General features: G+C 43.2%; 48 protein-coding genes and 4 pseudogenes (1 of these 52 running past the window's edge). 21 read left to right on the top strand and 31 right to left on the bottom strand.

The window, feature by feature from the left end:
- From F6K49_RS12120 to ureE, 5 genes are all read left to right on the top strand, one after another.
- Positions 1 to 478 carry the 3' portion of a DUF4168 domain-containing protein gene (locus F6K49_RS12120; RefSeq protein WP_293096889.1) on the top strand. Its footprint begins 38 nt before the window's first position, so 478 of the gene's 516 nt are visible here — the last part of the coding sequence; the start codon falls outside the window, past its left edge; it ends in the stop codon at positions 476 to 478.
- A 425-nt stretch (positions 479 to 903) separates the two neighbouring features.
- A complete protein-coding gene (locus F6K49_RS12115) occupies positions 904 to 1074 on the top strand; it encodes a hypothetical protein (protein ID WP_293096886.1) in 171 nt (56 codons plus the stop codon).
- 79 nt (positions 1075 to 1153) lie between these two features.
- Positions 1154 to 1600, top strand: a complete 447-nt coding sequence (locus F6K49_RS12110; protein WP_293096883.1) for a DUF4168 domain-containing protein — start codon at positions 1154 to 1156, stop codon at positions 1598 to 1600.
- Positions 1597 to 1728 (top strand): hypothetical protein, encoded by a 132-nt coding sequence (locus F6K49_RS12105; protein WP_293096880.1) that lies wholly within the window; start codon positions 1597 to 1599, stop codon positions 1726 to 1728. Before F6K49_RS12110 ends, F6K49_RS12105 begins: the two co-directional genes overlap by 4 nt.
- A gap of 292 nt (positions 1729 to 2020) precedes the next feature.
- A complete protein-coding gene (gene ureE, locus F6K49_RS12100) occupies positions 2021 to 2452 on the top strand; it encodes an urease accessory protein UreE (RefSeq protein WP_293096877.1) in 432 nt (143 codons plus the stop codon).
- 50 nt (positions 2453 to 2502) lie between these two features.
- Here ureE and F6K49_RS12095 read toward each other — a convergent pair whose 3' ends face one another.
- Entirely contained in the window at positions 2503 to 2916 is a 414-nt protein-coding gene (locus F6K49_RS12095) for an alr0857 family protein (RefSeq protein WP_293096872.1), read from the bottom strand.
- Positions 2888 to 3451, bottom strand: a complete 564-nt coding sequence (locus tag F6K49_RS12090; protein ID WP_198954014.1) for an HNH endonuclease — start codon at positions 3449 to 3451, stop codon at positions 2888 to 2890. Before F6K49_RS12090 ends, F6K49_RS12095 begins: the two co-directional genes overlap by 29 nt.
- 428 nt (positions 3452 to 3879) lie before the next feature.
- Between F6K49_RS12090 and F6K49_RS12085 the strand changes: the two genes are divergently transcribed.
- Entirely contained in the window at positions 3880 to 4221 is a 342-nt protein-coding gene (locus tag F6K49_RS12085) for a hypothetical protein (protein ID WP_293023401.1), read from the top strand.
- 128 nt (positions 4222 to 4349) lie between these two features.
- Here the strand turns inward: F6K49_RS12085 and F6K49_RS12080 are convergent, their stop codons facing one another.
- The 7 genes from F6K49_RS12080 to F6K49_RS12050 form a co-directional block, all read right to left on the bottom strand.
- Positions 4350 to 5789, bottom strand: coding sequence for an S-layer homology domain-containing protein (locus F6K49_RS12080; RefSeq protein ID WP_293096869.1), 1440 nt, complete (start codon positions 5787 to 5789; stop codon positions 4350 to 4352).
- 165 nt (positions 5790 to 5954) lie between these two features.
- On the bottom strand, positions 5955 to 6134 hold the full coding sequence (locus tag F6K49_RS12075; RefSeq protein WP_293096865.1) for a hypothetical protein: 180 nt from the start codon (positions 6132 to 6134) through the stop codon (positions 5955 to 5957).
- A gap of 278 nt (positions 6135 to 6412) precedes the next feature.
- Entirely contained in the window at positions 6413 to 6667 is a 255-nt protein-coding gene (locus F6K49_RS12070) for a type II toxin-antitoxin system mRNA interferase toxin, RelE/StbE family (protein ID WP_293061918.1), read from the bottom strand.
- A complete protein-coding gene (locus tag F6K49_RS12065) occupies positions 6667 to 6927 on the bottom strand; it encodes a type II toxin-antitoxin system prevent-host-death family antitoxin (protein ID WP_293023410.1) in 261 nt (86 codons plus the stop codon). The genes F6K49_RS12070 and F6K49_RS12065 overlap by 1 nt, the downstream gene beginning before the upstream one ends.
- A gap of 489 nt (positions 6928 to 7416) precedes the next feature.
- A complete protein-coding gene (locus F6K49_RS12060) occupies positions 7417 to 7671 on the bottom strand; it encodes a hypothetical protein (protein ID WP_293096863.1) in 255 nt (84 codons plus the stop codon).
- A gap of 403 nt (positions 7672 to 8074) precedes the next feature.
- Entirely contained in the window at positions 8075 to 8614 is a 540-nt protein-coding gene (locus F6K49_RS12055) for a hypothetical protein (RefSeq protein WP_293096859.1), read from the bottom strand.
- A gap of 261 nt (positions 8615 to 8875) precedes the next feature.
- Positions 8876 to 9010, bottom strand: coding sequence for a hypothetical protein (locus tag F6K49_RS12050; RefSeq protein ID WP_293096856.1), 135 nt, complete (start codon positions 9008 to 9010; stop codon positions 8876 to 8878).
- A gap of 118 nt (positions 9011 to 9128) precedes the next feature.
- Here F6K49_RS12050 and F6K49_RS12045 point away from each other — a divergent pair, with 118 nt between their 5' ends.
- Positions 9129 to 9254 (top strand): hypothetical protein, encoded by a 126-nt coding sequence (locus tag F6K49_RS12045; RefSeq protein ID WP_293096853.1) that lies wholly within the window; start codon positions 9129 to 9131, stop codon positions 9252 to 9254.
- Here F6K49_RS12045 and F6K49_RS12040 read toward each other — a convergent pair whose 3' ends face one another.
- The 3 genes from F6K49_RS12040 to F6K49_RS12030 all read right to left on the bottom strand — a co-directional run bounded on the left by F6K49_RS12040 (position 9255) and on the right by F6K49_RS12030 (position 25562).
- Entirely contained in the window at positions 9255 to 17099 is a 7845-nt protein-coding gene (locus F6K49_RS12040; protein ID WP_293096850.1) for a neuraminidase-like domain-containing protein, read from the bottom strand.
- Positions 17100 to 17170: 71 nt separating this feature from the next.
- Positions 17171 to 24469 (bottom strand): SpvB/TcaC N-terminal domain-containing protein, encoded by a 7299-nt coding sequence (locus F6K49_RS12035; RefSeq protein ID WP_293096847.1) that lies wholly within the window; start codon positions 24467 to 24469, stop codon positions 17171 to 17173.
- Positions 24470 to 25073: 604 nt separating this feature from the next.
- The gene (locus F6K49_RS12030) at positions 25074 to 25562 is read right to left on the bottom strand and encodes a hypothetical protein (RefSeq protein WP_293096844.1); all 489 of its coding nucleotides are present in this window, start codon (positions 25560 to 25562) and stop codon (positions 25074 to 25076) included.
- 294 nt (positions 25563 to 25856) lie between these two features.
- Between F6K49_RS12030 and F6K49_RS12025 the strand changes: the two genes are divergently transcribed.
- Complete coding sequence (locus F6K49_RS12025; protein ID WP_293096836.1) at positions 25857 to 28931, top strand: DUF4407 domain-containing protein; 3075 nt, start codon at positions 25857 to 25859, stop codon at positions 28929 to 28931.
- 12 nt (positions 28932 to 28943) lie between these two features.
- On the opposite strand, the gene F6K49_RS12020 is transcribed toward F6K49_RS12025, so the two are convergent.
- Together F6K49_RS12020 and F6K49_RS12015 are read right to left on the bottom strand one after the other, a co-directional pair.
- Positions 28944 to 29150, bottom strand: coding sequence for a hypothetical protein (locus F6K49_RS12020; RefSeq protein ID WP_075899041.1), 207 nt, complete (start codon positions 29148 to 29150; stop codon positions 28944 to 28946).
- Entirely contained in the window at positions 29147 to 29437 is a 291-nt protein-coding gene (locus tag F6K49_RS12015) for a DUF433 domain-containing protein (RefSeq protein ID WP_330359427.1), read from the bottom strand. The genes F6K49_RS12020 and F6K49_RS12015 overlap by 4 nt, the downstream gene beginning before the upstream one ends.
- 335 nt (positions 29438 to 29772) lie before the next feature.
- Here F6K49_RS12015 and F6K49_RS12010 point away from each other — a divergent pair, with 335 nt between their 5' ends.
- The 3 genes from F6K49_RS12010 (at position 29773) to F6K49_RS12000 (ending at position 30591) form a co-directional block, all read left to right on the top strand.
- The gene (locus F6K49_RS12010) at positions 29773 to 29907 is read left to right on the top strand and encodes a hypothetical protein (RefSeq protein WP_269086991.1); all 135 of its coding nucleotides are present in this window, start codon (positions 29773 to 29775) and stop codon (positions 29905 to 29907) included.
- Between the two features lie 50 nt (positions 29908 to 29957).
- Positions 29958 to 30212 carry a hypothetical protein gene (locus F6K49_RS12005; protein ID WP_143727581.1) on the top strand — a complete coding sequence of 85 codons (255 nt, stop codon included), beginning with the start codon at positions 29958 to 29960 and terminating at the stop codon, positions 30210 to 30212.
- Positions 30213 to 30312: 100 nt separating this feature from the next.
- Complete coding sequence (locus tag F6K49_RS12000; RefSeq protein ID WP_075899039.1) at positions 30313 to 30591, top strand: hypothetical protein; 279 nt, start codon at positions 30313 to 30315, stop codon at positions 30589 to 30591.
- Positions 30592 to 30603: 12 nt separating this feature from the next.
- Here the strand turns inward: F6K49_RS12000 and F6K49_RS11995 are convergent.
- Positions 30604 to 30759 (bottom strand): annotated as a pseudogene (locus tag F6K49_RS11995) (IS630 family transposase); the annotation flags it as partial.
- A 247-nt stretch (positions 30760 to 31006) separates the two neighbouring features.
- Positions 31007 to 31340 (bottom strand): annotated as a pseudogene (locus F6K49_RS11990) (transposase); the annotation flags it as partial.
- Here F6K49_RS11990 and F6K49_RS11985 point away from each other — a divergent pair.
- Positions 31264 to 31617 (top strand): hypothetical protein, encoded by a 354-nt coding sequence (locus F6K49_RS11985; protein WP_293096907.1) that lies wholly within the window; start codon positions 31264 to 31266, stop codon positions 31615 to 31617. The pseudogene F6K49_RS11990 and the gene F6K49_RS11985 sit on opposite strands and share 77 nt — an antisense overlap.
- Here the strand turns inward: F6K49_RS11985 and F6K49_RS11980 are convergent.
- From F6K49_RS11980 to F6K49_RS11960, 5 genes and pseudogenes are all read right to left on the bottom strand, one after another.
- Positions 31524 to 32006: pseudogene (locus F6K49_RS11980) on the bottom strand (hypothetical protein); the annotation flags it as partial. The gene F6K49_RS11985 and the pseudogene F6K49_RS11980 sit on opposite strands and share 94 nt — an antisense overlap.
- A gap of 323 nt (positions 32007 to 32329) precedes the next feature.
- Positions 32330 to 33451, bottom strand: a complete 1122-nt coding sequence (locus tag F6K49_RS11975) for an acyl-CoA dehydrogenase family protein (protein ID WP_075898734.1) — start codon at positions 33449 to 33451, stop codon at positions 32330 to 32332.
- 95 nt (positions 33452 to 33546) lie between these two features.
- Positions 33547 to 33726: a hypothetical protein gene (locus F6K49_RS11970; protein WP_269087119.1), complete on the bottom strand. Its 180-nt coding sequence runs from the start codon at positions 33724 to 33726 to the stop codon at positions 33547 to 33549.
- 142 nt (positions 33727 to 33868) lie between these two features.
- Complete coding sequence (locus F6K49_RS11965; RefSeq protein WP_293096830.1) at positions 33869 to 35857, bottom strand: NAD(P)-binding domain-containing protein; 1989 nt, start codon at positions 35855 to 35857, stop codon at positions 33869 to 33871.
- Between the two features lie 74 nt (positions 35858 to 35931).
- Positions 35932 to 36179: pseudogene (locus F6K49_RS11960) on the bottom strand (IS66 family transposase); the annotation flags it as partial.
- Positions 36180 to 36623: 444 nt separating this feature from the next.
- Between F6K49_RS11960 and F6K49_RS11955 the strand changes: the two are divergent.
- Genes F6K49_RS11955 through F6K49_RS11945 form a run of 3 tightly spaced genes read left to right on the top strand, consistent with a single transcriptional unit; the run spans position 36624 to position 37459 of the window.
- Complete coding sequence (locus F6K49_RS11955; protein ID WP_293096825.1) at positions 36624 to 36836, top strand: hypothetical protein; 213 nt, start codon at positions 36624 to 36626, stop codon at positions 36834 to 36836.
- Positions 36823 to 37329, top strand: a complete 507-nt coding sequence (locus F6K49_RS11950) for a pentapeptide repeat-containing protein (protein WP_293096820.1) — start codon at positions 36823 to 36825, stop codon at positions 37327 to 37329. The genes F6K49_RS11955 and F6K49_RS11950 overlap by 14 nt, the downstream gene beginning before the upstream one ends.
- Positions 37298 to 37459 (top strand): hypothetical protein, encoded by a 162-nt coding sequence (locus F6K49_RS11945; protein WP_293067022.1) that lies wholly within the window; start codon positions 37298 to 37300, stop codon positions 37457 to 37459. Before F6K49_RS11950 ends, F6K49_RS11945 begins: the two co-directional genes overlap by 32 nt.
- A gap of 202 nt (positions 37460 to 37661) precedes the next feature.
- Here F6K49_RS11945 and F6K49_RS11940 read toward each other — a convergent pair whose 3' ends face one another.
- Positions 37662 to 39686 carry a mechanosensitive ion channel domain-containing protein gene (locus tag F6K49_RS11940; protein WP_293042061.1) on the bottom strand — a complete coding sequence of 675 codons (2025 nt, stop codon included), beginning with the start codon at positions 39684 to 39686 and terminating at the stop codon, positions 37662 to 37664.
- Between the two features lie 74 nt (positions 39687 to 39760).
- Entirely contained in the window at positions 39761 to 40336 is a 576-nt protein-coding gene (locus tag F6K49_RS11935) for an FHA domain-containing protein (protein WP_293026511.1), read from the bottom strand.
- 293 nt (positions 40337 to 40629) lie between these two features.
- Here F6K49_RS11935 and F6K49_RS11930 point away from each other — a divergent pair, with 293 nt between their 5' ends.
- The 4 genes from F6K49_RS11930 (at position 40630) to lnt (ending at position 47155) form a co-directional block, all read left to right on the top strand.
- Complete coding sequence (locus tag F6K49_RS11930; protein ID WP_293026509.1) at positions 40630 to 41547, top strand: branched-chain amino acid transaminase; 918 nt, start codon at positions 40630 to 40632, stop codon at positions 41545 to 41547.
- Positions 41548 to 41621: 74 nt separating this feature from the next.
- The gene (locus F6K49_RS11925) at positions 41622 to 43454 is read left to right on the top strand and encodes a tetratricopeptide repeat protein (RefSeq protein ID WP_293096811.1); all 1833 of its coding nucleotides are present in this window, start codon (positions 41622 to 41624) and stop codon (positions 43452 to 43454) included.
- Between the two features lie 270 nt (positions 43455 to 43724).
- Positions 43725 to 44957, top strand: a complete 1233-nt coding sequence (locus F6K49_RS11920; RefSeq protein WP_293082221.1) for a glycosyltransferase family 39 protein — start codon at positions 43725 to 43727, stop codon at positions 44955 to 44957.
- A 203-nt stretch (positions 44958 to 45160) separates the two neighbouring features.
- Positions 45161 to 47155, top strand: coding sequence for an apolipoprotein N-acyltransferase (lnt, locus tag F6K49_RS11915; protein WP_293096904.1), 1995 nt, complete (start codon positions 45161 to 45163; stop codon positions 47153 to 47155).
- A gap of 127 nt (positions 47156 to 47282) precedes the next feature.
- Here the strand turns inward: lnt and F6K49_RS11910 are convergent, their stop codons facing one another.
- The 8 genes from F6K49_RS11910 to F6K49_RS11875 form a co-directional block, all read right to left on the bottom strand.
- Complete coding sequence (locus F6K49_RS11910) at positions 47283 to 48035, bottom strand: class I SAM-dependent methyltransferase (RefSeq protein WP_293067014.1); 753 nt, start codon at positions 48033 to 48035, stop codon at positions 47283 to 47285.
- Positions 48036 to 48066: 31 nt separating this feature from the next.
- On the bottom strand, positions 48067 to 49278 hold the full coding sequence (locus F6K49_RS11905; RefSeq protein WP_293096797.1) for a BtaA family protein: 1212 nt from the start codon (positions 49276 to 49278) through the stop codon (positions 48067 to 48069).
- A 13-nt stretch (positions 49279 to 49291) separates the two neighbouring features.
- The gene (locus F6K49_RS11900; RefSeq protein ID WP_293026499.1) at positions 49292 to 49933 is read right to left on the bottom strand and encodes a hypothetical protein; all 642 of its coding nucleotides are present in this window, start codon (positions 49931 to 49933) and stop codon (positions 49292 to 49294) included.
- Positions 49934 to 50116: 183 nt separating this feature from the next.
- Positions 50117 to 50749, bottom strand: coding sequence for a YqiA/YcfP family alpha/beta fold hydrolase (locus tag F6K49_RS11895; RefSeq protein WP_293026497.1), 633 nt, complete (start codon positions 50747 to 50749; stop codon positions 50117 to 50119).
- A gap of 24 nt (positions 50750 to 50773) precedes the next feature.
- A complete protein-coding gene (locus F6K49_RS11890) occupies positions 50774 to 51235 on the bottom strand; it encodes a Spy/CpxP family protein refolding chaperone (RefSeq protein WP_293026495.1) in 462 nt (153 codons plus the stop codon).
- A 53-nt stretch (positions 51236 to 51288) separates the two neighbouring features.
- Positions 51289 to 51525: a hypothetical protein gene (locus F6K49_RS11885; RefSeq protein ID WP_293096790.1), complete on the bottom strand. Its 237-nt coding sequence runs from the start codon at positions 51523 to 51525 to the stop codon at positions 51289 to 51291.
- A 66-nt stretch (positions 51526 to 51591) separates the two neighbouring features.
- Positions 51592 to 51927: a hypothetical protein gene (locus F6K49_RS11880; RefSeq protein ID WP_293026491.1), complete on the bottom strand. Its 336-nt coding sequence runs from the start codon at positions 51925 to 51927 to the stop codon at positions 51592 to 51594.
- The gene (locus tag F6K49_RS11875) at positions 51924 to 52559 is read right to left on the bottom strand and encodes a sigma-70 family RNA polymerase sigma factor (protein WP_293096783.1); all 636 of its coding nucleotides are present in this window, start codon (positions 52557 to 52559) and stop codon (positions 51924 to 51926) included. The genes F6K49_RS11880 and F6K49_RS11875 overlap by 4 nt, the downstream gene beginning before the upstream one ends.
- Before the next feature lie 450 nt (positions 52560 to 53009).
- Between F6K49_RS11875 and F6K49_RS11870 the strand changes: the two genes are divergently transcribed.
- Together F6K49_RS11870 and F6K49_RS11865 are read left to right on the top strand one after the other, a co-directional pair.
- Positions 53010 to 55241, top strand: a complete 2232-nt coding sequence (locus F6K49_RS11870; protein WP_293096776.1) for a polysaccharide biosynthesis tyrosine autokinase — start codon at positions 53010 to 53012, stop codon at positions 55239 to 55241.
- A 400-nt stretch (positions 55242 to 55641) separates the two neighbouring features.
- Entirely contained in the window at positions 55642 to 57315 is a 1674-nt protein-coding gene (locus F6K49_RS11865) for an alkaline phosphatase family protein (RefSeq protein ID WP_293026485.1), read from the top strand.
- Positions 57316 to 57671 lie beyond the last annotated feature (356 nt).

The following is a 57671-nucleotide window of genomic DNA, read 5'->3' as shown; positions in this document are numbered from 1 at the left end:
CCAACTTTTCTCCCAATCTCTCCTTGTGGGAGGACTTACTGCTATTAGTTTGCTATCTGGATTTATCCCTGAGCTTTCTGAAGACTCTTATACCCTGGTTATTACAACTTCAGCCTATGCTCAAGATGTCACCTCTGAGATTAGTCCTAATGACGTCACTCAATATGCTGAAGTTCTATTACAAATAGAGCCTATTCGCGCATCTGCCTATGAAAAAATCACTACAATCCTAGGAGAGCCACCAGAAATTTTGTGCGATGACTCCGAGAGCATCAATAAGCTCCCCTCGACCGCCCAAGAGATTGCTAAAGATTACTGCCAACAGTCAGAGGGAATTGTCTCTAAGTATTTTCCCGAAGGAGGAAATAAACGCTTCAACGAAATTACTATTGAGATGCAAGATAATGAAAATTTACGGGAACAGATTCAAAGTGAATTAGTGCGTATTCAACAAGCAAAATTTGACGCTAGCTTTTAGCTAGATATAGCTCTAAGAATCAGCAACTTATTCCCTTGAAGCATAACTTCAACCATAACTTCAACCATAATTAAATGTTTTTGGTTAAAGCGTGGGGTGTGGGGTGTGGGGTGTGGGGTGTGGGGTGTGGGGTGTGGGGAGATAGGGAGATAGGGAGATAGGGAGATGGGGAGATGGGGAGATGGGGGAGATTTTGATTAAGGGTAATTATCCTGACATGATGTCAGAAGAGGGAAGTCGGAAGTGGGAAACAATCCTGTCTACCTCATAAGTATGGAAAACGCTATAGTTCCAAAAAAGGGGTCTTCCGTACTGAGTATGTTAATTTGTCATAAACTTGAGATAGTATTTAGCATAAAAACTAAATTTTTTAAATTTTAAAGCTTTACCAAATAAGGGTTGTAGTGGATTTAAATTAACAATTGTTGCTAACAGTGACCGAAGATTCCATGCATCGCTATTCCCTGATCCGAAGTTCCCGATTCCCGATTCCCCATTTCCGATTCCCCATTCCCGATTCCCTAAAATCCACAACTTGTGTACCTGACCGATTTGAGAAATGGTATAGTTATCAGAAAAAGAACCATAATAGCTAGCCACTAGCAATAGTAGAAAATAGGCTAATCCAGCTTTAGGCTAGCCAGTGCAGGTCGCTTATCTCCGAGAAAACGGCTAATGACCAAATTGATCTATCCCTTGGGATGGCTTGCCGGAATGATAGTGGTTTTGGTTGGATGTTCTTCCAGTCCAGACCCTGACCCCACGGCAGCTATCCCCACAGTAGCCTCAGATGCAGTAAAGAGTCAGGAATTGAAGAATTACGCCAAAGCTGTTCTGGCGATCGATCAATATCGTCAAGGTGTCTACGAGGATATTCAGGAATTAACCAAAGACAAGGACAAGATAGTTCCTGAGATTAACTGCACCCAAGTAAAAACCATAGCAGCTCTACGTCGAAATATCAGAGATCTGGCTGTAAACTACTGTAAGCGCTCGAAAACCATTGCTGAAAGTCATGACTTGACCATATCTCGATTTAATTCAATTACCGTTAGCGCCCAATCCGATCAGAAGTTACAACGGCGAATCCACAATGAACTAGTTCGCTTACAACAAAATTGATAATATGTCAAGCTTGTAGGGTGGGCAAAAGCGGTCAGCGGTTAGTGGTCAGCGGTCAGCGGTCAGCGGTCAGTAGTCAGTGGAAGGCCTTTGGCCACGCTACGCGAACAGCGGTCAGCTTCAAATAAACCTCATTTGGGATAATTTAATAGTTCGAGATGTTACATAATTGATGTTACATAATTGAAAGTTTGGGGATTTAACCATCATAAGCATTCAGCTTTTGAATAAAATCAGCTGAATGCTGATAGCTAATAGCTGATAGCTGAATGCTGATAGCTGATAGCTGATAGCTGATAGCTGATAACTGATAGCTGATAGCTGATAGCTGATAGCTGATAGCTGAATGCTGATAGCTTACCGTTGCCCACCCTACTTTAATTGCTATTTTAGTCAGAATTCAGCAATGATCAATTTCCAATGCTCACCTTTACCAAACGCCTCAGAGCTAATCAGAATACTAAAGTCGGCTTTACCCTCTCCTTGACAGCGGAAGAACGTACCCGAACTCGCCACCGCTTTGAAACACCGGATGGTGAAAATTTGTATTTGCGCTTGCCTAGGGGCAGTGTCTTGCAGGATGGGGATTTACTGGAAGCTGAAGATACAAAGGTGATGATCCGAATTGCTGCTAAACCAGAACCGGTACTCACTGTCACTTCCCAAAAACCGGTGAATTTGCTGCGAGCTGCTTATCATTTGGGTAATCGCCATGTCCCTTTAGAAGTAACGGCTAGCTATTTAAGGTTATCTCCTGACCCGGTTTTGCAAGGGATGTTAGAGCAGTTGGGGGTAGAGGTACACCAGGAAGTGGTACCGTTTCAACCAGAAATCGGTGCCTATGGACATTGACAAGTGTGAGGAGAACTGTTATAAAGAGGCACACCTAAGTGCGCCCTTGATCAATCCTTCGGAACAGAAGCCCGATGGTTAGCCTCTTGCCACAACTGATAGAGAAAAAACTCAACAGCATAGTTCATTGCTGTTACAAAAATTCCCTCTTCATCCTCTGGATCTGAGGTTAGCCAGGTGCCTTGTAGGCTGACTTCAACATATTCCGCATCACAAATCGATAATGCGATAGGCGTTGCCGCGCCAAAGGCGATCGCATCTGTTTTGTCTTGCCGCACAAACACCTCTAATTGCCTGAGGTGGGGCAAGTCAGCTGGTAGCAAAAATGAGGCAGTGCTGGGTTCGATATAGAAACTTGCACCCGCACGGAGCGAGACAAGGGTTCGTGTGGTTACCCATTCTTCTAGGGATTGAGCCAAACGCTCTAGATAAAAGCTATTTTCGGTATAAATCAGTTTCAGCATTACCTGTAACCTCCTCCTCTAACCGATTGATTTGCTGTTGACGCCAAAACTGTTCCGCAAAAGCAACAGCTGGATGCATGGGTGCTTTGGGCTGCCTGGGTAATTTCATTCCCGCTTGGTGGGGAGTGCGGTTGCCTTTAAGGCTATTACAACTCTCACATGCCGTAACGACGTTGTCCCAACTGTGTTTTCCGCCTTTTGACCGAGGAATGACATGGTCAAGGGTTAGCTTTTTGGTGCTGCCACAGTATTGGCACCGATGCTTGTCCCGTCTTAAGACCTCCCGCCGATTTACTGGAGGAACTCGCCAAGTTGGTTCGGTTTCGGTAAGTATCAAGCGGATATGGCTTGGTACCAAGATCACTACACTAGGGGAACGGACTTTGTAGCCCTTACCACCAAAGAAATCGATTGGTTCAGCTTTGCCGGTAACCAACAGAGCAATCGCTCGTTTGATATTGACTCGATTAATAGGTAAGTAGTTTTTGGAAAAAACCACTACCGATTGCTTTAACACCTCAGTTGTGCTTGTCACGGATTGACTCCTCATAAACCAAACCCCCGCTTCTGTTTGTCAGGAGCGGGGGCGTTTAAGATTTTTTAGGGTAGGCTGATTGCTATGTCAGTAGTGCTAGCGTTCGCCTATACCTCCCGCTGTGTCTATTTAGTTTCAGATTGATCTCTGGCCGACAATTGACTGGTTGTGAATCATGCCTTCTATACTCGACTGTTCTCTGTGCGATCGAGTCATATTTGCCCCTAAACAAAAGCTCCACCCATATTGCCCCGAATCCAGAACCGCCGAAGCAGTTGATATCTGAGCAATTGGTGGAGGAGGTTAAATGATGACTCATAGAAGATGAAATGTTTGAAGGCGAAATTTGTGAAAAACGATTTTCAAGCCGCTTTTTAAATACTACACTTGTATTACGGGAATGTCCAGATATTTGGAGGAAAAAATTAATGCCTACACTCACCCGTCAAAACTCAACCACTGATATGGAAGTTACCAGCATCCGTCTGGAGCGACAGTTGAAAGATAAACTCAAAGAACTTTCTGGCACTCAGGGCTATCAAGCTCTGATTCGAGATATTCTCTGGAACTATGTCCAGCACAAGTCCGGTGACTATCGACCTCAATTTTGTAAGTCTGATATCAGAGCCAGCATCCAAGCGATCGCTGAGCGCAAAGAGCGTTGTGTACTAACTGGCAAGTATATAGAACCCCAAGAGCCCATGTTATTAGGACTGACGATCAACGGAGAGATGCTTCCCCTCAGTATCGGTAGTCTGTCCGACTGTTAAGCATTTGCATCGATACAAGTGAAGAGACATGCGATCGCTGAAAGCGGGGCTGAGGCCTTTGGCCACGCTTCGCGAACGCCCATCGCATGTCTCTTCTCAATCCTTGACTAGGCACTCTTGTAGGTTAGTTAACGAGTTGGAACCTGTAAGGGTGGCACTTGCGGAAGCTCAAGTTTTGGTGCTTCTAGAACTGCTGGAGCTTCTGGTGTTGCTGGAATTTCTTCAGTTTCCATAGCTTCTGGGGTTTCTTCAGTTTCCATAGCTTCTGGGGCTTCTGGCATTTCTGGCATTTCTGGCGTTTTAGTAGCTACTTGGAGATATAAATCAGAACCCAGTGTTAGTGGTAAATCATTTTCCGGATCAATGATTATAGGATTTTGCTGCTCCGGTTGTTGATTAGAATCACCACCAGTTAAGACACCAGTCAAAATATTAACCGCAGCACCTTCTAATGTTTGTGTCTCCGTATCATCAGGCTTAGCATCAGTAACCAGTTTCGAGGTAGCATTGATGGTGTTATAGGATAATTCACCAATTTTAAGTTTTTGAGCTACAAACTGAGTACCAAGAAACTCAGAACCACTATACCGAGGTACTAATTGACCCTCAATCTCGCTGTCTTTTGGAATTAAGACTATTCCTTGATCATTTTTGATGTCCTCAGCTACTAACAGCGTCATATCAATAGTTTCACCACGCTCCACAGCCACCTTGTCTGATACTGTGTAGGCTACATTAATCATTGTGCCTTTGGAAACTTGATATTCCTTAGTTTCAAAGGAGTCATCCTTACTAGTCATTGACTCAGTGGACTCAGTGGAATCAGTTTTTTCAGTTGTCTCAGTTGATTCCATCAGGCTGTCGTCACCCACAGGTTTAGTCTCTCCCGTCAGCTGAGCAATATATTGAGAGGCTGGATGTTGACTAGACAGGGGAGCTAATACCTCTTGATTCACTAAAGCTTGATGAATAAAGGCTGCCACTTCAGCACGGGTAGCAGGTTGACCAAAATCGAGATAGGTTACATTCGGGTAGTTGACCACCATAGCCTTTTCGGTAGCAGCCGCAACGCTAACTTTGGCATAGTCAGGGATTCGGGATAGGTCTTCATAGGAAGAGAGAGTGTTCTTGACTGAAGTGCTAGAGTATAAACCCAAACCATTGGTCAATGACACCAATACTTGTCCCCGAGACAGTGGCGAAGATGGACGTAGTTGGCTATTAGATTTATCCTGCTCAGTTAGGTTACGACTTACCCAATACTCAGCCACTTCACGATCAAATGTTTTGGGCAAGGCTAAATTATTTTCGCTGAAAGCTTGGCTCACCATCGCAGAGAACTGAGCGTAAGTAACAGCTTGATCAGGTTTAAAGGTGCCATTGGCATATCCATTTACCAGGTTTTCTGCTGCCAACCCTTCAATGAATGGTTTTGCCCAATGACCTTGAATATCAATAAAGCTAGTTTGGTTTGGAACCGCAATTACCATCGGCGCAGTCACACCAGTTACTATTCCCAACAGCAACATGGCAGTGCTTGTGGAATTCCAAGTAGACGCACTAGACATAGAACACAACTCTCCTGATTTAGATAACTCTTCCAGATAGCTCAACTCCTTAGTTATCAGAGTTGATAGCCTCTCAAACACCATCCCCAGACGCACAGGTGACCTGAAAGTTCCCAGGTTTTCAAAAAAAGATCGGTAGAGGTAGGCGAGTCAGATCAAGTCCGGTTAATCAGTTACAAAAGGGAATCGGGAATCGGGAGTCGGGAGTCGGGAATCGGGAGTCGGGAATCGGGAGTCGGGAGTCGGGAATCGGGAGTCGGGGTAAGACGAAAATTTACTGTACCTCGTCAGTATGATAAACGCTATAAAAATGTTTCCTATCTCCCTATTTCCCCATCTCCCCATCTCCCCATCTCCCTACTCCCTGCTCCGAAGTCCCTACTCCCTAAAACCCAGGACTTTCACGCCTCACCTATTTGATAAATACTATAAAAATACTATAGTCATGACTTATCGCCCAACAGCATCCACTTTGTTAACGCACCCTACAAGATGGGCGATTGGCTTTGGCCTTTGGGCCACGCGGGGCGCGTTTGGCCACGCTACGGGATTTACCGTTCGCACAGCGTCGGGCTTTGCCCGAAAGGTCACGCTACGGGAACGCACTATGCAATACCATTATTTTATTCTCCATAATGAGTTTTGGCGCGGTGAATATAGATCAGGTTCTGCTCATTGTCAATTGTGTAAATAATTCTATCTTTATAACTTAAACGCATAGAAAAGAAACCAGCAAGATTGCCCACCAGCTTTTTACCAGCATAAGGATTTATACTGATCGTGTCCTGAATCATTGTTTTGAGTTTTTGCTTTAATTTTGGCGTAAGTTTGGCAACATCCTTTTTAGCCTCTTTAGTAAAACGAACTTCATAAACCATCAATCAATATCTCCCAAGACTTCATCTAGGGAGTAGGTTTCATTACTGTTTATTTGTTCAAGGGATCTTTGTAGGCTTTCCCTCATTCCAGGTATTGAAAGTAATTCTAAGGTTTCTTGTAAGCTTTCATAGTTTTTTCGAGAAATTAAAACAGCAGATCCATTAGAAATCTCTATTTCATAAACTTTGTTTTCTTCTGTAACTGATTCAACTAGGTTAATTAACTCTTTTTGGGCAGCAGTAACCGTCAGTTTTTCCATTTTTTTTATTTACTATTTTTGTTATTATAGCAGTTCTAAAGTCGCTGATTTACTCTGCCCTTGGGGGTGCATCATAACCTTCAACATTTAAGAATTAAGAATTAAGAATTAAGAATTAAGAATTCTACCTTCTGCCTTCTACATTCTTCTACATTCTTCTACATTCTACATTCTACATTCTACATTCTGCCTTCAACCTTCAACCTTCTAACCTTCAACATCCCAACCTTCAACATCCCAACCTTCAACATCCCAACCTTCAACATCCCAACCTTCAACATCCCAACCTTCAACCTTCTAACCTTCTAACCTTCTAACCTTCAACTAAAAAAAAGTAGCCGCAGAAATACCTTCCACGGCTAGGAAATTTTACTATGCCTGAACTTTGTACACCAACCCAGAAATAATCCAATCTGATTGACCAAAGGTCACCCTACGGGAACAGATTTGATTCTTGGGCTAGGGGGGGGACCCCCCCTAATAGTTAGTCTAATCTAGAATTATGTACTTCGTCATCGTCGTGATGAATTCCCCAGGAATTTCAGTGGGCTGAAGGGGGCTCCAGTCGTAAATTTGGGCATAACGCAGTGCAGAAAGGGTATACATGGTGTTGCTTATTGCCCGGCGGGAGCCCTTCAGAATATGCTGAACGGGGTATTTTTTTTGGGAAGGTTCCTGAGGAGTATTACTAGGAGTGATCTCTTCAGGATGGTTTTCTTGATTCGGGCGAAAGTTGTCAGGCATAGTTCAAAATTGGTTTTGAAGTTTATAATATAATCATAACGATTATATTGTTAAGTGTCAAGGGTTTTGATAATCTTTTTTTTGAGGGGTAATTGAAAGAAATTGTACGTTAAGGGAATGGGATATAGTTAAAAAAAAATGGAATAGGTAATAGGGATTGTATAGCAGTTTATAGCCTAATCAAGTACACAATATTTTTTCCCTGTTCCCTAAAAAACCATAAATATGTACTCAATAAACTGGCAAACCCCTATCATGAAAACCAGAAGTGTTGAAGATTTCAAACCTTCAACACTTCTGATAATGTCCCTGCCAAATTTCAGGGGATTGCCTAGGGGTGGCAGAGCCCTATTCCGCTAAACTAAGGTCGATGATAACCGAATTCGGTATTACGTCTAACTATTTATTGGTTATTGGTGAATATCAACTCAAAGTCAGCGGTATCGCCACCACCGGCACCTCCATTTACTAAATGAATGTCTAGAGGAAGGGTTTGGTTCGGCGTAACAATCTCACGGACTCCTTGATTATCTTCTAGATCGTCGGTGTCACAACTCGTCCCTTCATATAGACGTGCATAACCATCAACCTCAAAGTTGCCAAAACTATTTAAAGCATCCAAATAGAGTTCGGCACGAACTTCATTTCCACAACATGATTTAAAATCAATCAGGTTTCCGGATTCGCCTTCTGCTAGAGAAATGTTGCCATTAGCAGGGACATTGCGACACTCTTCATCGCCAAATATTTCATCGTCAACAATGTCAACGGAACCTTCCAGTACAAGAGTTCTCGCGGCCTGAGCCAGAAGTATGGGAGTTGAATTGTTTGCAAATTGATACTCTTGGAAAGCAAAGGCTTTTGACTGAGATAAGGTCAGAGAAAGTACACAGACAAGAACAATTGTTCCGATTAATTTCAGACAAGATTTTACCAAGTTCATAGGTTTTTTGTGATTTTCAACTCTATATTTAAACTATAGAGCAAATTTTAAAAAAAAGCAAGGTGTTTTTTATTTTATTTATATTTTTTTTGAATTTGATTGCTCCGATATTTTTTGTAGTAAAGTACTAGAAAATGTAGTAAAAAACTACAAAAAAATAGGGAATAAAATTCCTTGTAGAGACATTTACTACAATGTAAGTATTTAGGTAATTATTTAGCCTTCAGCTGTCAGCTGAACATCAAGGTTTTTGGCCTATGGCTACGCTACGGTAACGGGAGCATTTAATAGTTCCAGATTAATCAGAATTGAAAGTCTGAGGATTTGCCCTTGGCCAAAGGCTGATGGCTGATGGCTTTTCCGATGTGGAACTGGCATCTTGTGTAGAACTGGCATCTTGCCAGTTTCCTCCTTATTTTCGGGCGGGCAGGATGCCCGGCGTTGCTTAATAATGGAATGATTTTAAGAGTTCTTAGGTGCGCGCCTCCTAGGGCGCGAGCAATCCCTCGCGGCCTTGGGTCGCACCTGTGGAATGGGCATCTTGGTGGAACTGGCATCTTGTGTAGAACTGGCATCTTGCCAGTTTCCTCCTTATTTTCGGGCGGGCAGGATGCCCACTCTACTCCTATTTATTCCTTGATTAATCGCCGCCGGATTGCGGCCAAGTGATTCCGCCCTCGTATTCCACTACCAGCACAATATCACTGAGGTTTTGCAGATCGAAGAATCCACGTGAATTGGAGTCTTCCAGAGACCAAGTTTGTGCCGAAAGATCATAGTCTATGGTTAAATCAGATGTTGCCGAAATAATATCCTGGTTTTCCTCAAGCGCCAGTGGGATCGGACTTTCTTCGGGAACAGTCAAGTTTAGAGAATAGGGAAAAATTAGAGTAGAATCATCAGCCTCGAATATCCGCAGGTATACTTTAGTGATAGTATAGTTGGCTAAATTACCACGGAACAGTTGAGGTGAGACCAGGAAGGAGAGAGAATTTGGATCTGAGTTTTGGAGCAACTGCTGTCGGAGGTTTAGAGTTAGGGAGCCAGTAAATTTCTGGATAGCACTAGTTACAGCTTCGGTAAATCCCTCCTCTTTGTCTCCATTAAGAGCCGTATAGCTAAGGGTTATAATTACATCGGTGATGGTTTCAAAGTCAATTGGATTGGTAGCTTTGGGCATCTCGAGTGTCCAATGAGAAATTGCCCCTGTGCCTTCAAAGGGAAGGTAGCGTTCGTCTTGGAAGTTTAAGACAAAAAGACCATTATCGTTGGCTCCCCTGGAAATAGCAATTTGTTGATCTTGTCGCCAATTTTGGCGGATCGAATTCGGAGGGTTACCCTGTGGAGTTAGCAACCAACTCACTCCATCAGGATCGGGTTCCATCAGCACTTTACTGCTGGTTTGCGTCAGTGTAGCGTTGATATTTTGGTAAGGCCCGACCACTGCAGGAATTGACACGGATATGGTTTTGATTTGGCGACAGTAGTGGCTGGGAAAGTCCAGAGCAAAGAGTTTCTCGTCAAAGTTAAGAATGCAACTGCCGTTAGTTTTAAGCTCCATAAAAGCATAGGGATCGAGTTGGCGCAGGGAAATGATTTTTTCGATTTCTAGAGTTCGCTTGTTACCATCAAAGTAAGCTTTTTCCAGTTGGTCGAGACTCAACATCAAACTTTCTCCAGCCAGGAGTCCTTGTTTGTTGCTATTCCAATAGGTGGGCTGGATAAAAGTCTTGTTGGTGTTCAGTTCGTATTGATAGGCTTTTTGGACGGCGGCGGCCATTTCCAAAGCAAGTTTGTAGGTTTGGAAATACAGATTGGACAACTGACCCAACATCCATTGATACAATTGTTGGTTGGTGAACTTGTCTTGAAGGAACTGTTCGATTTCAAGAGACTGTTCGACACTTTTGTTATGGGCGTCGAGATCGGCTTGGGCGGCTTCAACCCGGATGCTTGCTGCTTCGATTTCCATGGCAATTTGCTCGGTGTCCCATTCGGCCATCTGTTCCTGGAATTCCCAGTCTTGAGCACGGCGCTGGAATTGAGCGTTAGTAGAAGCCAGGGTAGATTGTTGATTTCTGATCTCAGCGGAAGTTTGTGCAATGACGGCACTTGTATTCGTGGCCTCACCGAAATTCATACCCCCATTAGAGGTTCCAAAGATACTGGGCAATAAGTAAGCGGCAATGGCCGTCCCTTCCAGGGCTTTTGATAAAGTGTACGAGATTATGGAGCGAGTCATCAAATCAATAGTGGCGGTTTCCCCGGAACTCAAGCCGCTGGCCAGGAGGTTTTGGTAGTACTGAAGGCGGTATTGCGCCGCTCCTAAGCTTTTTTCTAGGGCATCAAGGGTAGCGCGAGCATCTTCAATTTGTTTTTCTTTGGTTTTAGTAATTAATTGTAGTAAAATTGGCTGTTGACTTGCTTGCAGCAAGGCCAGTGCTTCTGCGTCTTTTTTCTCTAGGGTGGCGAGTAAGGTAGAGCCGAGTTGAATAACCGTGTTGGTCATGCCCTTGGCGCGATCGAGCAAGTAAGAGAAACGGTAGTGGGGAACGGTATCAGCAGTGAACAAGGTTAGACTACTGTCACCGGAAGCAGTTTGACTCACCATTTGCATCGGGTCGATGACGGGAGAGAACAGGGCAAGTTGTCGCTCGATGCCTTGGATGTTTTGGCAGTGGCGGATTTTGTAAAGGCGGTCTTCAATGCGATCCCAATATTGAGCAAATTCAGCGTTTTCACTCACACAGAAGTAAGCATCAAGGACATTGAAGGGCATGTCGTCAAACTGGCTGACATACTCGTTAAACTCTTCTAGAAAATCTGCATATTGGGGGTAATTTTCAAGATCTATCAGGAATTCGGGGATTGTCCCACCTGCTCCTGCTTGGATCTCCGCGAAAGTTATCGGTGGTGGAGTAGGTGGTTTACCAAGGTTTTTGGGTTTCGGTCCTAGGAGGTCATAGGCGAGGAGATAGAGGGTAGTGGCTTGGTTGATGGCTTCCCAGTTATCTTGGATAAAGAGCGCGTCGGCCCAGTCGATCAAGTTGTCGATGTATTTCATCACCACAGCTTTTTGGTATGCACCAATACGCATACGGGCGATTGCATGGGGGTCGTAGGGGTTTTCTTGATAGGCTTGGATAGTTGCTTCGTTGGTTAAAATATCTTCGAGTGTCTCTAGGTTTTGTCCTCGGAAAGGCAGGAAGCGCCAGTAGCGATCTGAATCTGTTGTCTGGCCGGAAATAGTGGGGTTGAAAATATATTGATACCAGAGGCGGGCGCTATCGTAGGACTGGTGGGTATTTAAGGTGGAAGCAATCAGGAAGGGAATATGGAAGAAGATTTCCCAAAAATATGGACCGTAAGCACCATCGAAGTCAAGGGGGCTACTAGGAATCAAAGGAAAATCGGGTTCATTGAGCTGTTGAGATTCTAGGGAAAGTAAACCATCAAACCCCTTGGCAAACAGTTTCTGACTCAACTGCTGAATCAAGTCAGTGGTCAGGCGCTTGCTGATGTCATTGTCATGTCCGTCAAGGTCATAAAAGGCTGTGGCTTTACTACGATCTTGAAGCACAAATCCTGCAGATTCACTTTTAATGGGACTAACGGTGGTATTCACAGAGAGGTCTAAATCCGGTAGCGGGTTAATCTCTGGACGTAAGAGATTAAAAATGTCCACGATGTCATAGTATTTTCCTACTGTAGTCCTTTCGAGATCGTTACCTCCTGCCAAGAGGATTACATTTCCGACTGCTGTGGCAGCCAAATTACTACGAGTCTGAGAAAGTTTTAATCCGGGATTCGATACATCAATTAACGTGCCACCATCGAGATTTTGATATTGAAAAACATCTATAGCGTTATAGTAAGCACCAGGACTTTTACCTCCCGCAAAGACGACTAGATTCCCCACTGTCGCACCAGCCAAAGATTGCCGACTCTCGGAAAGTGTTAATCCGTGACCCGTTACTTCAGTTAACGTTCCATCATCGTCGCGAAAAACATCGACAACTTGAGAATCTACACCGCCAGCAAAGATGGCTAGATTTCCTACTGTTGCCGCCGCCAAAAAGCTACGAGCCTGAGAAAGTGTTAATCCGTGACCCGTTACTTCAGTTAACGTTCCATCATCGTCGCGAAAAACATCGACAGCGTCAGAGGATGAACTCCCAGCAAAGATGACTAGATTTCCTACTGTTGCACCCGCAAAATATTTACGAGGCTCAGAAAGTGTTAATCCGTGACCCGTTACCGGAGTTAAAGTCTCAGTCCCATCATCATAGCGAAAAATATCAATAGTGGTGGATGCTAATCCCCTATCGTTTTGACCACCAGCAAAGATAACTAGATTTCCTACTGTTGCTGCAACCAAATAGCTACGAGGCTCAGAAAGTGTTAATCCGTGACCCGTTACTTCAGTTAACGTTCCATCATCGTCGCGAAAAACATCTACATTGTCGCTGTAAAGATTATTCTGGTAATTGTAACCGCCAGCAAAGATAACCAAATTTCCTACTGTTGCACCAGCCAAATTGGTGCGCTCTTGAGAAAGTTCTAGCCCGTTGCTATCCAGCTTGATTAAAGAACCATCTGCTTGATATTGAAAAACATCTACAATTTTTGAGGAAGATCTGCTACTTTTATCTTTTTCTCCTCCAGCAAAAATTGCTAGATTGCTCACTGTAGCTGCGGCTAAATTACTGCGTGCTTCGCTTAAATTTTGCGGTTCAAATCCTAACACTGGCAACAAATCGCTAGCAATTTTAGCCAGAGGCTCTAAACCTGCGATTAAAGTATCTAAATTTGTATTAAATTCACTAACTGGCGTACCAGAAAGTCCTCCGAACCAAACATTTATAAGTTGAACGTCAGGTTTTTCGGAGATAAAATCCACTAGAGGGTAAACTTGATCGTAAAAAGTATCTGGAATATCTCCCGATTCGTCATCAGAATTAGTTGCATTTTCAACAAGGGTTTGTGCTGCAACCCATTTCTGATTGCTATTTAAAAATGAATACTTAACAACTCTTTTCTTTGTCAATTGTCCCGTTTCACCATTCTCTGCCAATTCTTCCGTTCTACCATCAGTCTCTTGGAGCTCCACCCAGAAAATGAATAGACGATCAAAGGCATAGATCGGTGCAACGTAGTCCGAGTCAATCTGTAACTCAATTTCTTGCCAGTAACCCCACACTGGCTTGTTTACGGTTGCTTGCTCGCAAGATCGGTAATAAAACGTCGGGGGGTCGGTAACTGTTTTCGCCACCAAAAATAATGTTTGGATCGGTTCTTCGCTCTTCGGGCTTTTAACTGGGTAATAACAACCATCAATAATTTGCAGTTTTGAGAGTTCGTACAGGGCATCAAAATAATTAGTATAAGCCTCTTCTACTGCTGCTGCTGTCACGTCTGATTGTAATAACTGATCTTGCAGTTCCTTGAAGAGCGGTGAAACATCTGGGCGCAGGTTGGGGTCAATGTAGTTTTCGGGATAGAGAAACACCTTGCGGTTAACTTCCCAATTGCGATAGTTCATTAACCAATCCCACCATGTTGGCGAAATATCGACCTGGGTTACTCCTTGCTCTATGCCCATACGACAACGCTGCAAATAAGTCTGTACCGATAGCGTGGCGAGCTGAATGTAAGAATTACAGGAGCAACTGGTCGTTTCCACATCCAAGAGTATATATTCCGAGAGTTGGCGTGAGTCTTCCATCTCCAACTTCCATACAGCAAAATCTGTCAAGACTTTGCACTTACTCTCTTGCCATTCTCCATTGAGCTGGCCATAAATATCTGCCCATTGGCTGTTATCGTACTTTGCTTTCACAAAGTTGGTAATGGATTGAGCAATATTCTGATAAGTAAGACCTGTGCCATCATTCCAGTTGTTAGCGACTGTTCCATCTGTTAGCAATTTGCAGAATTCGCACAAAAAGTCAATAGTGCAACCTAAGATAACACAAAGATCGAAACACTTTTTGAGTTTGAGTATGCCTGCCACTGACTGTTCGAGTTGACCGTCATTGAGATAGGTAATGGCAGCGTTGATTTGGTCTAATTCCCAGCCTGTTAATTCTGCTAGGGCTGCAACAGTAGGGTTTGCTAAATATTTCAGTAAATTGTCTTCTGGTTGATTGAAAGAATTCAAAAATTCTTTTTTAAATCGGTATAAACTCTGGACATCTTCAATGGAGGGGGCAGTCAGGGAACTGATATTATAGGCTGCGGGATCTGCCTGGATTTTTTCAAGTTCTATTACTGTTAAATCTAACTTATCAACCAGCAAATCCATCCTTGAGATGTACTTTAAGCAGCCAACAATCTTATCCCATTCCGTCCCGGGGATAGTCACTGGTGTTAGCAAAAGTGCGATATAGTCGTCGGATCCAACGGACTCTGCACCCAGTGGGGCTAAAATCGCAAACAAATTTGGATCCATCCCAAAATGGTCGGCTATCTCTTGATTTAGCTTATTGTCTAGTTGTTGCTTTTTTGCCGGAAGATGTAGCTCGTTGCGCTCGGGCGGTAATTGAACTTTTTGCCATAGAGACTCCATCGACGCTTGCATATCTTCTTCGCGCAAAAAGATATCCACATCGGTGTATTCAGTGCCAGTAAGAATGTAGTCGAGTTCGTAGACATTGAAACCGGATGCTTTTAGCCACTGGGAAAACTCTAGGATTTCATAGAGTTCATCGATCGCAATCGTGTCAAGATTTTGGAAGGATTTACCAAGAATCTGTAATAGTAGCTGGTACTCATCAACTGTTAATTTGACGAGCTTCAGCATTTGAGATGTCCGAAACAGTCTTGATAAATTGGCAAGATTCAAGTTAATAGGTGATGTATCACCCCAAATTCCCTTGGCTATTTTGATCAGTTGATCATTACTCAGTTGTAAAGCAGCAATCAGACGGTTGGTTAAAACACTATCACTAATATCCCAAGAAGTAGATGAGTTTGGATCGAAGGGCTCTTGTCCTTGAACCGTGAAGGGATTGTTAAAGATGCGATCGAACAAGTCTTGAGGTCGCTCGGGTTTATCCCCTTTCCCGATGGTTTTCATGTCGTACCAAAAACTACATAGCACATCTAGGGGCAATGCAGTCCAAGCTTGTAGTTCCTTGATTTTGGCAATGTTTTGGGTTGCATTTTCGTCAATATCACCAGCTTCAATAGAAGCGATCGCCCAGTCCAAGTCATCAAATGACCAACCGAGTTTATGGGCAAGGCGCAAGAAGCGATCGACGCAATCGAGTGGACCGAAACCAAGATTTTCAATGTCACCGGTATTACTCAGATTGAGATATGAACCGCTTAAGTCTTTATTAATATAAAATTGAGCAGCTACACTAGCATCAATCTCATCTTGAGACAAATTCTGATATAATAGGGAGTCTAAGTCCTGTACGGAGAGCTGGGTTTGTTGGAGAAAAGTGTCTTTATCCGTTAATCCCCAGAAATTAGCTCCGGGAGCCCCGCTAACCCCATATCGCTCTGCGATACTCTCCTCAGTGATATTGGATGTGATAATTAATTGATATGCTTCTGGAGAAAAGCTGATGTATTCTCGTGCCCAAACACTGTCTCGAGGAGTTTGGGGGTGAAAGACTGGGTAAATTTCTGCAGATGTAAGATTTAGATAATTGAGATAGATGCGATTTTGTTCGAGGTAGGCATTGAAGGGCAAACTCTGGGGATAGTTAGCTTGCGCCAGATCCTTATAGGGTTCTCCGCTTAGGTCTGAGTCCTCTTGAAGTCTTGCCTCCAAAACTTCGCTGACAATTTGAACGTAGGGAATCGTATCGTTAGTATTGTCACAGGTCAGTGGAATATCTTGTAAATCGGGGCGACGCTCATTTAGACTCAATCCTGTGGGAATAGTATTTTCTGGAATTTGGGTGATATATTCATCAACAATCCGCAATAGATCGACTAAATAAGCACCCGGACTGAAAATAGATTGACAATGTTCGCACTGCAAATAGTCGAGACTGCCAAATAGTTCTTGATAGCTTGGTAGGGTTTGCAAGCTGGTTTCTAATTCCGCTGTGTTGTTAAACAACGTTGTGGCTTCACGTGGCGAACTAAATTGAATCACGTTAGCCAATAAAACCAGCAAGCCCTTAGTTTTTTGAGTGGCGTTGCGGTGAATGGAGCGAGCAGTTTCTGGGTCGAGGTTGGAGGCTTGAATAAAATTAGTTTGCGACCGGGAAGCAATGGCTAATGCTGAGTCTAATTTCTGCTCGCTTGCACAGAGTTGAACGGCATTTTCTGGTTCTACCCCCAATCGTAAGAGTCGCTGGTAGCCTTTGAGGCGATGGCTTATTGGCTCTTGCTCCAAACCTTCCCAATTTAATGCTGTAACCGCATCTCGATCGAAAAAGTTGAAGGTTTTGAGGTCAAATTCGGGGTGGCGATCGAAAAATGGCTTGAGGGTTTCGTTGTTTTTAATTGCAGTTAAGTCTGACATAGTTTACCTTGATGATTTTGTTCTGTATTGATTTTGAGGGGTTATAATGCAGCTGAAAATCTTTGCTTTAGTTAATCGTAATCGTGTAAAAGTGGCATCTTACCTTTGCTAACCTTCTTGGTCTGCCATTGTCCTTGTTTGGTTTGCAGCTTTGATGCTTGATGCAAGGATTTTTTACCTTGTTTTTGTACTTTTTTATCGTCAGCTGTTGCTAGTTTATAGGTATTGCCTGCAGTTGAAAGTGATGGAGTAAATCGAGACACTCTCGTCTGAGATGAACCGGCTTTGGGCACCCCTTTCAACTTATCTTTCTTAGTCGGTTTTCCAAAAGTTGCCTCCAAGTGTCTGTAGTGTTCTTCTGAATTTTTGCTTTCCTCTGATATGTAATCCAGATAGTCATCAATATTGTTGGCAGAAGCAGCTAAAGCAGCAGTACGTCCATCGGATTCCTTTATGGTCTTCTTAAGCTTTTGGGCATCGATTCCTATTTGCACTAAGTCTCCGGGACTCACAGGAAGCACTTCATCAAGTCCTGCCATTCCCACTGTGCTCGCGGCTTGAACTGCTCCCTTTTCTTTAATGTTCTTTTTTGCTGCTGATGCTTGTTTTTTCTTCAAATCCTCTAGAGGAGGTAAAGGCTGACCTGAATCGTTAGGAATGACAGCATCTATTGCTGCATCTATAGGAAGATTAGCTACCGTAGATGCTCCAGGTACACCTCCAGTTACCACTTTAGTTCCTACATGCGCAGTGGTTTTTACGGCATCGCCTGCTACTTTTCCTGTACTGTAAGCAACAGCTTTCTTACGACCTATACCATGGGCTGTCTTCGCTGCATCTATTGCTTGGCTGGCTTCTAATACATTTTGATGGGATGTCATCGCTTCTTTTAGCAAGTATTCGCGTTGACCGCCTTCAGGAAGTAATCTTTCTCGATCATCACTTTTGTGCCCACTTTTAAATGCACCTTTCAAACCCTTAACCATACCTAAATTATCAGAATATCGTATCGGATTTCCCGATACAAACTCATACAAATTCAACCCATCAACAGTACCAGCCGGATCGCAACTCATCCACCGACCTAACCAAGGGGCATAATAGCGCGCACCATAGTAATACAAGCCCGTACTCCCATCCCGTTCCTTACCCGAATAGCGGTAGTGCTTTAACTTGACCTCAGCTAAATTTGACCCGGCCACAAATGCCGTTCCCCCATAAGGGAAATACTCCTCATAACTGATAAGTTGCCCCCCATCATCCACCTCCATCGCAGCCGAACCTAAATGGTTGTCGAGTTGGTAGCGCACTTGGGGATTGCTCACTCCCGTAGGCGGTGCCCCCATCGTCCACTGGTTGCGAACGGCAACACAAGTGGTATCATCCATCACCCGCAAACAACGGCGTTCCTCCGTAACAGTTTCTCCCTGTCGAGAAAGCCGAATTTCCACCACACCGAGATAAATCACTTCCTCAATGTGGGTCATATTACCTCCAGAGCCATAGCGTTCGGTAACCTTACGCACCCGAGTACCACTACTGTCGTAGACATAATATTCGGCATCGTTATTATTATCGTCTCGGTCAATAATCGTCACATTGGCAATATTATCACGATAGTTCCACTGCACTTGTGGCAAACCCGACATTTGAATTTGGTTGCCATTAGCATCGAAAAATAGATCAATATCTGTGCTTCCGTTCAACAACTCCCTATCTACTGCCCGGTTGGAAGTTTCCGAAACCGTTAAATTACGAGTGTGAGGGGTTGCGCCTTGGTGGGTTATCTGGTATAAATTACCACTGTTGTCGTAAGTGTATTGACGGATGTAGTTTTCCACTGCTTCGCCATTGTTCAAATTCGGTAACTGTACAAATCCTACTTCCGGAATATCACTATGCTGCTCCTGCTGTCCAGATAAAGCCGGATGTTCCCTGCCCGTGGCTTCGATTAAACGATACAGGGAATCGTAGGTGTACTTAGACACGGGATCGACTTGCTGGTTATTGTTAAAGACTGTGTCCCAAGCGTTATCGGCAATTTGGGTGATATTGCCCACGGCATCGTAGGTATAGTTCAGGTCTTGTAACTTAGCCACATCACCAGAGCGCAAATTCCTGTCGTTGAACTTGGGCTGACCCCAAGGCCACATCCGCCCCAAAGCCTGGCGCAAAAACTGTGGCAGTAACCGACACAACCAATGAGGGGCAGCCTGCCTTTCCGCTCGCGCTGGTTGTTCTGCTGCTGCTAAGGTAGCTCCCCGCTGGGTCAAAATTCGGGTCAGTCGGAAGGTAGTGGGTTCGTACTCATAATCAGTGGTTACCCCATTACCATAAACAATTTGGGTGCGCTGTCCTTTAGGGCTGTAGTCGATATTCTCCACATAAATGGTCGCTACATCGTCTTGTGCATGTGTGACCTCCAGGTGAGCCAGCAGCCCGGACAGGTCATAACTCGGAGAGTGGACATTCCCATCGGCATCGGTTTCTTCAATCACCCGCCCCAGGGCATCATAACCAGCGGATGTGGTGTAAATGGTGTCTTCAAGCAAGTCCAGATTAATCTCACTCCAGTCGGCTTCGTTCTGATAGTCCTGACGCAATTGACGCTGGCTGCTGAGTGATTGTCCAGTGATGCTGTAAGACCCCACTTGCACCAATCCGGCTGAGTCGTAGTGTTGATAGACTTGGCCCCGTAGGTTGTAGTCTTGAGGATTGGTAATGGTTTCATCTTCACCGTAAACTGTACGCTCCACCACTTGATCTAGGATAGTTCCCCCATCTCCTCCCTGCACTAGCACTTGGGTTGGACGATGCAACACATCATACTCTGTGGTCACCACCAAGCCCCGTGAATCCCGGACATAGATGGGATTTCCCATCACGTTTTGCAATGTCCATTGAGTTCCGCCATCGGCACTAAGCGTTTTCAGGGGGGTTTGGGTCAGGTCATAAATGGTAGAGAAGTTATTGTAGCCCTGCTCTGCCAAGCGGGGATCGGCACTGGAAAGTTGATTGCCCACAATATCCAGCTCGTAATGGGTCACTAAATCTTGAACGGTGGATTCATTTTTACTGACGAGTTGCTTAATATCTCGTATGATTCGTCCCAAATTGTCCAAAATCTTAATATCGGGCGTGTTGTAAAATTGAGCCGCTTTGACTAACGCTTGGTATTCTGGCGAGTTGGAATCAAGGGTGTCAATATTCTCTTGGTAGTAACTTGACTCTTCAATGGTGTCGTTTTCGTCATAGTGCTTCTCTTGCCAAGGGGTAAACTCAACTTTGGTAAAAAAGCCTTTGGGGGTATCGACTCGAACAACTCGTTGCAAGGGATCATAGTGCAGCACAGAGGATACCCCAAATTGGTTCAGGGTCGGATTGTCTACATACTCGTGGGTGTCGATGTAGTAGGGTTCGTACTCCTGGACGGGGTTGCCCTTGTTGTTGTAAACTACTGCTCCAGAACTCAACCAGCGATTGTCAGTGTCTATTTCTTCTACACTGGTATAGTTGACAGAAGAAAAGGCTATTCCTGGTTCAACCCTGATCTTGGTTTGTACTTCCCGCCCAAACCCATCGCTGTAGCTGATGTGAGTTTGCACTCGCGCGTCGATTGGGTAATCTTCAGCTACTAAATTTACGGCGTGAACAGGAATACCATCATTTTCCCAAGTTAATACATCGTAATGGAAATAACTGGCAGCACCTTGCAAGTAAGTTTGAGGATTAGCGATCGCTTCTTCCATATCGAATTCTTCTGAAGTGGGGGCGCTCAACTCAGCAAAACCAACTCGGTCACCGTTTTCTGTGCCGTAGTAGGAGGCTAAAACTACCATCCCCAGAGCATCATATATTACTTCGGAAGTATTATCGTTAATATCCCTAATTTTCTGGGGTTGCAAGACTTGGTAATCTATGGCTTCAACTGTTGTTTCGTTACCGATGGCATCTGTTACTTTCTTTACCAACAGATAGTAGTCATCATATTCAATTCCAGTGACATTCCCATAGGCATCGGTAGTCTCGGTGGGTAAGTAAAAGCGTCCACTATCCAGATAAGATTGCCTTAATCCCGGGTCCCACCAATAGCCACTCTCAAAATCGTATTTCCCTTGGTTAGCCAAATAATCTTCTAACTCGGCTCCTTCCAATACTCCTGAAAAGGCCAACTCGATTCCTTCCTGGGAAACCACAGCCCCTTTGCTGAACGCCAGTAACATCTGAGGGCTAACTTCCCCTAAAGGTAAAACAGTTCTGAGGGCTTCATCCCAATAGAAATGTTGCTCCCAAGCCAGCAAGTTATAATCATCGGGTGCCGTTAAGTTGTCTATTCTGTTGGAGATTGTCTCAACATCAAAGTAGTCTTGTTCTGACGGTAAGGAAATATTGAGCAGTTCGGAATTTTTACTTTCTGCGGGAACCCCTAACAACCAAACGTCGTTGTTTTCCGCAAGATTAATAAAACGATTTTCTGTATAAGTTGCTTTTAAACTAGTTTGTTCAGGAAGTGCCCCTGGAGTTCCCTCTCGCCTTCCGTAAGTAATCCCACATTCCCGCAACACATGACCATAGTCGTCAATTTCGAGGGTAAAATTATGAGCAATACGGGGGTCTTCTGGATTCCGTTCGTAATCGTAAGCTAGACTTTCCCGTTCCCAAACGTAAAAGACCGCGTATTTATTGTCCCCTTGAGGTTGTAACAGCTTGACGTTATAACTAGTTTCACTAACGCTATAAGGATTTTGGGCTACTTCTGAATCGTCAAGTCCGTAAACTTCCGAGTGCAAAACTGTTCCTTTTAAAGCTACATGGGCTTGCCGAACTTCTTCAGCACTCGGTTTTATTCTTCCCCAATCCAACGTAGGTAATGGTAATTGAGCAGCGTGAGTATCCCCCTGAAAATATTCTTGTTCGTACTGCTCAAACAAAGAAGCGTCTTGCTGCCACGCGCCGGTGTGATACCAAGTTTTCGTCAATATGGGCGGAACGTAAAAAGGCGACTGTCGCTCCTCAGCATTCAAAATTTCTGCATCTTGTCTTTCGACTCTGCCAAAGCCACGAAACACTCGATCTATCCGGTCATAATAGCCGTGATGGTAGCTATAGGAACTGACCAGCTTTGTATTAGAAATCAAATCAATAGTTTCTACCTTTTCTACCACCTGAACCGGAAATGGTAGCTTGGTTACCCAAGGGGTTCCCTGACCCTTGTCTTGGAGGTAATACTTAGTAGAACTAGCGTAAGTAATGTTTGATTCAGCTCCCAAGTTATTCTTAACCTGGTTCAACAGATAAGGCTTTTGTTTGGCGCAAAAGTCGTAATACCAATGGCGGGGCTGGATATGGTTTTGGCTAAAGACTAAACAAGTCGTCCCGTTGCCTAAAACATCAGCAAAGTTAATTTGATTTAAGCTATCCCAGGGACTCGGTAAATAAACCGTTAGGGGTTCGCTAAAGGAATTACCACTTTGGTTGAACCAAATCTCGATGCGATCGCTACTCACATAAGCTATATCTGCGGTTCCGGAACCGTCAATATCCACTAAAAACAGCCGGGAAGCATCCATTCTGCCCTCAAAGCGTGGGGCATTTTCCAACTGAATCTTCTTACCAAATCGCCCATAGCCTAGATTTGGCCAACATTCCAGCGCACCATCGGTAATTCGCACCAGGTGCTGTTTGCCAGTGCCAAAGATGTCGGCAAACTGCAGTGCTTCTTCTACAGCACCCTGTTTGAGGGTGGGTACATCATTCTCCTGTGGCCGGATTAGGGGCATAGCAAAGCCTTTTTCCCCTTCGGACGGATAAACCCGTAAGCGATCGCTTTCTACCAACAGGATATCCATCAATCCATCCCCAGTCACATCCACCATTTGGTTGTCTGGATTCTGGAAGTCCGTGGGAAATCCGGCAAAAGGCTGAAAGTTCTGCCAAGTATCACCATCAGGATCGTACTGATAATAACCCCTAGCTCCTGATGTGCTAACCACCAAAGCCATGCGTCCATTACCGGCGATATCCATTAACATCTGGTTACCATCTTGCACATGGCGTTCAATGGGGAAATTCTGTAGTTGTTTCGGTGGCCCATAGTTTACTCCCCCTGTTTCACCATTCCCACTTCCTTGTGATTCCCAATAAAGTGTAGTATTGCCGTCGCTATAGAGCACTCCCGGAATCCCTTCCCCGTAGAGGTCGATTGACATATAGTCTGGGGGTAGGTTCAGACCTGGTAAATCCTGACCGTTTTCTTGTAGGAGCCCCTCAAAGTTCTGTTGTTGAGGGGCAAAAGCCGTATAGTCAAAGTCTACGGTCGGTAAACGTTTGGTTTTATACTCCCCTTGCTCATAGCGATACCCAATTGACTCGACTTTCTTGAGCAGAGTCACCACCGGCGATAGTGGATATTGAAAGCGGGTGGCATGGACAAGAATAGGATTGCTATCAAATTCTTTTTCAAAACGATGAAACATCAAGATGTTTCGACATAACCTGTGGGTGCGAATTTCAAAACCAGCATCATAGGTCGAAAAGGGATCTTCGCGATTTTGCCACTGACCAACTGGAGTATACGGCGTTACGTTAGTTGGGCTAATATCGTACTCGCCGTAGTCAAAGACCACTTCAAAATGCCAGTTTACTTCTCCAACATCGTCACCCTCAACTAGGGGAGAATCGTTGCCATATTTAATTTTTTCTATGTATTTATTAGCCGTTTGCGTCCGATTTGCCTCATAAATAGCATCAGGAACATTATCAGTATTTTCTGATTTGTATTGATAAACAGTATAATTTCCCTTGGCATCAAAGGTTTCTTCTAACAGCCATTGAAAAACGTGGCTAGGATGCTCTGGATCATAGATTCTCCCCTCTTCTGTTTTGCCAAAAATACTGGTGACATTATCTGTACTTACGGTCTGCCAATAGAAATCCCCCGTCTCCTGGTTAATCCAGCGTTCTATTTTGGCAAACAATCCTTCAACTCGGGGACGATATGGAATAACTGTATAGTTGATTGTATCAATAGTTTCAGTGCGTTCTTTTCCAGCAATCGGCACTAAATCTTCAGCATTGGAAATCAGAAAGATATCCGTTTCATCGTATTTAGGAACCACCTTGGAGGTTTTGCGCGCAATATTCGGAATAGCCAGAGCAAACCCCAAACCAAAGGTTCCGTTTCCCGAACCAGAACTATACTGAACACTCAACTGCGGTTCAAAACCCCGGCAAGGAGTTGTCGGAATCGGAATAGATAGGCCAGCCGTGCCCGTAAATTCATTAGCCTGAAAGGTTTCGCCAATGCCCTGAATCGCTCCACCGCCTTTAGGTAAAGACAGTTGGTTTGTGGTTATTTTGCTATTTTCCATAATACCTTCATGACCGAATTGATGACCGCAGTAATGCTTGGTAACTGACTATTAAACTAATGCTTACCTCTTGTTTTATTCAAAAGCTGTTCGGTGTAGCGTGCCCATAAGCTGATACGCAACACGCTGATAGCTGATAACTGATTTTTTAGTACGTACTAGAGATGCTAGGCCATGAGTTTTTTTCATCTGTTTCACAACTCCTAATTGTATTAAATCAAGGAAATTTTACTTTCTTGAATATAGTAAAGCTAATTCAAAGTGTTTGTCAAATTATAAACCTCATATAAAACCTCATCTAAACCTCATGTAAAACCTCATGTAAAACCTCATGTAAAACCTCATAAACCTCATAAACCTCATAAACCTCATGTAAAACCTCATCTAAACCTCATGTAAAACCTCATGTAAAACCTCATAAACCTCATGTAAAACCTCATGTAAAACCTCATAAACCTCATAAACCTCATGTAAAACCTCATAAACCTCATGTAAAACCTCATGTAAAACCTCATGTAAAATTCCTAGATTCTTGTTCAAACTCAATGTCGTATAGGTAGTAGAGCCAAACATGCAGGATATGACAGCCTAACATCAGTAAATGTTACAAAAGTATGTTATAAATTATACTGAAAACTAACCTATTTACTATATGAGCCCAAATCCGGTTGTCAAAACCCCTTTCTAAAAATCGACCAAATCTTTTTACGGCGGTTTCCCTTTTAGCTGTAACTTTTGAGACAAATTTCGAGGGGTTTACCCTGGCTGAGAATGGGTATGCTTGCCTGATCGCTTCGATGTAACTGCTCAAGTCTGTTTTTCCATGTACCGGAAGTGACCGAGAATGCGTTCGCGTAGCGGCTCGTACCGAGCATCGCTTCCGGAGCGTAGCGTGACCATTCCCGTAGCGTGGCCTAAAAGCCAAGGTCAATCGCTTCCCAACAGAATTCAGTAACTTATATACTACTTTTTGAAGCATCGCTATTGTCATCGGATGCATCGGGAACAGGTCAAATTTGTAGAACAAATGAACTACTTGACAAAACCACAAAAATGCTGGCTCGGAGCAGGTATTAGTTGCAGAACAGATCAACTATTTACCATGATTAGCAAGCAATTACCCATGAGGGGGCTATAGAAAAAGTAAAAATATTCGGCTATTGTGACCTGCTCCCCCTATTACCTATTACCCATCACCCATCACCCATTCCCCATTCCCCATTCCCCATTCCCTAGATTTAGTACTAATGTTGCTGCATAAGTGACATGCTCCCTCTTTCACCTTTGTGCAGTTCGTCCAACTCACGTTACAATAATAACGATTAAGGTAGCGAAAGAGTATTTTTTTTTCCATTCATTAGTTAACTAATTAACTAAATTTGTTGTTATGGCAATTGATCGGGTACCTGGCGTTTATGTAATCTCTCAAGATGAGGTTGGAATTGTCTATAAAAAGTTTGGTAGTCCTTTACCATCTAATCGTCAAATTGCTCTTAATGGAGAAATGGGTTGGCAGGTTGATACTCTTGGTCCTGGACGACATTTCCGCTCTAGGTTGACCTATAAAGTTTTCAAACAAAAGGCTATACAGATTGATAAAGATGAAATTGGATTAGTAACAGCCAACGATGGTGCTTCTCTTCCCACAGGTAAAATGTTTGGTAAAGTTGTCGAAGAATGTGATGACTTTCAAGATGGTCGTGCTTTTATCAACAATGGTGGTCAACGGGGTAGGCAGTTAGGTATTTTAAGAAATGGTATTTATCGGATTAATACTCAACTTTTTTCTGTTGAAATAAGGCCAATTATTCATATTAATGACTATGAAATTGGCTTAGTAGAAGCGAAAGATGGCAAGCCACTTCCGATTGGAAAAACCTTTGGTGATGCTGTTGAATGCAACAATTTTGAGGATGCTCAAGCATTTATTAATAATGGAGGATATAGGAGCCAACAGTTAAAGATTATTACTACTGGCAAATACGCAATTAATACAGAACTTTTCAAAATTAAGAGAGTTGAACTTATCAAAATTGGAGTTAATGAAGTAGGGTTAGTGGAAGCAAGGGATGGTGAGCCACTTCCACTTGGTCAGAACTTTGGTAAAGTTGTTGAATGTGGCACTTTTCAGGACGCTGAAGCATTTATCAAAAACGGCGGTCAACAAGGGAACCAATTAGCAATTATTCCTCCTGGAATTCACTACATTAATACAGAGTTGTTTAAAGTTCACAATGTCCCACTAATTAATATTCGCTCAGGGGAGATAGGGCTAGTTATTGCTCAAGATGGTGCTGAACTACCACCAGGACAAATACTAGCTAAAGCTGTAGATTGCGAGAATTTTCAGAATGCTGAAGCCTTTCTCAACAACGGTGGTCAACAAGGTAAACAGCGAGCAATTCTTACTGAAGGTTACTATAGAATAAACACTGAACTATTTACAGTAGTTACTACTGACAATGCCAAGCAATATGGACTGAATCCAGAACAATTAAAAGTTTACAGAGTTGAATCAGGTAAAATTGGTATTGTTACCACTTTTGATGGTAAGCCCTTACCAGGAGGGGACATTGCGGGACCAGTTATTGAGGGACATAATAAGTTTCAGGAGCCACAGGAGTTTATTGATAAAGGTGGCTATCGAGGTTTACAAGAAGAATTTATCGAAGAAGGTTTTTGGAGTTTAAATCCTTGGTTTGTGGAAGTTGAACAAGTTCCTTTAACTAATATTAAAACTGGAACAGTTGGAGTTTTAATCTCAAATGTTGGTAAGAATAGCCAAGCAAATCAAGAGCAAACTACTTATGGTTCTCAGTTTAATATCGGGTATAAAGGGATTCAGAACATACCAAGAGAAGCTGGAACACATCCTATCAATACAAGAGTGAAAAGTATAGTAATAGTTCCTGTCCATGAAATAACTTTGGACTGGAGGACAGATAAAAATAAACCAGCAACCAACTACGATTCTAATTTAGAAACCTTAAAGCTTCGCTCAAAAGATGGCTTTATTTTGAATCTTGAAGTCACACAGGTTATTAATATTTCTCCCAAAAATTCCCCTAAAATGATATCTCGTGTGGGTTCACCAAATGCTAATAGTTATAAGCAAGTTGAGGAACAAGGAGGAGTTCTTAGCTGCTTGTCTAATGGTGCGGTTAAATATAGCTCTATTAAAAACCTTGTGAATAGGGTATTAGAACCGATGGTTGATAATTACTTCCGTAATTCCGCTCAAGAATATAATGTCTTAGACTTCTTACAACAACGGGATCAAATCCAGGAACGAGCTACAGAACATATCAAAAGTGCTCTTAATGCTTATGGTGTTGAAGCGGTTGGTACTTTTATCAACGAAATTGGCTTACCAGCTGAACTTCAACACCTAATACAGGCTCCAACAATTAAAGATAATTTAAATTCACTAGAAAAATTCTTGCTATGGTCTGCTGGTGCAGATCATGATATTTTGGCACAAAAAGAATGTTTGATAGAACGATATAAATATACAGCAATTGGTACCACGGTTTTGCTAACATCAACAACGGCTATTTTTTCCGGTGGTTATGCTCTTTTTACAGTATTCGGTTCTGTAGCAGCTTCTTGTGTAGGAGGAACTTTTTGGAGTTTTATAGTTTTTAACTTAGATCGTTTTTTAATTTTAAGCTCTAAGAGAATAAAATCGGATTCAAATTCAAACTTGCCATTTATTGCAGCAACAATTCTTCGATTAATAATAGCATTATTATTAAGCTTTGTGGTTGCTAAGCCCCTTGAATTGAGGCTCTTTGAAAAAGAAATTAACCAGAAAATAGAACAAGATAAAAATGATATAAGAGAAGAAAAAATTAACGAACCAATAAAAGAATTGGAGCAAGAAATTAAAGGATTAAATGAAGAAAAGGACAAGTATAAAAATGAATGGAAGGACGCCGAAAATGCGGCTAATGCAGAAGCAGAAGGTACACAGGGAACAGGCCAATTTGGAAAAGGAATTGTTTATCAAGACAAACGAAATTATGCAGATGAAATAAAACAAAAATTTATTGAATTAGATAATAAAGTTAAGGATAAAGAGGAAACAATAGATAAGCTTAGGCAAGAACGTAACCTGATTTTGCAGTCACCAGAGAGTAACTTAGAACAACTGAAAGAACAAATTGACAAAGAATCAGATGGCTTCTTAGCCCGTCTTGTTGCTTTAGAAGAACTATCTAAAGACGATCCGAATATTCGTAATATTAATTGGCTAATAACTGCCTTATTCGTCACTATTGAAATCTCACCTATATTAGTTAAACTTTTGTCTGGCAAAGGTCCTTATGATTATTTACTTGAACAGAAAGAAAGTCAGGAAAATTATAATGAATATTTCCGCATTAAAAAAGAACAAAGACTTCTCTTATCTGAAGAATTATCAAAAAAATACATGAAAAAAATTAATGATTTTGAACAGTAAATTAGTAAGGATTCAGGTCTCGAAAGAAGGGATGAGGGAAGGAGGTTCCGTTAAATGACCCGATTGAGCCATGAGAGCTTGCTCGTTCGCGTAGCGTGACCAAAGGTCAAAGAAATCCATCACCGACCGTTGTTGAAAACGACAAGTTTGGACTGGTCCCTGTTGACGCACTAATTGAACAGTTAAAGGAGAGACACCCATATCTGCTAAAAACTTCATGCTGCACTTCCACTGAAGGGACGAACTTGCTCACTAGCTAAAAATGCTGCATACAGAAGACTAGCTTTAATATCTTCTGCTTCTAGATAGGGATAAGCTTCAATAATTTCGTTGACATCCATACCGTCGGCTACCAAACTCAGTACTAGAGATACTGTAATCCTCATGCCTCGAATACAAGCACGTCCTCCCATTATTTGGGGATCAAAGCGATGCAGCAAGGGAACAGGGGAGGCAGCGCGGTCTTGGGGGTTCCCCCCATGAGCGACTGCCGTGGTTTCCCCCACTCGCGCTTTGCATCAAGACAGGTAATGCGTTCAAATACCAGTTTATTATCTGTCATAGCTCACACCTTGTATAGTGGTTTTTAATTGAGTGAGGTACTTCAGTCCTGGGTTTTAGGGAACAGCGGATCTGGGAACAGGGAACAGAGAAGAGGCAAGAGGAATCCCCCCTAACCCCCCTTAGTAAGGGGGGCGGGCAAGAGGCAAGAGGGAAAAAATCCTGTCTACCTCATTAGGCTATAAATTGCTGTATTTTTCTTCACTATATTAGTAATTCCCTTACTTGATGGGATCAGCTCCGCTAGTGCCGTAGGCGATCGCAATTCCAAGAGCCCCAGATGATTTCCTACGATATTGTCGGGTGGACGGGTGAGTTTTCGGTGCGTTACACTTTGTTAACGCACCCTACAAGATGGGCGATTGACCTTGGCCTTGGCCTTTGGGCCACGCTACGCGAACGCACTTTGGAGTAATGACTTCCTAGTCAGTATTGCCAATTCACAAAGCAACTCACAAAGCAACTATGAAAAAACCAACCTTAGATGCAGCCTCTAGAAAACCGACTGAAGAAAATCCCGAAGAAATACGCCAAAAATTTACCGCTCTTGCTTCCCAAGGTCGTCAAGAAGTAGAGGCGTTATCCTCGACTGTCGAAATGTCAAAACATCCCGCTTATCAAGAAATCATCAAGATGGGAGAAGGGGTAATTCCTTTTTTATTGGAAGATTTGCAGCAAAACCCGCTCTATTGGTTGCCTGCTTTAGGTCAGATTACCTAAGAAAACCCAGTTCTGCCAGAACAACGGGGAAAAATCAAACTAATGGCTCAAGCATGGTTAAATTGGGGAAGACAAAAGGGTTATATTGCTTGAGTTTTTCATGGGAGAAGCTATACACTTAGAGTTACGTTTTCCTAATTTAGCGCGGACTCAATATACTGTTACCAGTCCAAAATCCCAAGAATATAACTGTTTTGCTTGGGTGGCTGGCGATCGCGAAAGATGGTGGCAACCTACGCCAGAATATCAGTTTTATTGGGTTGAATGCGTACCGAAAGAAGAAACATTATCTGCCTATATTCAAGCCTATCAAACATTGGGTTATACACCATGCCAGAGCGAGTTTCTAGAGTTTGGTTATGAGAAAATTGCGCTATAGCAATTCTCATAGTCATGAGGTACAGTAACAGCAGTGAGTAAACCAATTCCGAATATCTTCCTTAGTGACTTTTAAGATGGCATCGGCAATCCCCTCTATTAAATCTTTGTAAGTTCTGGCTTTAATCTTTTTCAAGATTGCTTTGACTTTTGACCAAAAATTTTCGATGTCTTGATGCAATAGCGAGTGGTTTGTTCGCGTTCGCCTTTGGCGTGGCCTACGGCCAAGCGTCGGCTACGCCGAAGTTACCGTTTCGAGAGGGTCGCCTTATTAAAAAATATTTAACCAAAGGTGCGCTTTCCGTAGGCGAATTAAATTCGCCACGGGTCGCACCTCTTTTCTGCATAACCTGCTGACATTAAAGGCTCCACTCTCTAAGGTTTCGTCTCCGGGGAAACCCCCAAGACCGCGCTGCATCGCTTGGTGAAAACTCGGGAGAATAGGGGGGTAAATAAATCAGTTTTGCTCCCGCTTGTTCAATTAATTCTCTAACCATTTATCCTTCATGGATTTTAGCATTATCAATTATTATACAGGCATTTTTACAGAAATAAATTAGTAACTAAATTTTTAGCAATAACTGCTTCAAAAGTTACTCGATTAACTCCTCCAGATATATTACTAGATGCCACGACTTTTTATAAAGATAAAGCACCTATTACGGAGATATTTTTGCCTCAGGCTCTTTTCAGTGGTTTTTTACCTCTGGCTCTTTTCCCTTTTAAGGCTCTAGCATACATCCTAACCATTGTCTTGATGCAGTCGCTCATGGGGGAAACCACGGCAGACCGCGAGTGGGGGAGACCACGGCAGTCGCTCATGGGGGGAACCCCCAAGACCGCGCTGCCTCCCCAAGACCGCACTGCCTCCCCAAGACCGCGCTGCATCGCTGCTAAATTTACTCCCGATTCATCTATTAAAATCAAATATTATGCCGGGATATCTCGGATATCTGACCAAAACTTTAGTCGTTTTATTTGGACTATTTCTGACTCTTTTTCCGCTGCATATAATGTTTTTTTTTAAGTATAATCGAGTTGTTTGATTAGTCTTGCCATCGTGGCTCGACTTACGCGAATTTGGATCTTTATTTCTAGTAAATCACAAAGTTCAACTAACGTAGCATCATTATTTGTTTCAATTATTTCTCCCAAATCTATTAATTGCTCGACCCTAAGTTTGCGTGGCGGACTTACCCCTTGACGTTGCTGTGCGACCCCGGTCGGGAAACCCGACCTAGGGAATGCGCACCAAGAGAGGGGTTTAATATCTCCGGTTTCTCGATGTTGTTTTAGTAATTTTTGAATAAAGCTTTTGGCTACACCAAAACGTTGAGCTAAGTTTCGGATTGATAAATTTTATTTTTTATGGATTTCTAGAATTTTTTGCCGAAAGTCAAGAGAGTAAGGTTTCATACGAAATTTGTATCACTAACTATCTAATCTATTTATTAGTGTACCTCATAGCTATGAGAAACGCTATAGCACTAAGAGGATATCTGAAAAGTTTTTTTATACTGAATTTTGCCCCCCTAGCCCCCCAACTTTGGGGGGAATAAGAGTCAATTTGCTTCTAAAAGTCCCCCAAAATTGGGGGATTTAGGGGGCTTGGATGTAGCAAATGAGACTTCTCAGACAACCTCTAAGATGGCAGATTAGGAAAGATTAGGACGTATAGATTTTCTTTGTGTTCTTTGTGGCTTTGTAGTGAGTTCTCCTCGTGTCCTAACACCTAATACCTAATTCACCAACTGAGCAAGAGTTGCTTCCATAACAGCCCTTGTTTGACCTAAGACTGTGAACACCAATGCCTCACGATATACTCGCTGTGCGCCATGATGTCGGTAATTAGCGGCACCACTAGAAACAGTAACTGCTGCTGCAGTACAACGTTGCGCTAAATTAATTGCCCAAGCGCGGAGTTGTAGCCGTTCTTCGCAAGACTGAGAATCAGGTGTTAGTGCCGCCATCATTGCTGATTGACAACGTTTGAGTTCTTCGTTGAAGGCATCAAATGCTTGCTTGATGAAGGGAAGTTGTTTAGTCTGGTAAACAGCCTCTATGATATCGAGACCTGCTCTAGTATTGCCCAAGCAGTCAAACCCGTGATTCAGAACATTCTTTCGATCGTTCTCATGAATTGCACCAGTGGGTTTAATGAAGACAACACGCTCTTCAGGTAAGAACCAATGAGTAAGCTCTGCCGTAACGGTATTGGTTGAGGACATTGCCCCTAATTCCATTGGCTTACTAAAAGTAATTGCTCCCCCAGTCTCTTGCATGGTTTCAATAAACGGCAACATACCATAAACTGCCCGACCATCGGGAAGTGTTGCACCCAAAATAAAATCTTGAAAGAAACCAAAACCCGTTACCCAAGGTACTTTTCCTTCTATCTGATACCCACCTGCTACAGGAATAGCTTTAACCATTGACTTGCCTTGGCGTCGCAGATGGGAAAAGCCAATGCCAAGCAACACCTGTCCTTGGCTCATATAAGGCAGATATTGCCACTTTAAAGATTCATTGTCAGTGTTGGTGAGGAATTCTCCTGCACTTTGGTGTTGGGTGTGCAGAAATGCCAACGCACCAGAGTAACGGGGAATGAGCTGCTGGAAGTGGCGAAAGGTTAGCTCACTAACTCCAGTACCTCCCCAAACCTTAGGAATCTGCAGTGCCAATAAAGAGCGAGCACCCATTCCCTGAAGTGCCGCTCTTAATACTTCTGGATTATCATCAATTTCTGACGCTACTGGTGCAACAAATTCCCGGAGATAAGACTCAGCAATTTCTAACAGCGCTTGTTGCTCATCTCGATTACTCTCTGTGTTCTCTGTGACTCTGTGGTGAGTTCTACTCATGTCCTAACGTATTCCCATAGTGGTTAAAAACACCGAACTCGGGATGCTTTAGGAGCATCCCGAAGGGTATGCACATCCTACAATCAGTAAATCACCTAAGTAGTAGAAGTGTTAATCAATGCCTGCTGTAGGCGGATTTTGTCCCTACCGTGCTGATGGAAAATCACCCAAGATTCAATGAGATCGGGACCGTGAACATCTCCAGTGAGTGCAGCACGGAGCGATCGCACGAGGGATCCTTTTTTCACTTTCTGCTCTTTAGTGACCTTTTTAATAATCTGCCCAGCCTAATCTGCACTCAGCTGTGACAGATCACTCATAGCATGAAGGATGGCTTGCAGTACTTGTGAAGCACCTTCAGCTTGTAGCCGTTGAGCTGCTTCTTCACTAAATTCGACTCACTCAGTCAAGAACATCCTACTCATATCTACTGCTTCTGGCAAGCGATTCAGACTCAGCCCAATCAAGTATCCTCTTAAATGTGCCATCTGAATAAACCATTACTTCAGAAGGTAACTCTTTTCCTGGGAAACCTGAAGCCATTACTATTCCATAAGCCCCTGTATTTCTAATTGCCAGGATATCTCCTTCTTGTACTTGAGGTAGTTTTCTCTCTTTGCCTAAAAAGTCTGATTGCAATACAGTATTGCCTCTTATGTCATAAGTTTCTGTCTCTCCTGTTTTACCAACAGCCTCAATTTCGTGGTATGCTCCATATATTCTTGGTCTTGGAAATTCTCCGAACCCTGCATTGATTGATATCTGCTTTTTACCAGTCAATTGTTTAACATTTGTTACTTTGGCATAAAGTGTTCCTGCCGTTGCTACAACCGATCTACCAGGCTCTATTTTTAATTTTACATCCCTTCCAAGATGGTCTGATAATTCTTTTGTTAATCTTGAATAGTATTCTCCTATTCCAGCAAAATCAAATTTTGATTCAGTTTTTCTTCCAGGTACGCCAAAACCACTTCCAAAATTTACATATTCTAAATCTGGAAATTGCTTTGCACATTCCATCAAATAATTTGAAGAGTGTATTAAAGGTTCTGAATCTAAAATATTAGATGCGAGATATCCGTGTATTTCATTGATTCTACATCCATAATCTTGAGCAATTTGTTTTACTCTTGAAAAATATTCTTGAGATATACCTACATCTGAATCTTTTTGGGAATTAGTATAACCTTCAGGAAGTTCGATATCTTCTTTCATTTTAATTCTAATTCCAAAATTACCCCCTGCATTCAATTTACAATATTTCTCAACCTCTTCAACTGAATCCAAATTTACTTGCACTCCTTCTTGAACTAATCTCTCTAAACTTTCACTATCCAAACCAGTTGAAGTAAAAGAAATATCCCCATTACTGAATCCCACTTTCTTAACTAAATCAAGTTCGTGTATAGAATTTATTTGAACAAAGCCTCCTAATTGTCTGATTTTCCTTAATACCTCGCTATTACTATTACACATAACGGCATAATGTACCTGTTTATTTTCATAAGGTATTGAATCTCTGATTAGTTCAAAGTTTCTTTTAATCTCATTTTCTTCATAAACATAAAGAGGTGTTCCATTCTCATTAATTATATCTAAAATATTTTGATTATTCAATTCATATTTACCACTCCATTCTAATTTGACTGATTTCATTCTTCCAAGTAATTCATCTGATAATCTCTCAATTGGGAAATTTTCAGAAACAAAATTAACTCCGACTCTACTTATTCCTCCTTTTGTACAAACATCATCTATTACTCTAAATCCAAATTCTTTTAACAAATCAGCAGTCTGATATAATGCATCAAAAATTATTTCTCTACCTTTCTCTTCATTTATTCCTTTTTTTGTAATTGATGTCAGATATCCTCTGATAAATTCAGAGATTATTGCAGGAGAACAACTTGCAAGATGCGTATATTCATCAAGATGTTCTTCAGGGACACAATAGACATTAGCAATTTGTGACAAATCTAAATAAACTCTTTCTGATTCTTGAGATTTATCTGCTACAAAAAGAATTGTGCCTTTTATTTTGTTTGTTATACTTGGGATTATTCTAACTAATTTTATTTTGCCTAAATTTTCATAGTAAGAATTTCTTTCTATAGATGCGACACAAGTTACCAGAGTTTTTTCATTCAACTTTCCGTTTAAGTCTTGATATACATCAGGCAAATCCTGTGGTTTCACACACAGGTAAATATAATCAGAATTAGAAATAACTTCTTGATTTGTCCCTTTATTTATTCCTGTATATATGACTATTTTTTTTAATCTTTCAGTACTTCTATTTGATGCATAGATTTGATCGGGATCGGCTACTCCGCTATCTACAAATCTATTAATTAGCATTTCACCAATTATTCCTGTTCCTATAAATCCATAATTTATCTTTTTCATTATTTGTTATTGTCTAGTAGTCAACATAATAAGTATAACTCAGATCTTGCACCTGATTTTGAAAACGTAAGAATTCAGGTCATCGGAATCAGGGAAGGATAAGAAACCGTTGGGGAAACGGTAGCCTCAAGAGCTTGTCGGAAAAACTCCATAGCCGAAGGATCCTGGACACGGTAGGTTTGGATGACACTGAGTAAATCGGCTGTTTCCCGAAACCGTTCTATGGAACGGGAACCGCCACAGACCTTACGTTTGGTCACTGCTGGACGCAATGCTCTTTCCGCTCGATTACTCGATTATTATCGGGTGGAACTTCTGGGTGGCCCTTGGAAATACCGGTCTTCAGTATTTAGTATGCTATGTTAACGTAAACCTTAAATAAAATCAAAAAAAATTTATCAAAGTATAGCCCGAAATGCCAGGGTAAACGCATCTTGTTGGGTAAGCGGGGGTAGTTCTCAATAAACCTGGCCTTATTGTGCTTATTGACAATGGCTTTTCAACATATAGTGTTTATTTAATTTTAAAAACACTATATATAGGATAAAAAAATTAGATGCGTTTACCCTGCCCGAAATGCCGCTTTAGTTGACTTCTAAGGATGAGCTATTGTTCACTAGAACTATCAGAGAAGTAATTTGAGGATATATAGCGTTGGGAGCATGTCAAATTCGCAGAACAAATGTACTAAAATAACTGATAACTGCTACTGAAGCCCCGAAAACACTTTAGTTCAAGCGTTTGTATTTCAAGTTTTCTTACAAAATTGACCTGCTCCCTATATAGCGTTTCTTATAGCTATAAGGTACACAGAATTTTTTACCTATTCCCTCTTCCATCTTACCTGCTTCCTGCTCCCTGCTCCCTGCTCCCTAAAGCCGAGAATTTTGTACCTCATGACTATGATAAGTGCTATAGTTACCCTTGTCAGCAAATTTTAATCAAAAGGAGGATTAGAGCAATTCATGAAGTACGGTAAGTACTTTCTACACCTGGCAGCCTTTCTACTAGCACTAACTATATTAGTCTTGCCTCTGCCAGCCCAAGCCCAAAGCGCTGCCACCATTAACGCTGACTATGAAAACAAGGATCTAACCGCTCAAGATTTCTCCGATAAAGACCTTAGTTACAAGGTTTTTAGCAATGTCAATTTACAGTCAGCCAACTTGAGCAACTTTAAGTTTATAGGTGCCAACATTACCAAAGTTGATTTCACGAATGCTAACCTACATGGAGCCGATTTTACCTATGCATTCATTAATGGATCTACCTTCAAGAAAGCAGACTTAACCGATGCAGTGTTTGAAGATGCATTTATGTCGAAATCTAAATTTGATGGTGCAGATATTACTGGCGCTGACTTCACCTTTGCAATTTTGGATTATAACCAAGACCGGGAGCTATGCGAAAATGCTTCTGGTACTAATACTATAACTGGTGTTGATACTCGCGATTCTTTATTCTGTTATTGAAATTAATCTAAGTATTCAGCGGTCAGTGGTCAGCGGTCAGTGGTCAGTGGTCAGTGGTCAGCGGTCAGTGCTCAGCCTTTGGCCTTTGCCTGTTACTGTAGTTTGCGTGGCACAGGCTTCTAGCCTGTGATCTAGCCTGCATAAGCTGATAGCTGATACCTGATAGCTAATAGCTCTTAGCTAATAGCTGTTCGCGTAGCGTGCGCGTAGCGCTTAAGCTGATACCTGATAGCTGATACCTGATAGCTAATAGCTCTTAGCTAATAGCTGTTCGCGTAGCGTGCGCGTAGCGCTTAAGCTGATACCTGATAACTGAAAGCTGATAGCTTAACTTAATTCTCATCTAAATAAAAACGGTAAAACAAATAATCATCTCGGAAAGGATGATCATCTGCGACATGATGAATAATACCTCGATTAATCAGTATCTGTCCAATAGCAACTGCGTCTTCCCGAGTAGAATTACACCGTTTTACCAACCAATCTACCGCTTCTGAGCCAACAAAACAGCATCCATAGCTATTGAGACGATAGCGACGGTCTTTAATATCCAACGCTTCTGGTTGACGCATTTCTTCGACCAAGGTTTCAATGTCTAGTGTTATCATATCCTCTTGGAAAGGAGCCGTAGGGTAAGAGTCTTGATCTATCTCATCCATAGGCTCTAGGAAACCTGAAACTAAGGAATCCTGGGGTAGCTGCTGAGACTGATACCCATTGGGAATATAGAGTTGGTTTTCGGGCGGTTTTGGCTGACGTTCCCCTAGCCAAGCGGTCAGCAATTTCTCTAACTGAGGCGATCGCACATGGAGGTCTCGTTGAGGAAATGGTATATGGATATCATAGCGACGCAGACTTTTCTCAATCCGGTAGTTGAGGTCACTCTTGATTTTAGGCTGCCGCTTGGGGTCTCCAGTCCAGACCAACAGCTCAAACTTGAGGGCACTCTCACCAAATTCCTGAAACCAAACTTGGGGATAGGGCCTTAGTAACACTTCCGGGTGACTCTTCGCAGCTGCCAACAGTGCCTTCTTGACCTGCTCCACATCAGATCCGTAAGCCACTCCTACAGGAATCTTGAGCCGGGAAATCGGGTTACCGTGACTCCAGTTAATCACCTCAGTTTCTAAAAAGCGGGCATTGGGCACAATTATTGTCACTTTATCCAAGGTGCAAATCTCTGTACTGCGGGAACCCATTCGCTGCACAGTTCCCACCAAATCGTTGACCTTAATAAAATCCCCCAGTTGAATCGGTCGCTCTAGGGTGATAATTAAGCCACTGATAAAGTTGTTAGCAATATTTTGCACACCAAAGCCAATTCCCACCCCTAAGACACTAGCAAAAATGGTTAGGGAACTTAAATCCAACCCAGAACTTTGGAGTATGATAATCATGCCCAAAAACGTCAGGACATACTGGATCAGGGTAGCAATCACCTCTTGCACCCCTGAATCAGCGCCAGTTTTCCCCAAGATGTAACGCCTCAATAGCCTGGTGAGGGCACTAACCCCAAACCATAGCACAACGGTTAATACCACCAACAGCAGCACTTGGATCGCAGAATACTTGCTTTCTCCGGAACCAATTACAGGAGACTTGAGGAAGTTTAACAGTTCATAACGCCAACTGCGAACTTGGGGAAATAGGTCACTAATGGTTAAGATAACTGTAGTCCACAGGATAAGCTGTAACCCTAACAGGGCTGCCCCGAGAAATAATTTAGCTGGGTCGTGCCAAGGGAAAAAAGGCGAAGCCGGATTCCCTAGCCAGGAGGTCAGTTTCCGCAAGGCAAATTGCCTGAAGACCCGTAACAGCAAGTACAACAGGATTAACAACACCAGCACTATGCTTGTAAACCTTACTGCCTGACGACTATAATCTGGCATCCGCTGTCGTTTGCCCTGCCGGATCGCCTTTTCAATCAGCTTCTCCCATTTTTCGGCTTGCTCAAGAGGATCAGTATCAGGAATTTGATCGGCCTTGGTAATCGTGACCAGAATCCGCTCGGTAAACTTGGTACGAAGAATCCCCTCGTTTTGCCCGACATATTCAATGTCCACATATTCAGGTTTTTGTAGGGATTTCACCTCCCTTGCTAAGCGCTGATTGATCAGCTCGGCTCGCTCAGTAGCGCTAAAGTTGCCAGCGTTGCCGACTTGAAATAATTCAATACCATCCACTACCACAGGAGCTTTCTTAGTGCCATTTGCAAAAGATTCCTGTGCTAAGGTAGAGGCTGGTAATAGGGTGAGCAGTAGGGTAAGTACACCTAGCAAAACCAATCCCAAGGAACGCTGAAACCTAACCCTTGGGAAAGGGTTAATGGAAAATCGAACATTCAGAAGAGATTCCATAGGTGACGTTCCATTTAGGTTCTATTTTCGATAACATTAGAATCTCATGGTTAAGGTTTAGCTAACTAGCTGTGCTAGACTACCCGTTCTAAATGTGTGGAGGAATCGTTTTCCTGGTCTGGCGTTCCCGGTTTTAACCCCTCCAGCAGACCGCTGACCACGGCCCAGGTGCCGACTCCCATTATTAACAGTACCACTAAGCCAATCAACCAAACCACAGGTTTATTATTGGGCAGAGAGTTAGTGACACTTTTCTCTCCTAATAGACTAGTCTGGTCAAAGTTCTGTGCAGTGGCGTTCAGGTCATTTTCCCGTTTCAAGGTCGCTGTAATCTTGTACGGACCAATCCGCAGGGTATCCTTGCTTGAAAAAGGTTGAATACCAGAGCGAATCTTCCGCCCGTTAATAAACGTGCCGTTGGCGCTGCTGTCAGTAACATAGAGTTGGGTATTAGCCACTGTGATCAGGGCGTGATACCGGGAAATCTCCTTGTCAAGAAGTACCAGATGAGACACAGATTGACCTGCTAAGTGTGCTGGCAAATGGTCATTTTCTCGACCAACAGCAATGGGCGGTCTCAGAACAGGTTTCTTTAACTCGCCGGTTTCTGGGTCTTCCCAGGTCAATTGAACATAAATAGGTTCAGCCAAGATTTCACTCCTGCTAACTAGAACATAGTGGATCAGTGCTGAGAGGGTCAGTTTTGAGTGCTGAGTTTTGATTAGCACATTAAGCGTTGTTTTTCAACTATACCCACCGATGCTAAGGGGATGACAAAAAGGGTGAAAAATAGATAAGGTGTCCGGTGTAGGGTTTTGGGTAGGTCGTGGGGAGGAGCCAGTTCCCCCTGAGGGAGTGACAACAAGGCTAAATGCCATGGAGAGCATGCTGTCAGCCACTCGTTAAACTGAGGTAAATTAATCTTAAAGCACTGATTTTAACTATGCCTGATTTTTTGCCCATTGCTTACTTTCAGAACAAGTTTGTCCCTTTCACTGACGCCAAAATCTCCATTGCTACCCATGCCTTGCACTACGGCACGGGAGCTTTTGGCGGATTACGCTGTATCCCTGACCCAAAAAACCCACAGCAATGTTTACTGTTTCGGTTAGACCGCCATTGCCAACGCCTAAGTAATAGTGCTCGGTTATTACACTACAATTTACCTCCTGATAAAATCGAGACTATTATCGTTGAGTTTATCAAACAAAATAAACCAACTAAGTCGTTTTATATCCGCCCTTTTGTCTACACGTCAGATTTAGGAATTTCCCCGCGACTCCATAATATTGAAAAAGACTTTTTTGTTTATGGATTAGAATTAGGAGATTATTTATCTCCTGAGGGAGTTAGCTGTCGGATTAGTTCATGGTATCGACAACAAGACCAAAGTTTACCCTTGAGAGGTAAAATTAGTGGAGCTTATATTACGTCTTCCTTGGCGAAAAGCGAAGCAGTAGAGTCTCGCTTTGATGAAGCCATTATGATGAATTCTGAGGGGAAAGTATCGGAAGCTTCTGGGATGAATATCTTTGTGGTCAGAAATGGCCAGCTGATTACCCCTGGATTCGATCAGGATATCCTAGAAGGAATTACTCGGGATAGTATTCTGACCCTTGCTAAAGACATGGGCTTGCCAACTATACAACGACCAGTGGATAAATCAGAACTATTTATTGCCGATGAAGTATTTCTGAGTGGGACAGCGGCAAAGATCACCCCAGTTAAACGAATCGAAAACTATCACTTATCTCCAAACAGACCAATAACCGAAAAGCTCAAGGAGATGTTAGCAGCGATTACGGAAAATCGGGAACCGAAATACAAAGACTGGGTGTATACGGTTAAAATTGATAAATAAACTAAAGTTAGGCTTATAGAACCCTGTAAACCTGTAGCGACTTCTGGGATAGGGAGTAGAATCAAACGTAAACCATGAACAATCAACTGATAAATTCTGCAAACCCCTTAGGCGGTCGCTACAAAATCATCAGCAAGCTGGGAGCAGGTGGGTTTGGTCAAACGTTTCTGGCACGGGATTTGCACTTGCCAGGAACTCCCCAATGTGTGATCAAACAGCTCAAACCCCAGGTGACGGATCCTCAGTGTTTGGAAATTGCCAAACGCCTATTTGAGCGAGAAGCCCAAGTCCTCTACCAGCTGGGTAACCACGATCAGATCCCCCAGTTGCTGGCACATTTTGAGGAAAATCAGGAGTTTTATCTGGCCCAAGAATTTATTGATGGAGAACCCCTCAACCAAGAAATCCGTCAGCCTTGGGAATCAAATCGAGTGATTGCTCTGTTGCAAGACATTCTACAAGTCCTAGTATTTGTCCATGAGCAACGTGTGATCCATCGTGATATCAAACCCCCAAACCTGATCCGCCGTCGCAAGGATGGTAGAATTGTCATGATTGACTTTGGGGCAGTTAAGCAAGCTAGCACCCAGATTATCGATCCCGAAACGGGGCAAACCAAGACCATTGCTATTGGCAGTCATGGCTACACCCCCAAAGAACAGTTCGGTGGCAATCCCCGTTTTAGCAGCGATATCTATGCGGTGGGTATGGTAGGCATCCAGGCATTAACCGGAATTCATCCCAAGTTCCTGAAAGAAAACTCCGAAACAGGGGAAATTAACTGGCGCGATCGCATCCAAGTTAACACCCAAGTTAACTCAGAATTAGCGGATATCCTTGACTGTATGGTGCGCTATGATTTCCGTGACCGCTACCCGACCGCAGTAGAAGCGTTGGCAGCAGTTCAGAGGCTAACTGCTGCACCAACAATAGCTATGTCTGCTAAAGTTCCGGAAGAGACTGTTTCTGTTTCAGCAACATCAGCACAAACCCAGGCCAGATCAGAGATCATCCGAAGATGGTTAATGAAGCCTTGGTTGATGATTACTGTCTTAGCAGGGATGGGTATCGGTATTTCTGTGATCGGTACTAAGACTTTTCTAGTTCCGAAACTTGTCACTCAAACTGACAATATTACTGACAACATTAGCGATACCGTTGCGGAAACCTCGACTACCACCTCTGAGTCAAAACCTGCAACCCCAGCGGTAGTTAGCAACACCCCTGAAAGCACTACTACCAGCTCAGTCCAAAAAACTATTCCCGGCTCGGATACCGAATCAGCTGCGAAATCGGCATCCGAGCCGGAAACACAACCAACGGAAACACAACCAACTGCAATAGAATTAAACAGCCAAGGGGAGAGCTTGCGGCAAGCAGGAAAGTACCAACAAGCACTGATGACTTACGAAAAAGCGATCGCAAGGGACTCAAATTTAGCAGAAGCTCATTGGGGTCGTTGCTATAGCCTCAATTCCTTAGGGCGTACTCCAGAAGGACTGGCTGCCTGCGATCAAGCCCTTGCCCTTAAACCTGACTACCCAGAAGCATTGTGGAGTAAAGGTGCAGCTCTCGAATCCCAAAACACCCCAACAGCCATAACTCAAGCTCTAACTCTATACGAGAAAGCGATCGCTATCAAGCCCGATTTTGCTGACGCCTGGATTAACCAAGGAGTAGCCCTCCATAAACTCGGTCGGTACAGTGAGGCCATAGAAGCATATAATCAGGCACTTGAACTCAATCCTAATTCTGCTGATGCTTGGAGTAATCTAGGGGCAGCCTATTGGGCCAAAGGTCAATACAAGGAAGCAATCAATGCCATGGAAAACGCACTTCAAATCCAGCCGAATCACCCCAATGCTAAGAATCTGCGTCAGCAGGCAAGGGAACAATTAGGCCGTTGATCACTCAGCAAAAATAAATATTTGATAAAGATTTTATATCTAAATAAATATCTGATAAAGATTTTCGGTTTTGGTCTTAGAAATGGGAAAATCCTCTACTATTACGTTTAATTGGTATTAAGCATTATACCGGATAGCGCTAGGGATTAAATACGAAAACCTAACACCTAACACCTTATCCTAATTTTCAAAACTAAATTGACAGAGTACTAGGATTGCGATTGCAATCCCTAATTTGAGTTAACTAATTTGAATTAACTTTGCATCACTATGAAACTGAATACACCAGCACTTGGAATAAGAGCAAATTGGCTCGAGAAGTGGATGCCGATCGGCCTAATTTTACTAGTCGCTACTGGGTTGTACCTATATCAACTCGGCACAGAAAGCTTATGGTACGATGAACTATTTAGCATTAACAAAACCCAGAGTGGGATATCACTGCCTCCGAAGAATCTGACACGTCCCTTTTATTTCATGATTCTCTACATTTGGATGCAGTTTAGCACTAGCACCGTTTGGTTGCGTGGGCTATCTGTGATTTTTGGACTAGGCAGTGTCTTCCTAATCTACCTGTTGGGTCGTCGCTTAGCTGGAAAGCCAGTTGGCTTGATTGCCGCCCTGTTACTAACCCTCTCACCTCTGTTTATCAACCATGCCCAAGAGGTAAGGATGTACACCCTAATCCCCTTCTTAAGTTTGGGGGGTACCTTGGCTCTAGCTCATGCCCTTGAAAATCCTAGGTTTGCTGCCATCAACTGGTGGGCTGTGGGCAGGTTTCTAGCCCTTGTGACTACTCCGGTTAGTGTGACCTTGTTTCTGCCAGATCTGGTATTAATTGGATGGCAGTTCCGTAATCAAAAGCGCCGATTATTTGCCTTTGGGATTAGGCTGCTGCTGATTGGGAGTTGTTGGCTTCCTTTAGTATCAGCAGTTAATGATTCTTCCACTAAATTCCTCAAAGGTTGGGTGACACAGTACCCAAAACCCAACATGATCTTAATTGTCTCTGAAGTCACCCACTTGACAGTTTTCTGGCCATTGAGACACTTACTAGGGTCAGGCATCAGTGCCAACGACCTGATGAAACAGCTCAATCAGCAGTCTATCATGGACTGGCTTGTGGAGCATGTATTAACCTCAAATATTGTACCTTTGCTCTATTACATGGCATATACAGCCATGGCAATCGGCTTGCTTGCTATAGCTCTATTGAGCAGGCACCCCTCAACAAAACTCTGGTGGATTAAAGTGTGGGCATTATTACCTGCCGGATCTATCTTATTGATATCCTATGTTTCCAGTTCCATATGGAAAGCTCGCTATCTACTAATTGTATCCCCCTATTTCTTAATTCTTCTAGCAGCAGGCTTGATGCAAGTTTGGCGTTGGCAACGTCGGGTGGCTGTTTTAGTAACTTTGCTCTACGCTATAGCAGTGGGTAGTGGTCTAGTGCATTACTACACAACGTTGTATCGTGTAGCAGGTGGTCCGCCAACTTGAGACTTTTTGAATATATAGCAATTTTCATAATCATGAGGTACACAGTCTTTTTAAAGACTCCCATCCATACCAGCGCCCGTAATCACAACTAAACAAACTCTTAACCCTACTCCCTAATCCCTAAAACCTACTCCCTAAAACCTAGAAATTTGTACCTCACCAAATTGATAACTGCTCTATTAGCGTTAATCGGTGGCATCCTGATGGGACTGACACCATCACCAACAGAAGCTTGGCCCCTAGCGTGGATTGCCCTAGTGCCGCTATGGTTCATAGTCGTCAGGGGTCAGAGTATTCGTGGCAATGCTTTATCTGGTCTGATCTGGGGTATCGGTTATCACGGTTTAGCTCTATCTTGGATTACTGGTATTCACCCGATGGATTGGATGGGGGTACCATGGCTAGCTAGTATTGCGATCGCATTATTCTGCTGGATATTCATTACCCTCTGGGGAGCACTCCTAGTAGCTGTCTGGGCTATAGCAATCTCTATAACTCAATCAATTACAGCAAGTTTCGCCCCCCTAGCCCCCCAACTTTGGGGGGTTCTTGAGTTAAAGTCCCCCAGAATTGGGGGATTTAGGGGGCTTGCAGCTAAAGGTAATGAGGTCAATTCATCTGAAAACCGCTGTAAATTCCCATCCACCAAAGCGACACAACAACGTGATATAAATCCTGATATAAATCCTGATATAAATCTCCCTATCCCCACTCAAAACTATTTTCTTTTAACCTCCTGCTTGCGGGTTCTAATCGGTACAGGCTTGTGGTGTGGCATAGAAACCCTGCGGAGTATGAGTCCCCTGTACTGGTCTTCCTTATCCTATACCCAAAGTCCCCATAACCTGATAATTTTGCACCTCGGTCAATTATCCGGTCCGATAACAGTTACAGCAGCTATTGTCGCCGTCAATGGTTTAATAGCTGAAAGCGGATTAACCCTTAATCAGTTTAACCTTAATCAGTTGAAAGTTAGCAGGTTGAAAGTTAGCAGGTTGAAGGTTGGCAGGTTTAACGTTGGCAGGTTTAATGTTGGCAGGTTTAATGTTGGCAGGTTTAATGTTGGCAGGTTTAATGTTGGCAGGTTGAACGTTGAAAGTTATCACAACAACCTTGAACCTTCAACCCCTACAAACCTTGAACCTTCAACCCCTACAAACCTTGAACCTTCAACCCCTACAAACCTGCAACCTTCAACCCCTACAAACCTTGAACCTTCAACCCCTACAAACCTTGAACCTTCAACCCTTTTGGGTATAGCAATCGGTTTATTAATCAGCTTACATCTGCTCGGATGGTTACTGTATAGCAAACCAATTGAGCAATCAAAAGATTCTGCTATTAACGTCGGTATTATTCAAGGAAACATCCCCAATGAAATCAAACTTTACTCCGCTGGCTGGCAGCGTGCTATAAAAGGTTACACTACTGGATACCAGACATTGGCAGATCAAAAAGTAGACGCAGTGCTAACTCCTGAAACTGCCTTACCTTTTCTTTGGGAAGAACAGGTTCGTACTGTTAGTTCCTTTTACTCAGCAATATTAGATAAAGGGGTTTTAGTTTGGGTAGGAGGCTATGGGCAAAGAGGGCGTAGCCTTACCAATAGTTTGTTTACTGTCACCGGTACTGGTGAGACCTTCAGCCGTTACGATAAGGTCAAATTAGTGCCATTAGGAGAATATATTCCTTTTGAAGAATTCTTAGGACGTTTAATTGATCGACTATCCCCTCTTGATGCTCACTTAGCACCAGGTAAACCTGACCAGTTAGTAGAAACACCCTTTGGTCAAGCAGTGGTAGGAATTTGTTATGAGTCAGCTTTTCCCGACCACTTCCGCTATCAAGCTGCCGCTGGTGGGCAGTTTATTATCACTGCATCCAATAATGCCCATTACAGTAATACTATGCCTGCCCAGCACTATGCTCAAGATGTAATGCGCTCCATTGAAACAGATAGGTGGACAGTTAGAGCAACTAATACCGGCTATTCGGGTATTGTAGACCCCCATGGCAAAACACTATGGCTATCCGGGATTAATACCTATGAGTTGCACGCAGATACGATTTATCGACGACAGACTCAGACGTTGTATGTGCGCTGGGGTAATTGGTTGACTCCGGTGTTATTAGGGTTAGGGGGAATTGGCTGGTTGGTGTTGGCTTGGTTTGGAGTTAGTGTTGGCTTGGTAAATTAAACAGCCTTGCATTTAATTTGCCTAGACAAGCTAGTGATAAACATCTAGTGGTTTTGCTGCGGTAAGCTTCAAGGTTTCCGGGGCTCAAATAACTACTTTTGTACCACTAACCACCATTAGAGCAACTTCAAGTTTTAGATCGTTTTCGACCAATAAACCTATAGTAGGGAACTTTCAAGCCAGGTAGAAATGGTAAATTTCCCATCTTTTCTTTCAAAGACACAGTATCAAATTTATGATGCAAGTAGCCTAGGCGATTGGGACAAAGAAAAACGTTATCCGTGGCAAACCAAATCGGCCAGAAGTGACGAGCTAAAAACGAATGACGTTGCAATCCTTCAGGGGGATGTTTGTGAGACACATAAAAATCCACAACCCCGATCATTCCCCCTGGCTTCAAACTCTTTTCAGCTTGCTCAATCGCCGCAAACCATTCGGGAATCATGGTTAAAGAATAGGAAAAAGTGACGATATCCGCCACCCCTTCTGGCGGTAAAAATTGAGTGATATCGGCTTCGACAGTGGTTACATTTGTCCAGCCGTGATCGGCTATTCGCCCTCGCGCCACTTCCAGCAGGGAAGGGGACAAATCCACAATGTAAATTTTACTAAACTTAGAGAGGCGATTAGCAATGGATTCCAAATTCGACCCCGTACCCCCCCCGAAGTCAACCCAGACACAGCCATTGCTATCGCTATCGGCAAGGGATTGATAAAGTTCTTCTCGTCCTTTTAGCAAACGCCTACGAAAGCGATCGTAATCCGTTGATTGAGTACGATAAAAGTTTTCCAATCGCTCTTGATGGCTATCCCCTCGGATCGGTTTGGCTAGATGATAAACCGTTTTGAGATCGCTAATCAAGTCGGATAAAACGCTCATTTTTTCTCTTCCCTCGCCAGTGGAAATAGTTTTAAGCAGTCAGCAAATCAGCTATGTAAAAACTGCCGTAGGTCTGGACGCGATCGCGTGGGTGCAATTGGTCAGCCAATTCAGTATTGTACATCAATAAGTCTGATAAAAATCGGTCTTTACCGCCATAACGCACTTGCACCGAATCAAGGTATTCCACTTTGAATCCCCCACTGCGAAACAAAATGCGAGTTTTATCACTGGCTCTAGTCAAAATAGCTTGCCATTCTTTTTGCAATTCTTCGTGATTATACTGACTCAGCCAGTCCATGTGGTCGAGAAGCACGAAGCGAGAAATTCGAGCTTGACAATTTTCCAGAAAGTTGGTTATTGTGCTATTTTCAACCTGAATGCGATCCACTAACCCAGATTTTAGGCGCAGGAAATTTTCTTCCTTTAAATATTGGGGACAGCAATCGGGGGAATATTCTCCATTCAGAAAAACTCGCCAAAAATAGTTATCTTTAATCGGGATCCGAGTAAAGACATTTTCGCAGCGTTGGCGTACAAAGGTCGCGATACTACCTTCGTCGAGATAGCGTTCCATCTGTTGACGTTGTTGTGCGGGAACACCGAGCATCCACAGGACTAAATCGCTATTGAGGAAGCGATAGAGATAATCTTTCCAAAAGACCGGTTCGATCTCGCGCTGGTAAATTTCCTGCCGTTCTTCTGGGGTTTTGGCATTGAGAATAGCATCGAAACTGGGGCGAATTTTCAGGATGCGATCAATGTAGTAGTTGATAGCCAAAGCAAAATTACCCGTAGTTCCTCGAAAATAAAACGAGCGTCTGCTGTCGAATAATTTAGTTCCTTGTTTGTCCCAATACCCTTGCGAGGGTAAAGATAAATGGGAGCGCAGCTTTTGAGTATAAATCTCGTTAAACTGCTTCAACCTACCGCGACCGAACAATTGAAAAAATTGCTCGAAATCCAGTTCTCGAATCGCCGCAATTTTGAGTTCGAGCAACGCATTTTGTTTGGGATTGACATCGATAGCGTAAATTTGTTTGGGTGCGTCGAGAGCGTATTCCAAAGCATTGCATCCCGCAGAGGTAATGACGACAACGGTATCGTCAGCTGGCAAGTTTAAGGCAACACGATCGAGTCTGGGATCTTCCCAGCAGGTAACGTAAACGAGATTCTGCTGATGTACCCAACTAAAACCAATATATCGCCAGATATCTTTGATTGATTGCAATTTTGATAACACAGTTTAACCCTGACTAAATTTCCAGTAATACGGGAGCCTCAAAGCATCCAAAAGTAACTGCTTCTTTGGGTGTTTGCTGGCAAGCGAGAACCGAGCCATCGATTGATCCTGCGATTTGTAAGGCTTGGGTTACCAGTTCCGAACAAAATATTCTTTGTATGTTCTGGCTATCAGAAGGAACCAAATATCGGTTAACTTTCAGCCAAGCTCCGATGGACTTCCAGCAGCTATACCTGACTTGGCGCTCATGAAGGTTCCACAGCCAATTTTGCATTTTATCGATCCCTTCCGAACTTAATGGTTTTGCCAAAGGAACCCACCAAGCTTGTCCGTAGTTTCGATAAGCATTGAGCCAATTCTCCAGGTAGTGAATTTGTACTCCTGGTTTACATTTTTGGTTTCTAAAATCCGGCAAACTTGTGTAACTTGTGGACTCAGCGATCGCCACCTTTGCGTTCCCGTTCGCTTCCAGATCGGAATCCAGGACAATCGCCGTATGACTGTAATCACTTCCAGTGAAGTATCGAATCAGAGCAGCATCGATCTTCAGTCCAGAAAAAGTAATCAGATCTCCTGGTTTAAATGGATAGAGAGACTCAATCAAATTTTGGGGTGGGCTAGGGCTAGGGCTTGTCAATCTAATTGAATCTAACATCGACTTATTCAACTCAATGACAGTAAATGTGAACTCGAGAGTCAACCTCAGTTTCGATCTCGATTCATTTTTTTTTGACAGAGTAATTCTAGCCTATAGTGGTATTTTTGTGAAATAATGATTGTGATTGTGTTCGGAATAACGTGCTGTTGGATCGGATGGAACACTGACCCCTCAACCGACCTAAATATCACAAAATTTCCGAACTGCTGCCCAAATCAACGCCATCACATCCCGCAAACCGTGTTCGCTCTGCAATTCAACCAATTGCACCCAAGGGCGCGTACTGGCATAATCACGACTCTCGATGATAGGAATCACGTCATCATAGCACCCATGTAGAATCAAAGTAGGTACTTGTCGCCCTAGCTCCAAAGCCTCATACTGACGGGCATCTTCTAGAAACTGGTAGTGCAAGGGAAGCTTTCGGTTTTCTCGGTAATGATAAATCTCTAGATATCCCTGGGAGCGCCACTGATTGAGCTGTTCTGCTCCTAATTTGGGCAACCAATGGCGAAGGAACCCAAATGCTGGTGCTAGTAGAACCAGTCTCTTGATTTGTGGATTGTTTTGTGCTATACATGCAGCGGTAAAAGCACCCAAACTAGAACCGATTAACGTGACTGGTGTTCCATCTAAAGGCAGTAATGCTGCTACTTGACTAATCTGGCGACTTATTGTTAAATGATTAAAGTCATCTTGATTAAGGTCAGGAATTGTTAGAGAGACCTTCAGGCGAGTAAAAGCTTGCTGTAGATACACCGCCTTGGCTGATTCAGGGCTAGATGCAAAACCGTGTAGATAAATAAATCTCAAAATCCTTATCCTTTGTGTTTCTACCTAATCGGATAGAGGGTTTTGCTGGCGGCGCTGTTTCATCAATTGAGCAAACTGGATGCGTTGTTCAGGAGTCATCACCTCTCGCATCTGCAACATACTCTCAAAGCGTAACTTTCCTAGCTGCTGGTTCAATACTTGAACTTGTTGGTATTGAGTGCGGATAGTTTCTCTGTCAGCTGTACCCACCATCAAATCACTTAATGTCTGCTTGGCTTGACTCATTTCCTGACGAAGATCTATAATGGACTCTTCATACTCTATCCTAATGGAATGTAGCTGCTTCCTTTGCACGTGGTTGAGATTCAGTTCCCTGACTAACCTATCCTTAATTGATTTTGGGTGTTGTTGACCCTCAGGGTTGGGAATCAATTGAGAGGTTACAGGGTTGGAATTAGCTACAGCAGTGCAGCCAGTCAGGGTAACCATGAGAAGTGACAAAATATAACCTGGACGTAACAGCATGGAAGTTACCTATAAATGTCTTTAATTTAAAGTTTGTAAGAAATATTGAAGGTTTAAAATTCAACTTGAAGGTTGTTCGCGTAGCGTGGCCGAAAGGCCAAGGTTGAAGGTTGAAGGTTGTTCGCGTAGCGTGGCCGAAAGGCCAAGGGTGAAAGTTGTTCGCGTAGCGTGGCCGAAAGGCCAAGGTTGAAAGTTGTTCGCGTAGCGTGGCCGAAAGGCCAAGGTTGAAGGTTGAAGGTTGAAGGTTGACAACCCACTTTTACCTTGCCATAGCCGTTGGCTAGAGCCAACCTTTTAACAGGTCAAACCTTATCCTCTATAGGAGATCCTGAGGTGATGGTTCCTACTATGCGCATTTATTGTCCAGTATTGGCTAAGATCATCCAATCAGCTGGTGGAGTATGAATGACATTGCTCACCGATGTCTCTCCCACAACTCCATGCCAATTTTTCTCTAAGAAAGCTTCTAGAGTGGTTAAGTTGTGGGTGTGGTAAGCACTCCAAGCCATCAGTAAACCAACAGCGATGGCTGATGGAAGTAACCAAAGCTCTGGTTTACGACTAGGCGGTGGGGATTTAGCGATCGCATTGATTACTCGTTCCTCCAAGTCAAATGCTGCTGGTGGAGGAGTAGGTCGATGTTGGCGCAGAAATGCTTGCCATTGTTGGTCATCAGGTTGAAACTGAGTCATGGCATCTCTCCTTGTTGTTGGATGATATATTTCCGTAGGGAAGTTCGAGCGTGGAAAAGACGAGACTTAACCGTTCCGATAGCTATGCCCAAAATTTTAGCAACTTCCTTTTGTGGCAAATCCTCTAAATCATGTAGCACCAGCACAGCACGATGGTTCAAGCTCAGTTGCTGCATTGCTTGTTGAATAATGTCCTGATAGTGCAACTGCATAAGATCGGGAGTGTAGGAAGACTTGGCATTTTTTAGGGGTAGATCAGCTGTGTCCTCTGGAAGTTGAAGGTTGAAGGCACGTTGCCGTTGCAACTTGCCCCGCTGATCCGATGCCACATTCCAGCAGATGCGGTAAAGCCAGGTGGAGAACTGTGAAGGTTGCCGTAGTTTTGGTAAGCCTTTCCAAACTCGTAGGAACACCTCTTGTACTAAATCATCAAGAGCATAAGCACCACATAGCTGATAGATAGTTGACCTGACCCGCTGCTGATAGCGTCGGTATAGTTGGCGAAAACTCTGCTGGTTCCCCTGTTGGCACTGCAATACCAACTCTGTGTCTGTGCTGGTTGTTTTTGCAGCAGCAGAATCTTCTTTGGAAGCCTGGGCTGATCTGACTGACAACTGTGGGTTCTCCCTCACCGCTTTGTTTTCCTATGTTATTTAGACTCACTGGCCAACAGAATGGTTCAATTTGGTAAAAGTTTAGCCAGAAATGGAGCCAGCGGGGGTAGGGTGACCGGGTTTGGGTTAACTCGGAAGATAGAACAGTAAACAGCTCCAGGGATTGCTGGTCTTACTGACACAACCATCGGTCGCAAAACCCTACCCCCTAACCCCGTTTGCCCTACACCCAGTCAGCCCCTTAACTTTCTTATAATCACAAGAAACACGGAAAATTTGCAGATCTTTACCAACTCTTTAATGTCGAGGGACTTTTGATATGATTTACTTGTATTATTATTTCAATATAATTGGTTATTTCCATATATAGGTTGCATCTGACGGATGGCAGGTTTGGTAGCTAATCGGCCCCAATACCAAAAATTATTTTATTGTGCAATCTACCTAGGGGGAGTCCCTTAAGAACTTATGGAGTCTAGAAGTTCTATAGATATCGATATTAGCCAATACTTACTACTATTGAAACGTCGTTGGCTGCCAGCGGTTGCTATTTTCCTATTTACAGTTATCTCAGCGGCCTGGTCTACCTTGTTTCTCAAGCCTTCCTATGAAGCTGAAGGAAAACTACTGTTTAAAATAGACCGAACCCCTTTCTTGACTGGGTTGGGGGAGGAAATTGAACAGTTACGCCCTCTGGTTGATGCCCAGAACCCTCTGAGTACTGAAATTGAGGTGATTTACTCCCACCCGCTTCTGCAACAGATCATTGATCAACTCAACCTCACTGATAACGAAGGTCTACCTTGGGAACCGGAAGCCCTCAAAAGAAAGCTCACTGTCAAAATTGTGGGTGGCACCGATGTGGTTAGGCTTTCCTACAAGGGTAAGAACTCAGAAAAAGGGGCGGCGGTGATCAATCAATTAATGAGGCTTTATATAGAGAATCAGATCCTATCCAAAAAGTCGGAAGCAGCAAAAGCCCGTGAGTTTATTACTAACCAACTTCCTCAAAGTGAAGCCAATGTCAGGCAAGCAGAAGCTGCTCTACGCCAATTTAAGGAACGCAATCAGGTTGTATCCCTCACAGAAGAATCCAGGTCTTTGGTAGCGGTGATGGCTGACTTAGACAGCCAAATTACTACAGTTCAAGCTCAACTTGAAGAAGCCAATGCCCAAGCTGCTGGCTTGAGAAACCAGGTGGGTCTTAATCCCCAGCAGGCAATTGCTATCAGTGCCCTGAGTCAGTCTACTTCCGTACAGGGCGTACTCCAAGAACTGCAAGAGGTTGAGCGGCAATTAGCGGTTGGGAACAATCGTTACGGTAAAAATCACCCGGTCATGATTCGGCTGACCAAGCAGCAAAGCTCCCTCAGAGGTCATTTACAACAGCAGATTGATCAAATACTAGGCTCACAGAGTCTGGCTGGTACTCAGATACAAATTACTCAAGGGCTTTTAGAAGTTGACCAGCTCAAACAAAAACTGATTAGCGATTTTATTGAATCAGAAGTCAAACGTCGAAGTTTAGCAGAAGGATTAGCAACTCTTGCTAAGGCTAGAATTGCCTATGAACAACGGGTCAATGTTCTTCCTCGGTTGGAGCAAACTCAGCAGCAGCTCGAACAACGAGTCCAAGCTGCGCGCTTGACCTATGAAACCCTGTTGAAAAATCTCAATGAATTAAAGGTCGCAGAAAACCAAGATACCGCTAATGCTCGCATCATTGAGCCAGCAATAGTCCCTAAAAAGCCCTTAGGTGATAAGAAAATAAAGGTGTTGGCTCTAGGGGTGATGTTGGGGGTCACACTGGCCACGACTGCTGTTTTGCTCTTGGAAATGAGAGACCGCTCTATCAAAACTCTCAAAGAAGTCAAGCAGTTATTAAGATATCCTGTGCTAGGGGTGATTCCAGTTTTCAAGCACAAGAAGCTATCCCGTCGTCGGGATGACCTATTTTTCGGAGGGGAATTGCCCGTAACAGACCAGCCTCATTCCATGGTGAGTGAAGTCTACCGGATGATTCAAGCGAATCTGAAATTTCTCAGGTCTGATCACCCACTTAAAGTTATTGTAGTCACTAGCTCCGTTTCCAAGGAAGGCAAATCTACCGTATCAGCAAACTTGGCCGCTGCTATGGCTCAACTGGGGCGTCGGGTTTTGCTGATTGATTCCGATATGCGTCACCCCTGTCAGCATTATATTTGGCAAGTAATGAATGTGGCCGGTTTGAGCCAGGTACTGATTGGTGAAGTGCCTCTAGAGCTTGCCATCTGTCAAGCCATGGAAAATCTTGATGTTCTCACTGCTGGGGTAATGCCTCCTAATCCTTTGGCACTCCTGGATTCAAAGCAAATGGCTTCCCTGATTGAGGAATGTTCAACCCAATATGACTTTGTGATTATTGATGCCCCACCCTTACTTCTGACTGCTGATGCCCTTTGCTTAAGTCCAATGACTGATGGCATGTTGTTGGTGGCTCGACCAGGTGTGCTGGATTTTGCTAATGCTAATGTGGCTAAACAAATGTTAGATAGTTCCGGTCAGACGGTTTTGGGTTTGGTGGCTAATGGTGTCATTCAAAAAGATGAATCGATTGGTTACTTTTACCAGTCACAGGAATACTTCGATTATGGCTCAGTCAGAAGATTGGCACAGCGTAAAGCTGAGACTCAAAAAACATCGAAGGTTTCCCGGAGATGATTTAAAACTATGACTTATGACTAATCGCTATTCCCGAAAATAAAACAATATAAATTAATGATTTAATTTCCTGGATTAATCCAGACTATAACTAGAATAAAACCCTATTGTTTGATTAGTTACCTATTTTTTATTAGTTAACGCCCTTAGGAAATAACTACTTAAATTATTCTTAGTGAGAAATGAAACATTATATCAAATCCGGTTAATCACTTCCCAACCAAAATAATCCCTGGATGGGAATCGGGAATTACTAATCGGTAATCGTCAACTAGGTAATGATAAATTAATAATTACCAATTAATAATTACCAATTACCTGCTCCATAAGATGATGATTAGTCAACCAGACCTGCTCTTATGGATTAGCTTTACTTATATATAAAATCTAGAATATTACCATGAAAACCCCTGTAATTGCTATTGGACTGGATGCAGCTGACCCGCTATTGTTGGAGAAGTGGATGTCCCAAGGACATCTGAAGACCCTCAACAAAATACGGCAACAAGGAATCTATGGTCGCCTGAACAATACCGTTAACTACAACAATAAGACAGTTGAATTTTCATCCACTGAACCCTTGTGGGTAATGTTTTCTACCGGTTGTTTACCAGATAAAACCGGTTTTTGGGATACCATAAAATTTGATCCAGAAACTTATAAAGTAGTCTGCGACAAAATTTATAGTGGATACGATTATAAAGAGTATAATCCATTTTATGCCTTAGGGAATGACTACCGGGTTGCTGCCTTTGATGTACCAGTATCAGGACTGTCAGATCAAATTAATGGCTTACAAATTTTGGGTTGGGGGGGACATTATCCCTTTGTGCCAAGCCATTCCCAACCGCCGGAATTATTGCCCAATATTATTGCCCAATACGGCAAAAACCCAGTGCTCCATAAAGATAATGGTCGCTGGTGGGATCCAGTTTATTTTAAATGGATTCAGCAAGCTCTAAAAACTAGTATCTCCACTCGCTCAGAGATTTGCCGGGATTTACTTCAGCGTGAACCGTGGGACTTGTTCGTGACCGCTTTCGGTGAAACTCACAGTGCTGGTCATGACCTGTGGGACCGCAGCCAACCAGATCACCAGCTCTACCCTTACCAGAGCAAAAAGAATGGTAAGGCTGGAGACCCGATGCTGAAAATCTTTGAAGCGGTGGATGATGCGATCGCAAAAATTATCGCTGCTGCCCCTAAGGATGCCTATATCTTGTGTTTCGCAGTTCATGGCATGGCTGCCAATGTTACAGATTTGATGAGCATGATGTTCCTGCCAGAATTGCTCTATCGGTATAACTTCCCTGGCAAGTATGCCATTACTCCCAGCAAAATCGGAGTCACTCCCCCAGCACCAATTACTCGTCCAATCCGCAACTCTTGGCCAGGGGAAGTATGGCGAAAGATTTATGAACCCAATCCCATTAAGCAGTTGTTCAACACCTGGACCCATAAAGCCTTTTTACAATCTGGCCAGCACGGTTTACTATCTCCTTATCCCCTCATGAAGCACAAGGTGCAATTGGGTTGGATGCCAGCTACTCTATATACTCCCCTCTGGCCCAAGATGAAAGCCTTTGCTTTACCCGCCTTTGCTGATGGACATATTCGCATCAACCTCAAAGGACGGGAACGAGATGGTATTGTTGACCCTTCCGAGTATGATGCTCTGTGCGATAACCTAACAGACTTCCTTTATCGCCTTACCGATGGCAGGACAGGAGAACCATTAGTTAAACAAGTAGTGCGCACCCATAACGTCGCCACAGATGATAACCCCAAACTGCCAGATGCTGACCTAGTAGTCGTATGGCACGAGTGTCCCACAGATGTAGTTGATAGTCCTGATGTGGGACGCATTGGTCCAATTACCTATAATCGTCCTGGTGGTCACCGAGCCAGAGGCTTTTTGATGGCAAGCGGACCAGGAATTACCCCCGGTTCTAGTTTGCCAGAAGCTCATCCTGTAGATATAGCGCCAACCATCTTGAGGTTGATGGGAGCACCGATTCCGGACTACTTTGATGGCAAATCTCTACTTAGTCCGAATTTATCTATCTCAGCCTGAGATATAAATCAAACCTAGGGATAGGGTTTAATTTCCCTATCTGGGTAATTCCTGAGCCTCTTAGATTCAGCCGGTTTAAGGGTGTGGATGCACTCTTAGCTGGCCAGATGCTATTAAGTTTAAACAATTTCATTCATTGCTTTAAGCTGTTGTGCATTTAAATTCAAAACAGCTTAGCAACTTTTACATACAGTATTATGAATACAAATTTATAATTACAATTTTTCAATATAAACCAGGGTTCATGAGAAAACTGTTGGCATTTTTTGAACCAATTTTCACTACTGTTTCCTTGGTGCTCTATTCAGGAGGAGTACTCACTGTAATTTTATCAGGAGGCAGAAGTGAGGGGGATG

It is taken from the genome of Moorena sp. SIO3I6 (genome assembly GCF_010672095.1).
Note: the sequence above shows the minus strand (reverse complement) of the source record. Positions and strands in the feature narration are given on the sequence as shown.

Bases quoted from the DNA above. Each gene is read 5' to 3' on its own strand.
- F6K49_RS12110 (WP_293096883.1), top strand. From the start codon at position 1,154: ATGACCAAATTGATCTATCCCTTGGGATGGCTTGCCGGAATGATAGTG.
- ureE (WP_293096877.1), top strand. From the start codon at position 2,021: ATGCTCACCTTTACCAAACGCCTCAGAGCTAATCAGAATACTAAAGTC.
- F6K49_RS12095 (WP_293096872.1), bottom strand. From the start codon at position 2,916: ATGCTGAAACTGATTTATACCGAAAATAGCTTTTATCTAGAGCGTTTG.
- F6K49_RS12085 (WP_293023401.1), top strand. From the start codon at position 3,880: ATGCCTACACTCACCCGTCAAAACTCAACCACTGATATGGAAGTTACC.
- F6K49_RS12080 (WP_293096869.1), bottom strand. From the start codon at position 5,789: ATGTCTAGTGCGTCTACTTGGAATTCCACAAGCACTGCCATGTTGCTG.
- F6K49_RS12075 (WP_293096865.1), bottom strand. From the start codon at position 6,134: ATGGGGAGATGGGGAAATAGGGAGATAGGAAACATTTTTATAGCGTTT.
- F6K49_RS12070 (WP_293061918.1), bottom strand. From the start codon at position 6,667: ATGGTTTATGAAGTTCGTTTTACTAAAGAGGCTAAAAAGGATGTTGCC.
- F6K49_RS12065 (WP_293023410.1), bottom strand. From the start codon at position 6,927: ATGGAAAAACTGACGGTTACTGCTGCCCAAAAAGAGTTAATTAACCTA.
- F6K49_RS12060 (WP_293096863.1), bottom strand. From the start codon at position 7,671: ATGCCTGACAACTTTCGCCCGAATCAAGAAAACCATCCTGAAGAGATC.
- F6K49_RS12055 (WP_293096859.1), bottom strand. From the start codon at position 8,614: ATGAACTTGGTAAAATCTTGTCTGAAATTAATCGGAACAATTGTTCTT.
- F6K49_RS12050 (WP_293096856.1), bottom strand. From the start codon at position 9,010: ATGCCAGTTCTACACAAGATGCCAGTTCCACATCGGAAAAGCCATCAG.
- F6K49_RS12040 (WP_293096850.1), bottom strand. From the start codon at position 17,099: ATGTCAGACTTAACTGCAATTAAAAACAACGAAACCCTCAAGCCATTT.
- F6K49_RS12035 (WP_293096847.1), bottom strand. From the start codon at position 24,469: ATGGAAAATAGCAAAATAACCACAAACCAACTGTCTTTACCTAAAGGC.
- F6K49_RS12025 (WP_293096836.1), top strand. From the start codon at position 25,857: ATGGCAATTGATCGGGTACCTGGCGTTTATGTAATCTCTCAAGATGAG.
- F6K49_RS12020 (WP_075899041.1), bottom strand. From the start codon at position 29,150: ATGAAGTTTTTAGCAGATATGGGTGTCTCTCCTTTAACTGTTCAATTA.
- F6K49_RS12010 (WP_269086991.1), top strand. From the start codon at position 29,773: ATGATTTCCTACGATATTGTCGGGTGGACGGGTGAGTTTTCGGTGCGT.
- F6K49_RS12005 (WP_143727581.1), top strand. From the start codon at position 29,958: ATGAAAAAACCAACCTTAGATGCAGCCTCTAGAAAACCGACTGAAGAA.
- F6K49_RS12000 (WP_075899039.1), top strand. From the start codon at position 30,313: ATGGGAGAAGCTATACACTTAGAGTTACGTTTTCCTAATTTAGCGCGG.
- F6K49_RS11975 (WP_075898734.1), bottom strand. From the start codon at position 33,451: ATGAGTAGAACTCACCACAGAGTCACAGAGAACACAGAGAGTAATCGA.
- F6K49_RS11965 (WP_293096830.1), bottom strand. From the start codon at position 35,857: ATGAAAAAGATAAATTATGGATTTATAGGAACAGGAATAATTGGTGAA.
- F6K49_RS11950 (WP_293096820.1), top strand. From the start codon at position 36,823: ATGAAGTACGGTAAGTACTTTCTACACCTGGCAGCCTTTCTACTAGCA.
- F6K49_RS11940 (WP_293042061.1), bottom strand. From the start codon at position 39,686: ATGGAATCTCTTCTGAATGTTCGATTTTCCATTAACCCTTTCCCAAGG.
- F6K49_RS11930 (WP_293026509.1), top strand. From the start codon at position 40,630: ATGCCTGATTTTTTGCCCATTGCTTACTTTCAGAACAAGTTTGTCCCT.
- F6K49_RS11925 (WP_293096811.1), top strand. From the start codon at position 41,622: ATGAACAATCAACTGATAAATTCTGCAAACCCCTTAGGCGGTCGCTAC.
- F6K49_RS11920 (WP_293082221.1), top strand. From the start codon at position 43,725: ATGAAACTGAATACACCAGCACTTGGAATAAGAGCAAATTGGCTCGAG.
- lnt (WP_293096904.1), top strand. From the start codon at position 45,161: ATGGGACTGACACCATCACCAACAGAAGCTTGGCCCCTAGCGTGGATT.
- F6K49_RS11910 (WP_293067014.1), bottom strand. From the start codon at position 48,035: ATGAGCGTTTTATCCGACTTGATTAGCGATCTCAAAACGGTTTATCAT.
- F6K49_RS11900 (WP_293026499.1), bottom strand. From the start codon at position 49,933: ATGTTAGATTCAATTAGATTGACAAGCCCTAGCCCTAGCCCACCCCAA.
- F6K49_RS11890 (WP_293026495.1), bottom strand. From the start codon at position 51,235: ATGCTGTTACGTCCAGGTTATATTTTGTCACTTCTCATGGTTACCCTG.
- F6K49_RS11880 (WP_293026491.1), bottom strand. From the start codon at position 51,927: ATGACTCAGTTTCAACCTGATGACCAACAATGGCAAGCATTTCTGCGC.
- F6K49_RS11870 (WP_293096776.1), top strand. From the start codon at position 53,010: ATGGAGTCTAGAAGTTCTATAGATATCGATATTAGCCAATACTTACTA.
- F6K49_RS11865 (WP_293026485.1), top strand. From the start codon at position 55,642: ATGAAAACCCCTGTAATTGCTATTGGACTGGATGCAGCTGACCCGCTA.